Origin of the sequence: Micromonospora lacuserhaii (assembly GCF_036902735.1) — a bacterium.
GTDB lineage: Bacteria > Actinomycetota > Actinomycetes > Mycobacteriales > Micromonosporaceae > Micromonospora.
Genome location: NZ_JBAKHO010000031.1, coordinates 1 through 57,671, shown reverse-complemented (window position 1 = coordinate 57,671; position 57,671 = coordinate 1). Strand labels below are relative to the sequence as shown.

Genomic DNA, 57,671 nt, shown 5'->3' with positions numbered 1-57,671 from the left:
AGCCGCAGCCGGCAGGGATTCGCGAGCTGCGCACGGAGCCGCAGGCGACCGCCTCGCCGGCAGATTTATGGGCTCGGGACGACGACGGCGACCAGGCCGAGGCCCGAGGCAGCGATGAGGCAGCAAGCCCTTTGATCCAGGTGGGTACGAGGCGGCAGAGAACGCCTGGCGTCAGCTGCTCAGTCGACCGTCACCGTCGACGATATGGCCCTGGGATCGCGCCGAGCCGGGGGAAGCAGCCGGACGCGCCAGGTCATGACCGGCCTGGTTCCCGCCCGGCCAGGTGGGCTCGCGCCTGCTGGTACTCCTCGGCATTGATCTCGCCGCGGGCGAACCGGCGGTCGAGGATCTCCTGAGGCGTCTCCCGGCCCTGCTGGCCAGGCGCGCCCGGGCCGAAGGACGACCCCGGGACAAGTCTGATGACGGCCCAGATGATCAGGCCAATGATCGCGATGGTCAGCAGTGGCATCAGAATCATCCACGCCCAGCCCGGCCCGTATCCGTTCATCATGGTGTCACCTCCGACGCGGTGGGCCCTACCGATCCATCGTCGCTCGCCGCGCGGCATCCTGTCAGGGGCATAGGTCACCACCTCCCTGGCGAGGGTTCTGACATGCCGCCCACACGCCGTCACCGCGCTCGCGGCGATTACTTCCACCCGGCCGGGTATGCGGTGCGGCCCACGACCGCTTGCTCCGGAGGAGCAGTCAGGGAGGGGAGTCGGTCCACTCGGCCGGGGGACCCTTCCGTGCTTGGGCGGTGAGCAGACGGCCGGGCACGCATGCTGGCAACTACTGCGCCAGCGGTCGGCGGACTGACGCCAGGCACTCTTCGTGACGGTCCTGAGCGACGAGGTCACACGCGCGAGTAGCCGTCCAGGGCGTTCGGGAGGCGATGCGGATGGACCATGACGGCGGGTCGGCGCGGCACCCCGACCATGGAGCGCCTGGCCAGCCCGATCAGGCCGTTACCGGTCACGGTCGACCGGGCGCAGGCCCCGGTCCCGCCCCGGCTCCCGCCGGGCACTCAGGTGGCGGGGGGCATGGCGGCCACGACAAGCATGCGGGGCACGACCCGGCGGTGTTTAGGCGCAAGTTCTGGCTCAGCCTCGCCCTGACCATCCCGATCGTGTTCACCAGCGATCTGGTGATGCAGACGTTGGGGTACTCGCTGCAGTTTCCGGGCATGGCATGGGTGGGTCCCGTGCTGGGGTCGGTCGTCTTCTTCTACGGCGGTTGGCCCTTTCTGGTGGGGGCCGTGCGGGAAGTCCGGGACCGCGCTCCCGGGATGATGCTGCTCATCGCCATGGCGATCACCGTGGCGTACCTCGCGTCGCTGGCCACCAGTCTGGGCGCCTTCCGGCTGGACTTCTGGTGGGAGCTGGCCGCGCTGGTGACCATCATGTTGTTCGGGCACTGGCAGGAGATGCAGGCGATTGGCCAGGCCCGGGGGGCCCTGGCGGCGCTGGCCGCACTGCTGCCCGACGACGCTGAACGCGTAGCTGCCGATGGCCAGGTGCAGCGCGTGCCGGTGAGCGACCTGCGCCTCGGTGACACGGTGCTGGTCCGCCCCGGCGCCCGGGTGCCCGCCGATGGGCACGTCGTCGACGGCACCGCGGAACTGGACGAATCCATGATCACCGGGGAGTCCCGCCCGGTTCCCCGGGCGGTCGGGGACCGGGTCGTCGCGGGCACGGTCGCCACCGACTCCGCGATCCGGGTGCAGATCGACGCGATGGGGGAGGACACCGCCCTGGCCGGAATCCAGCGCCTCGTCGCCCAGGCTCAACAGGCCGGCGGTCGGGCTCAAGTGCTCGCCGACCGGTTCGCCGCGTGGCTGTTCTACATCGCCACCGGCACCGCCGCGGTCAGCTTGATCGTCTGGTCGGCCCTCGGGGACGTCGAGCAGGCCGTGGTACGCACCATCACCGTGCTGGTGATCTCGTGTCCGCACGCGCTGGGCCTGGCGATTCCCCTGGTCATCGCACTGTCGACCAGCGTGGCTGCCAAGGGCGGGATCCTGGTCAAAGACCGCCTGGCGCTGGAGCGGATGCGCACCGTCGACGCGGTCCTGATCGACAAGACCGGCACGCTGACCAGGGGGGCGCACACCGTCGCCGGGGTCACCGCCGCCGCCGGCACCACCGAGGACGACGTGCTGCGGCTGGCCGCCGGCGTGGAGGCCGACAGCGAGCACCCGCTGGCCCGCGCCATCGTCACCGCAGCCGAACGCGTCGGGCCGGCGAAGGGAAACGACTTCCGGTCCCTGCCCGGACGGGGCGTGCAGGCCACCGTCGAAGGAACGGCGTACGCGGTGGGCGGCCCGGCGCTGCTGCGCGAGCTGCACGCCGAACTGCCCGGCGAGCTCTCCCGCGCCGAGGAGGAGTGGTCGAAGCGTGGCGCCGCCGTGCTCTACCTGGCGCGGCTGGACGGTGCGCCGCAGCTGCTCGGGGCGCTCGCCCTGGAGGACGAGGTGCGCCCCGAGGCGCGCGAGGCCATCGCCCAGCTGCGTGAACTCGGCATCCGGAAGATCGCCATGATCACTGGTGATGCCCGGCCGGTGGCCGACGCGGTCGCGGCGGACCTGGGTTTCCGGCCCGGCGTCGACGAGGTGTTCGCCGAGGTTCTGCCCGCGGACAAGGACGAGATCGTCACTGACCTGCAGGGCCGCGGTCTCACCGTCGCCATGGTCGGCGACGGCGTCAACGACGCTCCCGCGCTGGCCCGCGCCGACGTCGGCATCGCCATCGGCGCCGGCACTGACGTCGCCATCGAATCCGCCGGCGTGGTTCTGGCCTCCTCCGACCCGCGCGGCGTCAGCGCCACGGCCCGCCTTTCCAAGGCGTCCTACCGCAAGATGGTGCAGAACCTCGTCTGGGCCGCGGGCTACAACGTCGTCGCCATCCCGGTGGCGGCCGGCGTCTTCGCCTGGGCCGGCGTGGCGCTCAGCCCGGCTGCCGCCGCGGTGCTCATGTCCGCGTCCACGATCGTGGTTGCCCTCAACGCCCAGACGCTGCGCCGGGTGCACCTGACACCAGAAAAGCAGTGATGCGACGACCGTCTGTCTGCACAACCCGATCAGCAGCGGCCTTCCGGCCCGCCAGAGCGTCAGCGGCCGGCGAACTGCCGCCCCGGCAGGCCAGCGGGTAGCGCCGTGACGGCATGGTCGGCGCCGACGTAGAGCACGATCAGCCGCTCGGAGCGGTACATGTGCGGAGATGGCGACCAGCGGAGTCCGGCACCTCACGGGCGTGCGGGGGGACGCGGCGGAGTCGCGAGGTCAGACGACCAACTGGTGGCCGGTCTGCTCAACTGCGGGGCGTACGTCGGCGGTGTCCCGAGGGGCGCTGCTGGAGATCGTGACGGTGCCGCTGGGCACGGCGGCCTGGACGTCGGCCACCGGTACCCAAGTCGAGCGGTGAGGACCGTCTCTCTGTCGCCGTCGGTCGGGACAAGCCCTTGACGACGGATACCCCCTAGGGGTATACCTTTCCCACTTACCCATACCCCCCAGGGGCATAAGGAGTGGTGGAAATGTCGCACGGTTCCAAGCGGTGGTGGGCCCTCGGGCTCATCGCGCTCGCCCAGTTCATGGTCATCATGGACACGTCGATCATCGGCGTGGCCTTACCTCGCATGCAGACCGATCTCGGCTTCTCGCCGGAGAACCTGTCGTGGGTGTTCAACGCCTACGTCGTCGCCTTCGGGGGCCTGTTGCTGCTCGGCGGCCGGCTGTCGGACCTGCTCGGTGCCCGGCGCATGTTCAGCGCGGGCTGGCTGATCCTTCTGGCCGGCTCACTGGCCGCCGGTCTGGCCGGCGGCGTGGCGGTCGAGCTGGCCGCGCGTGCCGCGCAGGGCGTCGGCGCCGCACTCATCGCACCGTCGGCGCTGACGTTGCTGATGATGCTCTTCGGCAGTGAGCCGAGGGAACTCACCAAGGCGCTTGCCCTGTACGGCGCGGCCGCGCCGGCCGGCGGCACCGCCGGTGTCTTCCTGGGCGGCGTCATCACCCAGTACGTCAGCTGGCCCTGGGTCTTCTACATCAACATCCCGATCGCCTTGCTCGCGGTCCTCGCCACCCCGGTGCTGATGCCGGCTGGCGGCGCCCGCCGCGGCTCCCTCGACCTCGTCGGCGCTCTGACCGTGACGGCGGGTCTCGGTGCGGCCGTGTACGCGATTGTGCGGGCCCCCGAGGCCGGGTGGGCCTCCGCAGAAACGTGGCTGGTTCTCGCGGGCGCCGTGCTGGCACTCGGCGCGTTCCTCACGATCCAGGCCGTCCGCCGGGAACCGCTGATGCGGCTGTCCATCTTCCGCGCCCCGAATCTCGGCGCCGCCAACCTCGCCCAGCTGCTGCTCGGCGCGGCCTGGATCCCGATGTGGTTCTACCTCAACCTCTACCTGCAGCAGGTCCTCGGTTACAGCGCCTTCCCCAGTGGCGCGGCACTGCTGCCGATGACCATCCTCATCATGCTCGGAATGATCACCATCGCCCCGCGAGCCATCGGCCGGTTCGGTCCCAAGCCGCTGGTGGTGACCGGGCTCGCCGTCCTCGCCGCCGGGCTGGGCTGGCTCGCCCTGGTCCGCCCCGACGGCAGCTTCCTCGTCGACGTCCTGCCCGCCTCGCTGGTCGCGGCGTTGGGCATGTCGCTGGCCTTCATCCCGTCGCTCGGCACGGCGATCTCCAGCGCCCGACCGGAGGAAGGCGGCCTGGCCTCCGGCATCGTCAACACCAGCTACCAGGTCGGCTCGGCACTCGGCCTGGCCGCCATGACCGCCATCGCCGCCTCCTACGGCGCCGACCGGCTCGGTGACGTGCCGGCACTGACCGACGGCTACTCCGCCGCCTTCATCGGCGCCGGCGCCATTGCCGCAGTAGGGGCGGTCGTCACCGCGATCACCCTGCGCTCCGCGACGCCCCGCCAGGAGAACACCACAAACACCGAGCCCGCCCAGGTCCGTTGACCCTGCTGAGCAGGGAGCCGTTACGCCACGCGGCCCCGGAGTCGGCCGGCCATGAACAGGCCGGTCGACTCCGGGGGTACGACCGGACCCGCCCATTCAACCGGGCCGACGCCAACGGCCACGCCTCTCCGGCGCCGGACCCTGCGGCGCCGCCATGCTGGGACCTACGGCCCTGTTCGGAGGTCACCGGGCAGAGGAACAGTAGATCCAGACCCCGGAAGCGGGGGCAGTGATCGGGAGAAGGTGGCAGTGATGCGTGCGATTCGCAGGAGCGTCGCGGTGCTGGGAACGGTACTGGTCGCAGTCGTGGCCCTGCCCGTTGCCGCGCTGGCCGACGCGGGCACGACCGGTCGTGACTTCGGCGGACACGTCGTGGTCTGCGCGCAGACCATGGGCTTCGACGCGCAACACAACCCTGGAATGCACCAGGGGTTCTCCGACTGGGACCCGAGCCACACATGCTGACGCGGCGCGATGAGGGCGGCCCTGCCTACGGCGGCTGTCACCCGACCCCTCAGCGTCAGGCGGTTCAGCGGCCGTTCGCTGGCCTCACGTGAGCCGCCCGATGTGGTCAGCCACGGTGCTGGCGCCCTCGGCCGACAACAGGACCGTGTAGTGGTTGACGTCAGACACCTTCTCCACGGTGAGGCCGCTGCGGTCGATTCCGGCGGCCTTCAGGCGGGCCTCGTCGTACAGGCCCTGCGGTTCGTCGAGGATGCCGCGTTCGCACCACAACAGCGTCGCCGCGCAACCGATCCGATGGACGGCGGCCGTCGTCTGCTCGTCCAGAAGCGTGTCCGTGGCGTCCCGGCGTACCGCCTCCAGAGAGCAGGAGGAGCGCAGCGCCGGCGGCTGGCCGACCAGATCGCGTAGCGCGTACGCCCGCACCGCGGGGGACCAGGCGGCGGCCAGCGCGGGATGCCCCCGCCAGAAGTCCAGGTACGACTGCTCGCTGTCGAACGTCATCTGCAGACGGCGCATGGCCGGGCCGATGACCGCCTGCAGGATGGCGTCGATGTTCGCGCCGTCGGGCACCTGGAGCGTGACCCCGCCGTCGACGAGCAGCACCGACGAGACTCGGTCCGGGTGGCGGACCGCGGCGACGGCGGCGACGAACGCGCCCATCGAGTGCCCGACGATCGGCGCCCGGTCGAGGCCGAGGTGGTCGAGGACCGCGATGAGGTCGTCGGCGTGCTGAGCGAGCCCGTACGGACCGGGTAGGGCGGCGCTGTGCGCGCGTCCGCGCAGGTCCGCCGCGATCAGGGTGGCGCGGCCGGACAGGGCGTCGGCGACCGGCGCCCACGACAGGGCGTTGGCGGTGATGCCGTGCGCGGCCAGCACGGTCGGGCGGGCCCCGCCGGGCCAACGGCACACCCGCAGGGTGCCGCCGGCGACGGGGACGTCGAGTTCTTCGGGGGTCACGGGTGCTCCTCGGGGGCGGCCTTGGGACGGCGGAAGCCGGCGTCGCGGTAGACGGACAGCTGGGCGGCGAGGCGGCTCTTCAGTTCGAGGCGTTTGGCTTTGCCGGTCGCGGTGTAGGGCACGTCATCTCCGAAGACGACGACCTTGGGCTGGTGGGCGAAGTCGAGGCGAGCCGCGCAGTGGTCGAGGACCTCCTGTTCGGCAAGCGGTCCGTCCGCCACGACGTAGGCGGCGATCTCGTCGCCGTACACGCGGTGCTCGAACGGCACCGTGAGGGCGAACTTCACTCGCGGGTGGCTGCGCAGCACCTCGTCGATCTCGAACGGTGAGATGTTGTGCCCACCGCGGATGATGAGCTCCTTCATCCGTCCGGTGATGAAGAAGACGGGCTGCCCGTCCGGGCCGGGACGCCAGAAGCCCTCGTCGCCGGTGTGGAACCACCCGCCGCGGAACGCCTCGGCGGTGGCCTCGGGGTGCCCGGCGTACTCGCGCATGATGATCGCGCCCCGGACGGCGAGCTCGCCGCGGACCTCGGCCGGCGCCTCCTCTCCGGTGACCGGATGCAGCACCGCCATCTGCGCGTGGGGGAGCGGGCTGCCGATGCTGGGGAACCCGAAGTCGGCGTGCCACTGCCGACGCCGCTCGTTGGGGAGAGCGGGCATGGCGGAGGCGACGCAGGTCGTCTCCGACAGGCCGTAGATGTGCCGAATCGGGATCTCGAAGCGCTCCTCGAAGTCGAGGGCCGTCTCGACCAGCAGCGGCCCCGCGCCGCACAGCACCTCGGCGAAACAGTCAGGGGCCTCGCCGTCGCCGCCGAGCAGGAACTCCAGCAGGGTCGGCACCAGGCTGGCGGTGGTCGCCCGCTCAGCGGCCACGTCGGCCCAGAAGCGATCTGTCCGGAACCGGTCGGTCAGGACCGTGGAGGCCCCGGTGTGCCAGGGCAGCAGGCTGGAGATGACCAGGGCGTTGGCGTGGTGCACCGGCAGCACCGTGTAGACCCGGGTTTCGGGGTCCCAGGCGAAGGTGCTGGCCAGCGCGTCCAGGTCGGTCAGCAGGTTGCGGACGGTGGTGATGATGCCCTTCGGCTCGCCTGTGGTGCCGCTGGTGTAGAGCCGCAGCGCCGCGACGTCCAGGCCGGTTGCGGCGTCCTCAATGGGCGCCGCGCCCCCGGTCGGCAGCTCGTCGGTGTCGTACAGCGGCAAGCCGGTCCCGTCGGCGAGGGCGACGGCCCGGTCGGCGTGCTCCGGTGCATGGACGAGCAGGCACGCTGCCGAGTCGCGCAGCACGAACGCCTGCCGGTCGGGGGCCTCCTGCGCGTTCAGCGGCACGCAGCACGCGCCGACCAGCCAACATGCGTACGCCACCGCGAGCGCCTCGGCGGTGTTGCCGGCGAGGGTGGCCACCGCGTCCCCCGGGCCGATGCCCTTGCCACGGAGCCAGGCCGCCGTGGCCTCGACCTGGGACCGCCACTCGCCGACGGTCCACCCGCGTCGGGTACCCCGGGCATGGTGCAGCTCCGTCAGGTACGCGGCATCGAGATCGGTGCGGTCACGGAAGAACGCGGAGAACCCGGACCATCGAGGCTGGAAGTCGTCGACGGCGGCGCGTGGGTCGGACGAGCGGGTGTCCATGCGCGAAACCTAGGGCCCGTTCAGCTCCGCCGGCGATGTGCGCGCCCTCCACTGCCAGGCCGGTTTCATGGAGGACGCACCCACTCACGGCGCAGTAACGGCGCTCCACCGTGCTGCGGTGCGGTGGTCTCGTTGGACGCGCTGCGCTACGACTGGCCGGTGGGCTTCGCCCGATTCGAGGTCAGTGCGATGAACCCGACGCGTGCGAAGTATGAACTCGACGCCCAGGAACTCGCCCAGGTGGGCGCCCTTCTCGGCCACCCTGTCACGCAGGTCCTCGCTCACTACTGATTACAGGTCGCGTCCTCAACCAGCCTCAACAGTCGCCGTACGTGATGGGTGGCTCTCGTGGCAGGCTCCCATTCGCGCCCCGGCGGTTTACCGGGACTGGTTGATGGCGTCCGTGCCGGCGTCTTGGTTCTGTGTTGCTGACCAGCTGGCGAGCAGGCGTAGTCCGTCTTCGGAGGCGCTGCCCGGTTCGGTGCCGTAGGCGACCACGCTCAGGCCGTCGTCGGCGCCCAGTTCCAGCACCTCGAAGGTCAGGTGCAGCTCGCCGACGACCGGGTGTCGGAAGTGCTTGATTCCGGTGCGGTGCAGGCGCACGTCGTGCGCGGCCCAGCGGGTGCGAAACTCCTCGCTGCGGGTGGAGAGCTCCCCGATGAGGTCGGTCAGCGTCTTGTCGTAGGGATCCCGGCCGGCCTGGGCGTGCAGCAGCGCGACGGTGTCGTCCGCCGCCCGGTTCCAGTCGGCCCAGAGTTCCCTCGCGCGGGGGTCGAGGAAGTTGAACCGCGCGAAGTTGGGCGGCCGAGCCGGACCGGCGAAGACGGGTGCGAAGAGGGCTCGGCCGAGCTGGTTGGCGGCGAGAACATCCGCGCGGCCGTTCATGACGACGGCGGGCGCTTCGGTCATCGCATCGAGCAGCCGTTGCACGTTGGGACGCACGCGTTGCGGCGCGGGCCGGCGACGGTTCCGCGCTGCCGGGCCGGCGGTGCGGGCGAGGTCGTACAGGTGGGCCCGTTCGGCCTCGTCCAGGTGCAGCGCCCTGGCGAGCGCGTCCAGCACGCTGTCGGAGACCCCGGTGAGGTTGCCGCGTTCGAGGCGGGAGTAGTACTCGACGCTGACCCCGGCCAGTTGCGCGACCTCGGCGCGGCGCAGCCCCGGCACCCGACGGCTCCCGTAAGACGTCAGCCCGGCCCGCTCAGGGGTGATCCTGGCCCGGCGGGAGGTCAGGAAGTCGCGGATCTCGCTGCGGTTGTCCACGGCATCCAGGCTAGGCAGCTCCCGGCGCCGATGGGGTGCCCTGTCAGTACACCTTTGACCAGTGCCTCCCCGACCGGCTCCGACGCGAGTTTCATGGTTCTTGACCCGCCCCGCGGGACCAACGCGATGACGGATCACGCCGGCGGGTATCTGCCTAATCAAGACAATGAAGGGCGAAAAGGATATGAGTGCCAAGAAGGTTTGGTTTGTGACCGGTGCCGGGCGGGGCATGGGCGTGGATATCGCGCAGGCTGCCCTTGCGGCTGGACACGCGGTTGTCGCCACCGGCCGCAATCCGGAGAAGGTCGCCAACGCCGTCGGTGCGTCCGACGACCTGCTGACGGTGAAGCTCGACGTGACCGATCCCGCCGACGCCCGGGCCGCCGTGCAGGCTGCGGTGAGCCGGTTCGGCCGCATCGACGTGCTGGTCAACAACGCGGGCAACTTCTACGCCGGCTTCTTCGAGGAGATCAGCCCGGAGGACTTCCGGGCACAGGTGGAGACCAACCTGTTCGGCCCGCTGAACGTCACCCGCGCGGTGCTGCCCGTCATGCGTAAGCAGCATTCGGGGCTCGTCGTGGCGATCTCGTCAACCGCCGGTCTGGTCGGGCAGGAGTTCTGCACCGCCTACGCCGCGTCGAAGTTCGGCGTCGAGGGCTGGATCGAGTCGCTGACCCCGGAGGTCGCGCCGTTCGGCATCCGCACGATGCTCGTCGAGCCCGGCTTCTTCCGTACCGAGCTGCTCACCCAGGAGTCGACGAGCTACGCCGGGCCCTCGATCGACGACTACGCCGAGCGCACCAAGCAGACGGTCACCGCCTGGAACGCCATGAACGGCCAGCAGGGCGGCGACCCCACCAAGCTCGCCAGGGCGCTCGTTCAGCTCGCGAGCCAGGACGAGCCGCCGCTGCGCTGGGCCGCTGGCGCCGACGCCGTCGACGTCCTCGAGCAGAAGGCCAAGAAACTCCTCGCCCAGGCCGACGCCTACCGCGAACTGTCCAGCTCGCTGGCGCACGACGACGCCACCGCGTCCGCCTGAAATGTGTCCGCCGGGCCGCCAAGTGACCACGCATCCGGTGGCCGTGGCACGCACCCTGTAGAGATGGTCGCGTGCCCCGGCCGGCGACACTCCGATAGTGGTCCCCATGATCGTCAGGCGGCGATCACGGTGTCAGGAACTGGTGAGGATGACGAGTTGCTGGGTCGCTCGGGTCATCGCGACATAGCGGTCGACCGCTCCTTCGATGCCTGAGCCGAACGCCTCCGGGTCGATGAGGACGACCAGGTCGAACTCGAGTCCCTTCGACAGCTCCGGTGTCAGCGACCGGACGCGGGACGTCGCCCGGAAGGTGGGATCGCCGATGACGCAGGCGACCCCCTCGGCGTGGGCGGCGAGCCAGGCGTCGAGGATCGAGCTCAGATCAGAAACAGATCCGTGTACGACGGGAACGTCGCTGCTGCGGATGGAGGTCGGCACGTTGGCGTCCGGGAGCACGGCCCGGATGACCGGCTCGGCTTCCGCCATGACCTCTTCCGGCGTCCGGTAGTTGATGCTCAGCGAGGCCAGGTTGATCCGGTCGAGCCCGATCCGCTCGAGCCGTTCCTGCCACGATTCCGTGAACCCGTGCCGGGCCTGGGCGCGGTCCCCGACGATGGTGAAGCTCCGGGACGGGCAGCGGAGCAGCAACATCTGCCACTCGGCGTCGGTCAGTTCCTGCGCCTCGTCCACGACGATGTGCGCGAACGGGCCGGCGAGCAGATCCGGATCAGCGCTCGGCAGTGCGGCCTCGTCGACCAGGGCGTCCCGCAGGTCCTGTTGGCGCAGCATCGTCAGCAGACCTTCACCGTCGTCATAGGCATTGGCCTCGATGAGGTCGTCGATGACCGTGGCCATGCGCTCGCGTTCGACGGTGACAGCGGCCTCGTTCCGGCGGTTGCGCCGTGACGCCTCCGGGTCGCCGAGCCGCTGCCGTGCCGCGTCCAGGAGTGGCAGGTCGGACACCGTCCAGGCCTGGGGGTCTGCGCGCTGCAACGTCCGGACGTCGTCGGGGCTGAGCCAGGGAGCGCACTTGCGCAGGTAGGCGGGCACCGACCAGAGGTCTCCGACGAGGTCGGCCGCCTCGAGCAGCGGCCAGGCCCGGTGGAAGGTCGTGCGCAGCTCCCTGTTCCGCAGCAGCGACCTGCGGACCAGGTCATCCGGCTCATCGCCGTGGTACTTCTCCATCAGGATCGTGAGCAGCTCCTCCCAGATCTCGTCCCGCGCCTCGTTGTGCGGGGTACCGGGTCCGCGCGCCTCGAACGCCTCGGCCCAGTCGTCGGCGCTCAGCCGGATGTCGGACTCGCCGATCGTGACCGTCATTCCCTTGGCCGGCGGCTCCTCGTAGAACCTGACGGCCGTCTCGATCGCCTTCACCAGGTCCGCGGACGACTTCAGGCGGGCCACGTCCGGGTCGGTCTCGGTCGCTGCTGCGGCTCCCTCGGCGACGAGGTCCCGCAGGGTGCAGGTCTGCACGTCCTCCTCGCCGAGGCTGGGCAGGACGTCGGAGACGTAGGCCAGATAGGGCTGGTGCGGACCGACGAACAGCACGCCGCCCCGGCGGTGATCCAGGCGAGGGTCGGAGTAGAGGAGGTACGCGGTGCGGTGCAGAGCGACGACGGTCTTCCCCGTACCCGGACCGCCGTCGACGACGAGCGCGCCGCGGGATCCCGCGCGGATGATGGCGTCCTGGTCGGCCTGGATGGTGCCGAGCACGTCGCGCATCCGGGCCGACCGGTTGCCGCCCAGGCTGGCGATGAAGGCGGACTGGTCGTCGAGCGCGGCGTGCCCGACGAACCCGTCCGAGGTGAACACCTCGTCCCAGTAGTCGCTGATCCGGCCGCGGGTCCAGCGATACCTGCGGCGGCTTGCCAGACCCATCGGGTTGGCGTGGGTCGCTCCGAAGAACGGCTCAGCCGCGGGGGAGCGCCAGTCGAGCAACAGCCGGCGGCCCTCGCTGTCGGTGAGGCCACGTCGTCCGACGTACACGGGCTCGGGGTTGTCCGCACTGACCATGCGCCCGATGCACAGGTCCACACCGAAGCGACGCAGGGCGCGCAGGCGAGCGGCCAGCCGGCGGACCTCCATGTCCCGCTCCACCGCCTGCCGGCCTTTGCCGCCGGGCGCCTTGCGCTGGGCATCGAGGCGGTCGGACAGGTCGGCGAGCAGCTGCGCCAGGCTCGCCGCGATGGCCGCGAAGTGCTGCTCGTCGCGGGCGATCAGCGTCGGGTCGGCCTTGGGCGAGAGGTGGTCGGAGAGGTCGAACACGCTGTTGGTCGCAGGGTCCACGTCGTCAGTTCCGATCTGAGGTCGCTGGTAGTGGGAGACGGGTGCGCGGCGGCCTGCCACACGGGATCGCATCGACTCAGTGCGGTGCCGCCGCCGCTTCCCGCGCGCGGCACTCGTCGCCCGTGAGGGTCGACAGCGGCTTCTCCTTGATGAAGACCACCGCGAGCACGGCGAGGAACGCGATCGGCGCGGACACCAGGAACAGGTCCGAGGTCGCCGTGGCGTAGATGTCCCGGATCGCGGCGAGGGCCGGCGCGGGCAGCGTCTCGAGGTCGGGCACCTTGGCGCTGCCGCCCCCGGTCGCCGCCACCCCGAAGTGGTCGAGGAAGAGTGACGTCACCCTGTCCTAGCGAGATTTCACAGTCGTGCCAGTGCCCGCACTGGCAAAGAAGTTGGGCGGCTTCTTCTGCACGTGCCAGTCAGCACGAAACCCCGTTCCCGCGCGACGGGATCGTCGACAACAACACACGCATTTCGCGACTCTCATTTCCGTAGGTTCTGGCCTCGGCCGGCAATTCTGCGGCACGACCCGGGTCTTGCCGCAAGACCCCCGGTGCGGTATATGTTGAAGCTGGCAGGGAGTGGTTACCTCCCTTCCCCTTGATCGTCCGCTGGACGGACGACCTCCCGTCGGCCTACGGATGCAGCCGCGGAACGGGGACTTTCTTCACCCTCTTTGGCGGCGAGGCCGCCTCGAATGTCGTCGAAAGCGCCGGCATTCCTCATGGTGTTCGTCGCCGCGCCGCACGAGCGTGGGGCGGAGTTCGCCGCACGCATGCACCACACCGGGCGCGTCGGCGACGACTGCACGGAGAACTCCTGACTCTGTGAGTGTTGGAGTCGGCGGCAGCAGGTGATGACGCAGGCAAGGGTTGGAAGATCAACCGCTCGTTGCTGTCGACCAGGGGCGGTCATCCTGGCCGGTCGGTCGTTCGGCGAGGAAGGTGCTGGTGGAGGCGCGGAGCGCCGCGACGCAGGCGACCACGGCGGGATGGACGCCCGCGCCTTTGCGGTAGGTGATGCGGGTGCGGCGACGAATGGTCAGCGGGCGGAGCCGGACCCGCGGGAGCGGCTGCGTGAGGGCGAGTTGTGGGACGAGGGCGACGCCCTGGCCGGCGGCGACCAGCGCGAGCGTCGCGGTGAAGTCGTCGGCGTGATGACGGACCGACGGAGTGAAGCCCGCCAGCTGGCAGGCGTGCACGGCCACGGAATGGCAGAGCGTGCCGGGGCTGCCGACGATCCAGTCCGCGTCGCGGACCTCTTGGAGCGGGTCGCCGTCCGTGTCGTTGTCCGCGTCGACGGGCGCGGCGAGGAACACGGTCTCCTCCAACAGCGGAGTCGAGTCCAGCGAAGGGGCGGGGGCGACCGGCGTGATGTCGTAGTCGTGCAGGAGTGCGACGTCGAGCCGTCGGTCGAGCAGCGCGGCGGGCATGGCGACCGGGTCCAGCTCGGTGACCATGAGGTCGAGTGCGGGGTGATCGCGGGCCAGGGCGACCAGGGCCGCCGGCAGCAGGGTGCGTACGGCACTGGGGAAGGCCCCGATGCGAACCGTTCCGTGTACGCCGGTTCGGGCGGCTGCCAGTGTCGCGTCCGCCGCTTCGAGTGCGGCGAGAACGACCTCGGTGTGCTGCACGAGCGCAACGGCCGTGGGGGTGAGGCCCACCCGGCGGCCCGCGCGTTCCAGCAACCGGATGCCTGCTTCTCGCTGGAGCGCAGCCAACTGTTGGGAGACCGCGGAGGGCGTGTAGGCGTGAGCCTCGGCGACCGCAGCGATGGTGCCGAGGCGGGCCAGGTCCCGCAGCAGGTGCAGACGGCGAACGTCAAGCATCAGCTCAGCTTACGTATTTGTTGAGAAATCGGAACTGGTCCTTCACCGATAGTTGGCGCAGGGTGAAGGCATGACCTTGACCGGCGTGTACGTCCCGTTGATCACTCCGTTCGACGCGTCCGGGGGTGTCGCCCTCGAAGCGCTGACGGCCCTCGTCCACCAGGCGCTGGATGCCGGAGCGACCGGTGTGGTCGCTCTCGGCACGACCGGGGAGCCGGCCGCACTCAGCGACCAGGAGCGACGCGAGGTGCTCGACGTCCTCTCCTCGGTATGCCGCGAGCGCCGCGCGCAGCTGCTGGTCGGCGCCAACAGCGTCGAGGCGCTGCGAGCGCTGGGCGAACGCCCCGAAGTGACGGCGGCCCTCTGCCTGGTGCCTCCCTTTCTCCGTCCCGGTGGCGCGGGCGTGCTCGCCCACTTCGGCCACCTTGCCCAGGCCAGCCCGGTGCCGCTGGTCGTGTACCACGTCCCGTACCGCACCGGACAGCAGCTCTGCGCAGACGATCTGCGGCTGCTCGCCGGCCTGCCCGGTGTCGTGGGGATCAAGCACGCTGTCGGCGGGATCGACGCGGACACCGTCGACTTCCTCGCCGACATCCGGCCTGATTTCGCGGTGCTCGGCGGCGAGGACCAGTTCATCTCCCCGCTGCTCGCCCTCGGCGCGCACGGCGGCATCCTGGCCTCGGCGCACGTCGCCACCGTCGACTTCGTCGAGTTGATCGCGCTCTGGCATGCCGGTGACGTCGATGGTGCGCGACGACTCGGCCACCGGCTCGCCGCGCTGTCGGCGGCGTTGTTCGCCGAACCCAACCCGGCGGTGATCAAGTCCGTCCTTCACGCGCAGGGCCGCATCCCGACCGCGGCGGTACGGCTGCCGCTGCTGCCCGCCGGTACGGACACCACGCGGGTGGCGCTTCAGCGCGTCGATGAACTGAGGAATGTGCCGAGGTGACGGTGGCCCAGATACCTGTCCATGCGGCTGGCCGTCGGGCGCGCGCCGTCAGGCCATTGCGGAGAGGATGACCCGCTCCAGCACCGTGAGCGGGGTCCGCCACTGGTCGGGGTCGTCGTAGTTGCCGGCGGGGATGGCCAGCTTGGAGTGTTCCGTCGAGGCGCTCACGCAACGGCGTCGTCATGGGGCACTGCGGAAGGGAAAAGAGCGGATGGCGCCGGTCGGACAGCTGCCCGTCCTTCAGCAGGGCGGCGTCTCGACGTACCGCAGGGAGTGTTCAGGGCTGGCGTAGGCTCCGCCCTGCAAGGCGTCGGCGTCGATGGGAGCGTCCGAACCGGGCACCTTCGCGGCACGGCTTTCCGCGTCGTCCACCGGCTGATAGCCGAGCTGTGCCCCGGCGCCGATATCCCAGAATCTGCGGGTGTTGGCCGAAACGGCATAGGCGGCGACGAAGTGAACGTCGCGCGCCGTGATGGCCGCACGGATGAAGCCGACGCCGTCGCGTGGACTCAACCACGTCGCCAGATGTCGGGCCTCGGTCGGCTCGTCCTCGAAACTTCCGATCCGCAGGCACACCACCGACAGCCCGAACTTGTCAGCGTACAGACGCCCGAGTGCTTCCACGGCAACCTTGCTCACCCCGTAGAACCCGTCCGGCCGAACCGGCGCCTCCGGTACGACGACCTGCCCGACCGGGTAGAAGCCGGTGACCCGGTTGCTGCTCGCCAGGACAACTCGTCCGACTCTCTGTCGGCGAGCAGCCTCCAACACGTGGTAGGCGCCCAACACGTTGCTGTCGAGCAGGTCGGCCAACGGCGCCTCATCCGGCAGCCCGGCCAGATGCACCACGGCGTCCGCACCCTCCAGCGCAGCTGCTAACGCCGCCAGGTCTGCCAGATCCAGTTGGATCGCCCGCTCCACCGGCGACTGCGCCTGCAACAGCACCCGATCGACCAGCACGAGTTGGCCAACCTCGTCGCGCAGGTGCTCGCGGACCGCCGAACCGATCCGACCCGCCGCACCCGTGACGACCACCGTGCCCAGACGTGAACCCATGGGCTGCATTGTGGCGACACGTACCGACAGGATGATCGACGTCGATCTCACAAGGGTGCCAGCCGGCTGGCCGTCGCCGCTCGCCTCGCCCACGCCGTCGAGAAAGGAGACCTACCTTCCGGTCAGCATCCGGTGATCCCGCGCGATCTAGGCGTTCGTCCGCCTGGGTCGCCCGGTTTCGCTCTTCAGCGTGAGGATGCGCGGTAGGAAGGCTGTGCTGACAGGCCATCGGGCCACCCGATGACGCGCTCAGCGGTGACGCCTCGAAGGTCGGCCCCGTCCCACCGGACCCCGGTGACGTCCGTGCGCCCGTACTGCGGATCGTGCGTCGAAACGTAGCTGAACTGCGCGTAGGACAGGTCCGCGTCACGCAGGTCGGCATCTCGCAGATCGCAGCCGGCGAAGTGAGCGCCCCGGAGGGATGCACCCCGGAGGTCGGCGCCGCGGAAGTCACAGAACTTGAATGAGTGCCTGTCCAGAGTGCGGTGCCGAAGGTCGCGGCCCACGAACGACTTCCTCGTCGCGCCGGGCAGGATGCTCATCCGGGCACCGTAGCGGGGTCGCCCGATGCCGAGCCACCGACTTGCTGTGGCTGGTCCGCCCGGTCGCTGGGGGAGGCGGGCACGCCATCGCCGACGGTCGGGTGATCGACATCCTCGCGCTGGCGGCGCGGCCGTACAGGCGCGCGAACCCCATAGTGGCGCAGGACACTGGCGACCCCTTATTCGAACGAACTAGTTTGTTCGAATAAGGGGGTGAGGGTCATGGTGACGCAGGTTCGCCGGACCAAGTCGGTGCAGCGCATCCTCGATGCCGCCGCCGAGCTGTTCTACGCACACGGTTTGCGCGGTGTGGGGGTGGACGAGGTCGTGGCCGCGTCCGGGGTCTCGAAGTCGACGCTCTACGTGCACTTCCGTTCCAAGGACGATCTGGTCGCCGCCTACCTCAGCGCGACGGACGAGTCGTGGATGGGGCAGTTGCAGGCGGCCGCCGAGCGCGCCGGTGTTGACCCGGCCGACCAGCTCGTCGGATTGTTCGACGCCCTGCTGGACGCGTTCGACCGGCATGGCTTCTTCGGCTGCCCGTTCGTCAGCGCGGCCGTGGAGTCCCCGCTCGCCTCACCGGCCCGGGCGATAACCCTCGCCCACACCGGCCGTCGTCAGGCCTGGATCACCGGACTGTGCGAGCAGGCCGGGGTGTCGGAGCCGGCCCGCCTGGCCAACCACCTCGGGCTGCTCATCGACGGAGCGATGACGCGTGGACGGCTCGAGCAGGACCGCTCGGTCGTGCAGGACGCCAAGGAAGCCGCCTGGGCGGCAATTCAGTCAAGTAGCGTCCCCGTGACGCCTCGGTAACGGAAAGTGTGGCATTCATGCGTGCTGTAGTGCTGCGGGAGTTCGGCGTTCCGCTGAGGGTCGAGGAGGTCGACCAACCCGCCGCCGGCGCCGGTGAGGTGCTCGTGCGGGTCGTCGCCAGCGGGGTCAACCCGCTCGACACGAAGATCCAGGCGGGAAAGGCCGCGCACGCCGGCGTCCAGCCGCCCGCCGTGCTCGGCCTGGACCTCGCCGGCGTCGTCGCCGCGGTGGGCCCGGGGGTGACCGGCTTCGATCCGGGGGACGAGGTGTACGGGCTCTGCGGTGGGGTGGGCGACCTGCAGGGCTCGCTGGCCGAGTACGCCGCCGTGGACGCCCGGCTGCTGGCGCACAAGCCGCGGACGCTGTCGATGCGTGAGGCCGCCGCGCTGCCGCTGGCGGCGATCACCTCTTGGGAGGGGCTGGTCGACCGGGCCGGGGTCCGCGCCGGGCAGAAGGTGCTGGTGCACGGCGGTGCCGGCGGCGTCGGTCACGTGGGCGTGCAACTTGCCCGGGCACGAGGCGCCGAGGTGTACGCGACGGGCGCGCCGGCAAGCCTGCCGGTGATCGAGAGCCTCGGCGCGGTGCCGATCGACTACACCTCGACCAGCGTCGAGGAGTACGTGCGGAGGTACACCGGAGGCGAGGGCTTCGACATCGTCGCCGACAACGTGGGCGGCGCGACGCTCGACGCGTCGTTCGCGGCGGTGCGGGTCTATCACGGGCACGTCGTCAGCGCGTTGGGCTGGGGGTCGCACTCGCTCGCGCCGCTGTCGTTCCGTGGCGCAACCTATTCCGGGGTGTTCACCCTGCTGCCGATGCTGACCGGGCGCGGCCGCGAACACCAGGGGGAGATCCTGCGCGAGGTTGCGGCGCTGGCCGACGCCGGTGCGCTGCGTCCACGACTGGACCCGCACCCGTTCACGCTCGACACGGTCATGGACGCCCACCGGCTGGTGGCCGACGGCACCGGTGCCGGCAAGGTCATCGTCGACATCGAGGGCTGAGGCGCCGGCCGCCCGGCCGGCGCCTCTCGCGCGTTCAGCGGGAAGCCAGAACCTGTTCGGCGTACGCCCAGAGCCGGTCGGCGGCCGCGGGGTCGACGGCATGCTCGGCCACCCCGGTCATCGGCTCCGGGCCGCCCGGGACGACCGACGCCTCCTGGTTGTCCTCGAAGTAGAGGCCGGTGACGCCCTCGAGCAGCGGCGACGCCGCCAGCAGCACGGACGTCGCCGCGCCCTGGGCGGGGGTCTTGAAGTAGTCCGGCACCGTCCGGTTGCCCGCCTCGTCGATCGTCACCCCGAACGAGCGCAACGTGTCGTCGTCGAGGTGCCGCTGCAGGTTGGTCATGATGTAGCCGGGGTTCGCCGCGTTGGCGGTGATCCCGTCCGCGGCCCAGTGCCGGGCGATGCCGACCACCAGCAGGACATCGGCGGTCTTGGACTGGAAGTACGCCGCCCACGGCTCGTACGGCTGCCGCTCGAACTGCGGGTCGTCGAAGTCGACGGCCCGGCGCAGCTGCGCCCCGGAGCTGACCACCACCACCCGCCCCGTACCGGCGCGGAGGTTTTCGTGCAGGCCGCGGGCGAGCGCGAAGTGGCCGAGGTAGTTGGTGGCGAGCTGCATCTCCCAACCCTCCGCGGTGAGCTGCCGGGTCGGGACCGCCATGACGCCGGCGTTGGCGACCAGCGCGTGCAGCGGGCCCTCCCAGGCGGCGACGAAGGCGTCGACCGACGACAGGTCGGCCAGGTCGAGGGCGGCAGCCCGGACGCTGCCCCGTCCGGGCCCGGCGAACTCCTCGATCAGTGCGGCGGCGCGGCCGGGATCGCGGGTGGCGACGGTGACCTCGGCGCCGGCGCCGGCCAGGGCGCGTACGGTTTCCGCGCCGATGCCCGAGGCGCCGCCGGTGACGATCATCCGGCGCCCGGTGAGGTCGACGCCCTCGAGGATCTCCGTGGCCGTCGCCCGGGCGGTGAACGGCGTGGTCAGGCGGGTGGTGGCTGTCATGATGGCAACGCTACGAACGGCCTGCCTGGACCGCCCATGGTTCAGCGTCCGCCGCTCTTTCGTGGGCGTCCAGAGGAGGTTGCGGGTGGACCCGCTGGAGGATGTGCTGGCTCTGCTCGACGCGACGAGTGAGGTGTCGGCGGGGCTGGTCGCCGGTGGTCGCTGGGCGGTCCAGTTTCCGCCACCGGCCGGGGCCAAGTTCAACGCCGTCCGCCGCGGTTCGTGCTGGCTGCGGGTGGACGGCGTGCCGGATCCCGTCCACCTCGCCGAGGGTGACTGCTTCCTGCTGACCCGGCCCGTGGCGTTCACCCTGGCCAGCGACCCGGACCTGCCGACCGAGCCGGCGTACCCGATCTTCGTCGCGGCCGGCGACGGCGTGGCTCGCGTCGGCGACGGCGACAAGGTCTTCCTCATCGGTGCCGCGTTCACCTTCACCGAGCGGGCCCGCGCCCTGCTGCTGGACAGCCTGCCGCCGCTCATCCACGTGCCGCACACCGCGCCGGAGGCGGGCACCGTGCGGTGGGCGCTCGACGAGCTCGACGCCGAGTTGCGGGGGAGGCCGCTGGGGGCCACCCTCGTCGCCGAGCGCCTCGCCGTCGTCATGCTGGTCCGGATGCTGCGCCTGCATCTCGCCCGCGGCCCCGGGCCCGACGCCGGCTGGTTGGCCGGCCTCGCCGACCCGACGGTCGCCGCCGCGCTGCGGGAGATGCATGCCCGGCCGGCGCACCCGTGGACCGTGGCGGAGCTGGCCCAGGTCGTCGCCGTCTCCCGGTCGACGCTGGCGTCCCGGTTCAAGGACGTGGTCGGCAAGGGCCCCCTGGAGTACCTCACCGAGTGGCGGATCGAGCTCGCCGCCGACCGGCTCCGCCGGGGCGACGACACCGTCGCCACCATCGCCCGGGCCGTCGGCTACGGCTCGGAGAGCGCGCTCAGCGTCGCGTTCAAACGGACCACCGGGCACTCGCCGCGCGCGTACCGCACTCAGCTCACCAGGGCCCGGTGAGCCTTCCTCGGGGCGAACGGGGTCTTCAGGGTCACTTCAGGTCTGGTCGAGGTCGAGCGTGAGCTCGTTTGCGGACGTTGAGCCTGGGAATTCGCCTGGCCCAACGGCGAGAGGAAGGCCGCACGGTGAACGACAACGAGTTCCTCGGCCTGGTGGCGACGCGTTCCGGCATGTCGTCGGAGCAGGCCACCGCCGTCACACGGGCCACGCTCACCACCCTGGCCGAACGGATCGACGGCGGCGAGGCGCGCGACCTGGCCGACCAGCTTCCCGAAGCGCTGCGGGCGTACGCCTTCGGCGGCAGCGAGGCCGCGGAACGGTTCGGGCTCGAGGTGTTCGTCGACCGGGTCAGCGGACGCGCGGACCTCGACGCGGACCGGGCGAGGGACGGGGTGACGGCCGTTTTCGGCGTCCTGCGCGACGCTCTGGGCCCCAGCGGCTATGAACAGGTGGTCACCCAGCTGCCTGCGGAGTACGGCGACGTCGCCGACCAGACCGCGCCGTTCGTCCGGCGTCAGGCCTGACGGTCGATCGAGGGGACAGAGATGGCTGTGGACCGGGACGACGCTGACCCGTTGGGCCGGGCGACCGAGGCGGACGCCCAGGAACAACAGCAGGACGAGACCGTGGTGGGCCCCACCGACGCGGTGTCGGACGCCGTCCCGGAGGCGTCCGAGGCGGACCTGGCGGAGCAGGGCGTCCTGGTGCCGCCGAGCGACCTGGGCGGCGTGGCCGATGCCATGCGCGACGACGTCAGCCCGGCGGACGCGTTGGAGCAGAACCAGGAGATTCCGACGCCGGATGAGGACCGCCGGGACTGACCGTCGTACGCCCTGCGGGTGCCGGCCACCAGCCGCGGGGGGTCAACGCCGGCTGGGCCTAAGCCGCCACGATGACGCCGGCCAGGACCAGGTACGCCAGGCCCATGCCCAGCCCCGTCATGATCATCAGGACCGCCTTGGCGGCAATCGATCGGTCACTTCGGGCGATCGAGTGGTTGACGACGAAGCCGACTCCGGCGAAGAGCCCGCCGATCAGTCCGCCTGTGATCACCAGGAGAAACGGGAGCAGGATCAGGATCCGGAGCGCGGCCGGCGTCTCCGGCCCCGTCCGGTGTTTCACCCCGTCGATCTCGATGACCGGGTACGCGTCGAGGAGGTTGCCCCTCACCTTGGCGCGGACCGTCCCGCCGCCCACCGCGGGCAGCTCGAAGACGTTCCGGCGGCCGCTCCCGGGGACACCGTCCACCAGCACCCGTGGACTGCCCAGCGCATTCACCTCGACCGCCACGGGCCCGTCGACTCCGGCGATCACCATCGGTTCGGTCTGCATGAGCGAGCACAGTAGACGGCGGGCGGACCTGGCGCTGCCCCCGGAGCCCGGGCCGGCTAGCCGGTCCCCAACGACGTGGCGGTGCGCAGGCCGAGTCGCTCGACGGCCGCCGAGGCCAGCTCGTCCGGGGGGAGGGAGACGTCGAGCACCAGCAGCGCCTCGTCCGGATGGCCCCGTTCGAGCGTCGCCAGCTGTGATTCCAGCAGGCTCGCCGGCATGTAGTGCCCGGCGCGACGGGAAAGCCGCTCCCGGATGACCTCCGCCGGCCCGTCCAGGTGCACGAAGTCCACCGTCGGCGGCCCCTGGCGCAGCACGTCGCGGTACGACCGCTTCAAGGCCGAGCAGGCCAGCACCGTGGACACGCCCTCGGCGCCGCGGGCAGCCATCCAGTCGGCGAGGGCGTGCAGCCAGGGCCAGCGGGCCGCGTCGTCCAGCGGTACGCCGGAGCGCATCCGCGCCACGTTCGCCTCGGAGTGGAACTCGTCCGCCTCGGCGAACGCCAGTCCGGTCAGGTCCCCGATCCCCCGGGCCACGGTCGTCTTGCCGGCACCGGAAACGCCCATCACCACGACGTGCCGGGTCGGCGATCCGCCGAGGCCACCGGCGACCACGGGTCGCTCACCAGTCATGGACCGTCCCATCCTTGAGCCGGTTGAACGGCAGGTACGCCGCCACGTACGGGAACCGGGCGGCGGCCGCCTCGTCGAGCTCGACCCCGATGCCCGGCTGGTCGCCCGGGTGGAGGTAACCGTCGGCGAAGGTGAACGACTGCCGGAACACCTCGTTGGTGAGCGCGCCGTGCGGCATGTACTCCTGAATGCCGAAGTTGTGGATGGCCAGGTCGAGGTGGAGTGCGGCGGCCATGCCGACCGGTGAGATGTCGGTCGGGCCGTGGATGCCGGACTTGATCTGGTACTGCGCGGCGAAGTCGAGCAGCTTCCGCATGGCGGTGATGCCACCGGTGTGCGTGACGGCGGAGCGGACGTAGTCGATCAGCTGTTCCCGGATCAGGGTCTGGTAGTCCCACACGGTGTTGAAGACCTCGCCGATGGCCAACGGGGTGACGGTGTGCTGGCGGACCAGCCGCAACGCCTCCTGGTTCTCCGCCGGGGTGCAGTCCTCCAACCAGAACAGGTCGTACGGCTCCAGGTCCCTGCCGAGCCGGGCGGCCTGGATCGGGGTCATCCGGTGGTGGCCGTCGTGCAGCAGCGGCAGCTCCGGGCCGAACTCGTTGCGGACCGCCTCGAAGACGCCGGGCAGGTGGCGCAGGTAGGAGCGGGTGTCCCAGTCCTCCTCGGCGGGCAGCGGGGTGCGCTGCGCCGGCTCGTAGTCGTACCGCCTGCCGTCGATGCTGGGCTGGGCGGCGACACCGTAGACGGCGTTGATGCCGGGGACGGACGTCTGCACCCGGATCGACCGGTAGCCGAGGTCGAGGTGCCGGCGGATCGAGTCGAACAGCTCCGGCAGGTCCCGCCCGGAGGCGTGGCCGTACGCCATGATCCCGGTGCGCGACGCGCCGCCCAGCAGCTGGTAGAGCGGCATCCCGGCGGCCTTGGCCTTGATGTCCCACAGGGCGACGTCGACGGCCGCGATGGCCGCCATGGTGACCGGGCCCCGCCGCCAGTACGCCGAGCGGTACAGGAACTGCCAGGTGTCCTCGATGCGGTGCGGGTCGCGGCCGATCAGCAGGGGCACGACATGGTCCGCCAGGTAGGAGGCGACGGACAGCTCCCGCCCGTTGAGGGTGCCGTCGCCCAACCCGGTGAACCCCTCGTCGGTGGTGATCTTGAGGGTGACGAAGTTGCGGTCGGGGCTGGAGACGACGACGTCCGCTGCGACGATCTTCACGCAGGTGCCTTTCTCAGGGATGGTGTCAGCGAAGGGTGTGGCCGGGCCGCAGGTCGTCCAGGAGGGACAGTTCGTCGCGGCGCGGCAGGGACTCCCAGTCGCCGTGTCCGGCGACGGCGAAGGCCCCGAGGGTGACCGCGCGGCGCAGCCGCCCGGCGAGGTCGAGTCCGTCCAGGTGACCGGAGAGGTAGCCGGCGGTGAAGGCGTCACCCGCGCCCACGGTGTCCACCGCCGTGACCGGCAGCGCCGCCACCTGCCGGAGGCCGTCGCGGGTGTACGCGCGGGCGCCGTCGGCCCCCAGCTTGACCAGCACGGTCGCCACTCCTCGCGCCAGCAGCCCGGCCACCGTCGTCGGCTCGTCCGCGCCCGGTTCACCGACGAGGTCCAGCTCGTCGGCGGAGGCGACGACCACCGAGGCGTACCCGGCGAGGGGGGCGAGCACCGCGCGGGCGTCGTCCCGGGTCCAGAGCTTCGCCCGGTGGTTGACATCGAGGCACACCAGTGCCCCCTCCCGGGACGCGGTCTCCGCCGCCCACCGGGTGGCCTCGCGGGCGCTGTCGGACAGCGCCGGGGTGATGCCGGTCAGGTGCAGCACCCGGGCGCCCGTGGCCAGGGCCGGACGAAGGTCGTCCACGCCCAGCGCGGAGCCGGCCGACGCCGCTCGGTGGTAGACCACCCGGGTCAGGTCGGCGGTACGCCGCTCCAGGAACATCAGCCCGGCGGGCCGGTCCGGATCGCGAGTCACGTGGTCGACGGCCACGCCCTCGGCGCGCAACTGGCGCAGCACGTACCCGCCGAGCTCGTCATCGCTGACCCGGCCTGCCCAGGCCGCCCGATGGCCCAGCCGGGCCACCCCGATCGCCACGTTGGCCTCGGCCCCGGCGAGGTGCATGGTCAGGTCGCCACCTGCGGCCAGCGGACCCGCCGACCGCAGTGACACCAGCGCCTCACCGAAGGTGAGCAGGTCGACGGCGGTCATGACAGCGCGGCGAGGTAGGCCCGGGCTCGCTCCCGCAGCGCGTCGAGGTCGCCGCCGGAGGCGGCGTCGCCGACCAGCGGGCCGCCGACACCGACGGCGATCGCGCCGGCGGCGAGGTAGCCCGGCAGCTCGGCCAGGCCGACCCCGCCGACGGCGACGAACGGGATGTCCGGGAACGGATCGCGCAGCGCCTTGAGGTACGCCGGCCCGCCCACCGAGGCCGGGAAGAGCTTCACCACGGCGGCGCCCCGCGCGATGGCGGTGTGCGCCTCGGTCGGGGTGAGCGCCCCGGCGGCCACCGGCAGCCCACGGCGGACCGCCTCGGGGATGGAGTCGACGACGGCGGGGGTGACGACGAACTGCGCGCCGGCCGCCGCCACGTCGGCGACCGACGCCGGGGTGAGCACCGTCCCCGCGCCGACCAGTGAGCCGACCGGGGCGGCCGCCCGGATCGCCGCGATGGCGTCGAGTGCCCCCGGCGTTGTCAGGGCTACCTCCACCACCCGTACCCCCTCGGCGAGCAGGGCGGTGCCGGCGGCGATCGCGGCGGCGGTGTCGGTGCCGCGGATGACCGCCAGCAGGCGGGTGGCGGCGAGTTCGGCGGTGAGGTCGAGGGTCATGGTCACCATTCCGCGTAGGAGCCGTCGGGGTGCCGGAACATCGGGCTGCGCCAGGCGTGGCCGCGCTTGTCCGCGGCACGGACCGCCTGCTCGTCGATCTCGATGCCCAGGCCGGGCGCGGTGAGCCGCTCGACGTGCCCGTCGACGAAGGTCAGCGGGGTCTTGTCGAGGCAGTAGTCGAGCACCTCCGCGCCGAGGTTGTAGTGGATCCCGATGCTCTGTTCCTGGATCAGGTAGTTCGGCGTGGCGAAGCCGACCTGGAGGCACGCCGCCAGGGCGATCGGCCCGAGCGGGCAGTGCGGGGCGAGCTGCACGTCGTACACCTCGGCGAGCGCCGCGATCTTGCGTACCTCGGTGATGCCGCCGGCGTGCGACAGGTCCGGCTGCGCGACCGCGATCCCGGCCTGGAGTACGGGCAGGAACTCCTGCCGGCTGTAGAGCCGCTCGCCGGTGGAGACCGGCGTGGTGGTGGACCGGACGAAGTCGCCGATCAGGTGTGAGTTCTCCGGGACGACCGGCTCCTCCAAAAACAGCGGCCGGTACGGCTCCAGCAGCGGCGCGACGCGCCGGGCGTTGGCCAGCGTGAACCGGCCGTGGAAGTCGACCGCGACGTCGCGATCGTCGCCGAGCACCTCGCGGGCCGCGGCCACCCGGGCGACCACACCGTCGAGCTCCGCCACGGAGGCGATCGGGCTCATCCGGCCGGAGGCGTTCATCTTGACCGCGGTCAACCCGGCCTCGACCTGGGCGGCGATGTGGTCGCGGACCTCGTTCGGCTCGTCGCCGCCGATCCACCCGTACACCCGGATCCGGTCGCGGACCGGACCGCCGAGCAGCTGGTGCACCGGAGCACCGAAGTGCTTGCCGGCGATGTCCCACAGCGCCTGGTCCAGGCCGGACACGGCGCTGGCCAGGATCGGGCCGCCCCGGTAGAACGAGCCCTTGGTCATCACCTGCCAGTGGTCCTCGATCCGCAGCGCGTCTCGGCCGATGAGCAGCTCGCCGAGCTGTTCGACCGCGGTACGGACGGTCTCGGAGCGCCCCTCGCAGGTGGCCTCCCCCCAGCCGACGATCCCGGCGGCGGTCTCGACGCGGACGAAGAGCCACCGGGGGGCGACCAGGAAGGTCTCGATGCGTGCGATTGTCGTCATGACCGGTCAGCCCTTCGTCGCGCCGGCGGTGAGCCCGGAGACCACGTATTTCTGCACGAACAGGGCGATCAGCATGATCGGCAGGGTGACCACGGTGGCGGCGGCCATCAGCCCGCCCCAGTCGATGCTGGCGTAGCCCACGAAGTCGAAGATGGCGACGGGCAGCGTCTTGGTGTCGGCGCCGGAGAGCACCAGGGCGAACATGAAGTTGTTCCAGGAGAAGATGAACGACAGGATGCCGGCGGTGGCGATGCCCGGCACGGACAGCGGCAGCGTGATCCGCCGGAACGCGCCGATGTGGGTCAGCCCGTCGACCAGCGCCGCCTCCTCCAACTCCTCCGGCAGGCCGTCGAAGTAGCCCATCATGATGTAGACGACCAGCGGCAGCGACACGAACATGTGGCTGAGGACGAGCACGCCGAAGCCGCCGACCATCTTCAGGTTGGAGAAGACGTAGTACCAGGGGACCAGCAGCGAGACGCCGGGGATGACCCGGGCCATCAGCACCACCAGCGCGGACTTTCGCATGTTGAACCGGCTCATCGAGTACGCGGCCGGCACGCCCAGGATCAGCGACGCCACGGTCGCGGCGAAGGCCACCCACAGGCTGTTGCCGATGAACTGGACGTAGTTCGCCCGCTTGAGCACCGTGGCGTAGTTGTCCAGGGTGGGGGAGAAGGCCAGCGCCTTGCCGGTGTCGTAGATGTCGACGTTCGTCTTGAACGACGCGGCGATCATCCAGAGCAGAGGCGCGAGCAGCGACAGCACCACGACGGCGAGTGCCACCACCCGGAACACCCGGTACGGGGGACGGGGCTTCATCGCTGCGCCTCCTTGCGCCGGGCCGTCAGGGCCCACATCGACCCGATGATGATCAGGAAGAAGATGATGAGGACGGCCGACGAGACGCCGTACTCGTTGTAGTCGAAGCTGAGGCCGTAGGCGTAGACGTTGAGGGTCTCGACCTCGTGGAACGACCCGCCGCCGCGACCCTTCGTGGCGTAGAGGATGTCGAACGTCTTCAGCGCGTCGATGCCGCGCAGCAGGATCGCCACGACCACCGTGGGCATCAGCAGCGGCAGGGTGACGTGCCGGAAGCGCTGCCACGTGCTGGCGCCGTCGATCCGGGCCGCTTCCTGCGGCTCCTCCGCCAGCGAGGTCAACCCGGCGAGCAGGATCAGCACCACCATCGGCGTCCACTGCCACACGTCGATGAAGATGGCGGTGGGCAGCGCCGAGTGCTGGCCGGCGAGCCACGGCTGAGGACCGATGCCGACCCAGCCGAGCAGCTGGTTGGCCAGGCCGATGTTGGGGTCGAAGATGAGCCGCCACATCATGCCGACCGCGACCGGGGTGGCGACCAGGGGCATCAGGATGGCGACCCGGACCCACTTCTGGCCGCGGAACGGCCGCCACAGCAGCAGCGCGACCGCCATCCCGAGGACCACCTCGAAGAGCAGCGCGACGACGGTGAACGCGGCGGTCCGCCCGACGGCGGGCCAGAACCGGTCGGTGTCCGACAGCACGTCGAGGTAGTTCTGGAAGCCGACGAACTCGCTCTCGGCGCGGACGGAACCCTCGGCGTCGGTGAGGCTGAGGTAGCCGGTCCAGGCCAGCGGGAAGACGATCAGCGCGGCGACGAAGGCCATCGCCGGCGCGGCGAAGAGCCACTTGCGGTGGTCGTTGGCCCAGCGTGCCCAGCCAGGCGTGGCGGGCATGGCCGAGGCGCTGCCGGGCGCTCGGGCGGGGGTGGTGACTGTTGCCATGGGATCTCCGGGGAGGGGCGGGCCGGCGGGGAAACGCGGGTGGTGGGACCGGGGGCCCCACCACCCGCGTGGCTTACTTGGCCTCGTCGTCCAGGAACTTCTGGTAGGCCTCGTTGGCCGTGTCGGCGGCGGCCGCGGCGTCCTTGCCGGCGATCGCGTCGACGATCGGCTGGCCGACGATCTCGCGGGCCTGGGCAACCTTCACCACCAGCGGGCGGTCGTGGCCCACGCCGTCCTTGGTGCTGGTGGCGATCGCCTCGACCAGGTCCTTCGGGTAGGTCGCGGTACCTTCCGGGTTGGCCCAGACGGAGGTACGGGCGCTCGGCACCCCAGCCTTCTGCTGGGCGAGGGTCCGCTCCTTGCCGGTGGCCCACTCGATGAACTTCCAGGCGTTGCTCTTGTTCTCGGAGCTGCCGTTGACGCCCAGCGCCCAGGACGGGATGTTGTACGGCTTGGAGCCGGCCGGGCCGGCCGGGAACAACGCGAAGCCGACCTGGTCCGCCACCTTGGACTTGGCCGGGTCGGTGGCGTTCTTGTAGAGCGAGTCGGCCTCGGTGTAGAAGGCCGCCTTGCCCTGGGTGAAGATCGCCATCGCCTCGGGCCAGCCCATGTCGGTGCTGACGTTGGCCGGGCCGGCGTCCTTGATCAGCCCGCCGTAGTAGGCGTACGCCTGCTTGGCGGCGTCGCTGTTGACTGCGGCCTTGCCGCTGCCGTCGACGAAGTCACCGCCGAAGCTGTAGAGGAAGCTGGAGAACTGGGTGACCGCCGGCGACTTGCCGGTCCGCGCGACGAACCCGGCGACGCCCGGCTCAGCGGCCTTGATCCTGATGGCCGCGGCCTTCAGCTCGTCGAGGGTCTTCGGCGGGGCGCTCAGGCCGGCCTTAACGAGCAGGTCCTTGCGGTAGTACAGGACCTCCTGCTCGGTGATGATCGGGACACCGACCGGCTTGCCCTCGTACGAGGTGGCCTCCACCGGGCCGGCCTGGAAGTCGGCGAACTCCCAGTCCTTGTTCGACTTCACCTGGTCCGACAGGTCGGCGAGGTACTTGTTCTTGGCGAACAGCTTCCCCTCCTGCAGGGGGCGGTACATCATCACGTCGATGTCGGACGAGCCGGCGTTCAGCTTCACGTTGTACTGGTCGGAGAGCTGGTCCTCGCCGAGCTGGGTGAGTTCGACCTTGAGCCCCGTCTGCTTCTCGAACTCGGGCAGGGCCGCCTTGATGTTCTCCGTCCACACGTGGTTCGCCAGGGTCACCCGGACCGTCTTGGAAGCGCCGCTGTCGTCGCCACCGCCGCCGCAGGCCGACAGGCCCATGGCGGCAACCACAGCCAGAGAAGTACCGATTATCGATCGACGCCGCACGTCCATCTCTCCTTCTTGTCGTGGCCGCCGCCCAGGGGAGGAGCGCCACATCGTCGTAACGTCCGCTTAACGACCGGATGCTAGGCCCAAAAAGCTGACTTATTCAAGAGGTGATCTCCAACTGATATGCTCCGGGTCGTGGATCAGTCCTCCTCAGGGGTCGCACCCGCCCAGCAAGCCCCTGCCGAGGCCGGGCTGCACGCCCGCGTTCTCGACCACCTCGGCACCGCCATCTGCGGCGGCGAGGTGGCCGCCGGTTCCGTGCTCAACATCGACGACCTGGTCGAGCGGTACGCGGTCTCCCGCTCCGTGATCCGCGAGGTCCTGCGGGTGCTCGCGTCCATGGGGTTCGTCGAGACCCGCCGCCGGGTCGGCGTCATGATCAGGCCAGCTACCGACTGGAACGTCTTCGACCCCCAGGTGATCCGCTGGCGACTCGCTTCGGCCGGACGGATGGCGCAGATGCGCTCCATCACCGAGCTGCGCACCGCGGTCGAGCCGCACGCCGCACTGCTCGCCGCCACGCGGGTCGACCACGACGAGGCGAGCGACCTGGTCGGGCTCGCCGCGAAGATGTGGGCCGCCGGGAAGGCCGGGGACGAGGCGCGGTTCCTCAGCCTCGACATCGAGTTCCACCGGCGGGTGCTGGTGGCCTCCGGCAACGAGATGTTCGTGAAGCTCCAGGAGCTGGTGGCCGAGGTGCTCACCGGCCGCCACCACTACCACCTGATGCCGCACCACCCGGACGAGCAGGCCCTCCAACTGCACGCCGACGTGGCTCAGGCGATCCAGCGGCGCGACGGCGAACGCGCCCGCGACGCCATGGTGCAGATCATGCAGCAGGCGTTCGAGGAGATGAAGTCCATGTGGGAGCAGACCGGCGAGCCCGACCTGGGCTAGGCCACGTCCGCACAGGGCCACCGCCGTCGCGGTGAGACGGTGATGGCAGCATCGGGAGAGGTGGAGGTCGGCATGGACGCCGAGTCGTCCCGTGCGGCGCTGCGACGCGCCCGCGCCGAGACCGAGCTGCTGATCGCCTCGTTGACCCGCGACCTGAACGGCGTCATCGACGCGTCCCTGTCCTCCAATGCGGACGACGAACACGATCCCGAAGGCGCGACCATCGCGTTCGAGCGGGCACAGGTCGCCGCGCTGCTGGCCGGCGCCCGGCGACGCCTCGCCGACCTGGACGACGCGTTGAGCCGACTGGACGCGGGCACCTACGGCAGGTGTGAGCGGTGCGGGTTGCCGATCCCCGCGGAGCGGCTGGCGGTACGGCCGTCCGCGCGTACCTGCGTGCACTGCGCCGGCTGAGCCGGAGCACTACCCGGACCTGGCCGGCGCGGCCGGCGCCGGGTAGAGCGGGCACCGAGCGCCCGGCCCGCTGCCGTGATCCACTGACCGGAGGATGTGGACGCTGGGGAGCGCGATGAGCGACGTACGACCGAAGCTGGACGGTGCGGAACGCCGACGCCTCGACGAGGAGGAGGCCGAGCAGATCGAGCCGGTACGCCCGCCCGACATCAACCGGACGCCCAACCGCTCGGCCACCCGGCTGGAGCTCTTCTTCGACCTGGCGTTCGTGATCTTCGTGGAGCGCTGCACCGACCTGCTCGCCGCGGACGAGACGTGGACCGGTGGGCTGCAGTTCGCGGCGGTGGTCAGCATCGGCTGGTGGGCCTGGGCCAGCACCACCCTGTACGCGAACCGCTTCGACACCGACGACGCGGTGTTCCGGCTGCTCACCCTGACCGCGATGGCCGGGGTGGTGGGAATGGCGGCCTCCGTCGACGGCATCGATGAGCAGACCGGGCGGTGGTTCGCCCTGGCGTACGCGCTGGTCCGGCTGGTGCTCATCGTCGGCTACCTGCGTGCCTGGTGGCACGTCGCCGACTCTCGCTCCACCATCCGGCCGTACCTGCTCTCCCACGGTCTGGGGGCGGTGATCTGGCTGGCGTCGGTGGCCGTGGCGGCGCCCGGCCGGTACGTGCTGTGGGGGATCGGCGTCCTGGTCGACCAGTTGGGGCCGCTCGCCGTCTCCCGACTGCGCGACACCGCGCCGCTGCACATGGAGCACCTGCCGGAGCGCTTCGCCCTCTTCATCATCCTGGTGCTGGGAGAGTCCGTGGCCGCCGCCGTGACCGGCGTACACGACGGGGGTTGGCGGCCCTCGGTGGTGCTCACCGCCGCTCTCGCGTTCGTCGTGGTCGCGGGCCTGTGGTGGTCCTACTTCGACCTCTCCGGCGGTGCCGCGAAACGGCGCCTGGTCGAGGAGGGCGGCGAGACCACCCCGCGGGGCGTCCACGACGTCTACGTCTACCTGCATCTGCCGATGGCGATCGCGTTGGCCGCCGTGGCGGTCGGGCTGGATCACGCGATCGTGCACGCCGAGGACGACCACCTGTCGGCCGGTACCCGCGGGGTCCTGGCGGTGGGCCTGGCCGGCTACCTGCTCAGCGCCGCCGTCATGCAGGCGGCGCTCTCCCGGCGGGTCCGGGCGGCAGTGATCTGGCCCGGACTGGGGGTGCCGACCGTAGCCGCGGTGGTGCTGCTCGACCTGCCCCCGGTCACGACGTTCGTGCTGCTCACCGTGATCGTCGCCGTGGGCGTGGTCACCGGCTTCGCCCTGCACCGCGCCGGCGAGGTGCGCACCGCCAAGGTGTGAGCGCCCGAGCGGTCGATGGTGATCGGCACCACACAAGTGCTTGCTCAGTCAAGGAATCTCGCCCGCACCTCCCCGGGTTGCAGATGAGCGTCAGGTGCGACCGGTACGAGGGAGGCGGGCAGCTCGATGCAGTTCGGAATCTTTGGCGTGGGGGACGTGGCACGCGACCCGGTGACCGGGCGGATGCCGTCCGAGCACGAACGGATCAAGGCCGTGGTGGAGTACGCGACGCTGGCCGAGGAGGTGGGGCTCGACGCCTTCGCCATCGGCGAGCACCACAACCCACCCTTCATCCCCTCCTCGCCCACCACCCTGCTCGGTCACGTGGCGGCCCGGACCGAGAAGATCATTCTGTCCACCTCGACCACGCTGATCACCACCAACGACCCGGTGAAGATCGCCGAGGACTACGCGATGCTCCAGCACCTGGCCGACGGCCGCGTCGACCTGATCATGGGGCGTGGCAACACCGGCCCGGTCTACCCCTGGTTCGGCCAGGACATCCGCAACGCCATCCCGCTCGCGGTCGAGAACTACGACCTGCTGCGCCGGCTCTGGCGCGAGGAGGTGGTCGACTGGGAGGGCAGGTTCCGTACGCCGTTGCAGTCCTTCACCTCGACCCCGCGGCCGCTGGACGGGGTGCCGCCGTTCGTCTGGCACGGCTCGATTCGTAGCCCGGAGATCGCCGAGCAGGCCGCCTACTACGGCGACGGGTTCCTGCACAACAACCTCCTCTGGCCCAAGGAGCACGTCCAGCGGATGGTCGCGCTCTACCGCCGGCGGTTCGAGCACCACGGGCACGGCCCGGCGGACGAGGCGATCGTGGGCCTGGGCGCGCAGGTGTTCATGCGGAAGAACTCGCAGGACGCGGTCCGGGAGTTCCACCCGTACTTCGACAACTCCGCGGCCTACGGGCACGGGCCGTCGCTGGAGGAGACGATGAGGCGGACGGCGCTCCTGGTCGGCAGCCCGCAGCAGGTGATCGACCGGACCCTGGCCTTCCGGGAGTACGCCGGCGGCGACTACCAGCGGCAACTCTTCAACGTCGACGGGATCGGCGTACCCCGCAGGACCGTGCTGGAGCAGATCGAGATGCTGGGCGAGGTCGTGCGGGTGCTGCGCAAGGAGTTCGCGGTGGGCCGCCCCGCCCACGTCCCGGACGCACCGACCCACGCCTCGCTGAAGGCCGCGGCGCAGGCCGGTGCCGTGGAGCGGGTTCGATGAAGCGCACCATCGCCGTCGTGGCGGCCGGCCTGCGGCAGCCGTCGTCGACCCGGATGCTCGCCGACCGGCTGGCCGAGGCGGTCCGCCGCGAGCTGGGGCGGCTCGGCGCCGAGGTCGACGTCGAGCTGATCGAGTTGCGCGACCACGCGCACGACCTGGTCGACAACCTGCTGGCCGGGTACCCGTCGGAGCGGCTCGAGCGGGTGCACGGCATCGTCCGGCGTGCCGACGCGCTCGTCGTGGTGACGCCGACGTTCTCCGCGTCGTACAACGGAATGTTCAAGATGTTCGTCGACGTGCTCGACGACGCCGCCCTGGTCGACAAGCCGGTGCTGGTCGCCGCCACCGGAGGGACGGGGCGTCACTCGCTGGTGCTGGAGCACGCGCTGCGGCCGCTCTTCACCTATCTGCGCGCGGTCGTGGTGCCCACCGCGGTGTTCGCCGCGCCCGAGGACTGGGGGGCCGGCGACGCGGCACAGGGTTCGCTGCCGCACCGGATCGATCGGGCGGCCGGCGAACTGGCCCGCGAGGTGGACCGGCGCGATCCGCCCGCTCCCGTCGACCCGTTCGCCGATCCGATGCCGTTCGAGCGGTTGCTCGGTGGCGAGTGAGCACGGCCTGGCTCAGTCGGCCGTCCCGACCCGCTGAAACGCCCGGGCCAACTGGACGAGGTCGAAGCCCTCGAAGTGGTCCAGGAACCGCCGCCGCACCGCGGCCAGGTGGCTCGGCCAGGACTCCTCCAGGCGGGCGAAGCCGGCATCGGTGAGGACGGCGTTCCAGCCACGGGCGTCCTCCCCGCTCCGCACCCGCTCGACCAGGCCCTGGGACTCGAGGCGGTTGACCGTACGGGTCATCCCGCTCAGGGAGAGCTGGCAGGCCGCGGCGAGTTCGCTCATCCGCAGCTGGCGGCCCGGCGCCTCCGAGAGGTTCCGCAGGGCGGTGTACTCGGTGAGGGGCAGCTGGCGTTCGCCGATCATGTCGGCGTCGATCGTCCGGGGCAGGACGTACATCATCTGGCCAAGAGAGCGGACGAGCGCCTCCTCGTCGGGGGTGAGGGGCCGCAGGGCTGGGGGAGTGCTCGACATGCCGCCATCCTAGTTGCTTGACCGAACAACGGCCGGTCAAGGCGTGACGCGCGGCCGTCACCGGATGGCGCGGCGGTCCGGCTACGGGCGGATGTCCAGCGCGCCGATCCGGTCGTCCCGCAGCGTGAAGCGGTGGCGCAGCTCGATCGGGCTGCCGGGGAACGTGCCCGACACCCGGGCGGTCACCACGTACGAGTCGCCCGCCTCCGGCTGCACCCCGAGCGGCTCGGCCGTGTAGGCGTAGGCCGCCATGGTCCGCTCGCGCCACGCCCTGATCGCGGTCGGGCCCTCGTGGAGCCGCTCCTCGTCGGCGACCGTGGCGTCGTCGGCGAAACACGCGACGAAGGCGTCCAGGTCGCCGTCGTTGATCGCCCGGTAGTAGCGGTCGATCACCTCGGGCACCGCGACCGGCATCTGCTCCTCCTGCTCCCTGATCCGCTGGTGCGCTCCGCCGGGCGGCAGACACCGGTCGGGCCAGCTCGGACTCCACGCTACGAGACCAGGGCCCGACGGCGGGCCGCTTCGCCCAGGAGGCCGGGGCGGGAGCTCGACGGTGCCGCCGTCACCTCGGCAGCTCTCACCCAGGTTCGGCGGACACGTCGACAGCCGCGGCGCCGACGATGGCCTTGTCACCGTCGTTCTGCAGGTAGCCCACCACCGAGGCCTGTCGAGGATCCAGATCCGACGGAAGCTCCAGCTCCACCCGTCCACGCTCGGCGTCCAGACCCACCGACGTGAAGGCGCGCACCACGTTGTCCTGCCGCAGCGTCCGCCCGGCGTTCTCACCCCGGGCGACGTCGCTCACCAGGCCACGTTCCACGATCGCCACGTTCACCACCGCCCGCTCCGGCGGTCGCTCGGTCTGGTAGTCCACCACGACCCGGTGCCCGCCGGCCGTGCCACCGGCGGCGTCCTGGACCGAGAGTGCGAGCGGCGTGGTGGCTGCCGACCTCAGCGCGGACGCGATCGCGGTCGCCGCCGTGCGACGGTCGGAGCCCACGAACTCGACGGTGCCGTTGACGACCATCTGCGGGGTGTACAACCCCCGGGAGCCGAAGGCGCGCGCATACGCCTCCTGCCGCGCCGTGTACGCCTCGTCGGCGAACCGGTCGGGCCAGCCCAGGTCGTCCCAGTAGTCGACGTGGAAGCCGAGCGCGAAGACGGGCTCTCCCCGCCTCCGGGCGTCGCGCTCGATCTCGGTCAGCACCTCCTCCGCCGGAGGACAGCTCGAGCAGCCTTGGGAGGTGAACATCTCCACGACGGCGAAGCCGCCGTCCGTCGGCGCGACGTCCCGCGCCGGCAGCGGCGAATCTGCTGGGCGGGGGCGATTCGACCCGCTGCGTGCTGGGTCCGTCATGACGTCTCCTCCGTCGGTGCTGCTGGCGGCTCTCCGATTCCCGTTCCGGCGGCGACGATGCCTGACCAGTCGTCGAGGAGTAATTCCCCCGTCTCTCCCTGGCGTCCGGGTCTGCCTGCATATCGTGAAGTCGTGACGCCCCCAGGGCCGGGGAGCAGGTCTACGGCCGGGAGTTTCTCAGCGTCGAGCCAGGAATGGGCGGCGCGACGGTGGTCGGGTGGGCATCGATCCTGTGCCGACACCGCCGAGATGTGGGGAAAGGAATCGTCGTGGCCTCATCGTCCAGCCGGTATCCCGTCGCGGAGGGCCCCGGCTCCGTCTCGCAGGCGCCGCAGCTTCCGGCCGGGTTCACCGACACCTTCACCAGCCGGTACGTCGACGCCGGTGAGGTGCGCCTGCACGCGGTCATCGGAGGCGACGGGCCGCCGCTGCTGCTGGTGCACGGCTGGCCGGAAAGCTGGTACGCGTGGCGCCTGCTGATGCCGGCGCTGGCCCGGGACTTCGAGGTCATCGCGGTTGATCAGCGCGGCATGGGGCTCTCCGACAAGCCCGAGGGCGGGTACGACACCGGCACGCAGGCGGGGGACCTGATTGCGTTGATGGACGCGCTCGGCCACGAGCGGTTCGCCGTGATCGGCCACGACACCGGATTCACGATCAGCTACGCGCTGGCTGCGGACCACCCGGAACGGGTCGACCGTGCGGTCCTCGCCGAGATCCCCGGGTCCCCGGGGACGGCTCCCTCACCGCCCCTGTTCGCCCCCGGGCCGCTCAACGACCGACTCTGGCACCTCGGCTTCAACCGGCTCAACAAGATCAACGAACAGCTCGTCCAGGGACGGGAGGACGTCTTCTTTCGCTGGGAGTTCGACGCGGCCGCCAGGAAGCTCCCCGACGACGTGATCAACTATTACGTCCGTCTCCTCTCCGACCCCGACGCCCTGCGCGGCAGCTTCGGTTGGTACCGGGCGCTCGATACGACCATCGCGCAGGACGGGCAGCGGAAGACCAAGCGGCTCGCCATGCCCGTCCTGGCGATCGGCGGAGCGGCGAGCTTCGGTGAACACGTCGGGGACAATGTGAAACTCGTCGCCGACGATGTGCAGAGCCTGGTCATTCCCGGCGCCGGCCACTTCGTCGCCGAGGAGGCTCCCGACGAGATGCTGGCGGCGCTGACCGCGTTCCTGGCCCCGTACCGCGACACGGTGGCGGTGGGCGCCTCCAGGGCCTAGTACGCGAGCTCACTGCGCTCGGGTGGCTCACCGGGGCGGTCATGAGGGCGGCCACCGCGTGATCGGGTGCCGACGGGCGGGCGGATGACCAGCATGGCGCGCGAGCTGCTGCGGAGGCCGGGGGAGCCGAAACAGGCAACCTTCCTGGAGCTGTTCTTCGACCTGGTGTTCGTCCTGGTGATCACCCAGCTCTCCCACGGGCTGATCCAGGACCTCACCTGGAGCGGGGCCTTCCAGACGCTGGTGCTGCTGCTCGCGGTGTGGTGGATCTGGACCAACACGGCGTGGATAACCGACCTGTACGACCCGCGGCGGATGGCGATACAGGTGCTGGTCATCGCCACCATGCTCGGCACCTTCATGATGGCGGTCGCGCTGCCCGACGCGTTCGGCAGCCAGGGCCTCGTCATCGCCGGGCTGTACGTCGCCATCCACCTCGGCCGTCACCTCTTCCTCGTCGTCGCCCTGCGGGGACACGAGGCACAGCGCAGGAGCCTGCGGGTGCTGTTCTGGTTCGGCGTGTCCGCCGTGCCGTGGATCGCGGGGGCGCTCGCGCACGAGACGGCGCGAGGGGCGCTGTGGGCACTCGCGGTCACCGTGGACTACCTGGCTGGCGTACTCCGCTACCCCACGCCGGGGCTGGGCCGCCCACCCTCATCGGAGTGGCCCATCGTGCCCGAGCACCTGGCCGAGCGGTACCGGCAGCTCTTCATCATCGCGCTCGGCGAGTTGATCCTGGTGGCCGGCTCGACCCTGTGGGGCACTGGCTTCGCGCCCGACCGGACCGCGGCGGCCGTGGTGTCCTTCTTCACCACGGTGCTGCTGTGGCGGATCTACATCTACCGCGCGGGGGAGTTGCTGCCCGCTGCCATCGCCGCAGCGCCCGACCCGGACCGCGTTGCCCGATCGGCCCTGGTCGCTCACCTGCCCATGGTGGCCGGCGTCGTCCTCACCGCCGTCGGCGTCGAACTCGTCATCGCCCACCCGTCCGGGCACACCACCCTGGCCTGGATCGCCGTCATCCTCGGTGGGCCTTCGCTCTTCGTGGTCGGGCGTGCCGTCTTCGAGTACCAGGTCTTCACCCGCGTCTCCCGCGATCGGCTGATCGGCCTGCTCGTGCTGGCCGTCCTGACACCGGCGCTACTGCTCGTACCGCCGCTGCTGGCAGCCCTCGCCGCCACCGCGGTCCTGGCCGGGATCGCCGTCGCCGACGCCGTCCGGGCGAGAGGCCGCCCAGCCGAGTCGCCGTCACCACCCGGCCGGCGATCGCCACCGGACGGGTCAGCCGGGTGACGTCCGGCTGGCCCTGCGGAGCCCGAACAGGGCGACCAGGGCGAGCAGGATGACCGCGACGGAATATTCGTTGGCGGTCCGGGGCAGGCCGCCGGCGTAGACCACGAGGAAGCCGGCAATGACGGTGGGTAGCCCGAAGCCGACGTAGCTGACGACGTAGAGCAGGGAGAGCACGCTGGCCCGTTGGTGCGCCTCGACCAGCGGCATGACCGTCTTGAGGCTGCCCTGGAAGCCGCCACCGAAGCCGACGCCGCTGAGCGCGAGACCGAGGAAGAAGCCGGGGATGGATTCGGTGGTGACCGACACCAACGTGATGATCATGCCCAGGACGAGGGCGGCGATTCCGATGAGCATCACGGTTCGCGCGGGGGCGTTGCGCAGCAGCAGAACGGTGATGGACCCGACCATGCCGAAGACGAAGAGCAGCAGGCCGGCGGTCACGATCGAGGTGTTCATGAGGGCGCGCGCGAGCGCCGGGCCGAGCGCGCCGAAGAAACCGGCCAGCGCCCAGACGGCGAAGACCACCGGAGCGACGACCAGCACCGGCCCGCGCACGGGGCGGGGCAGCCTGATCTCCGGCCGCAGGCTCTGCAGCGCTCCCTTCATCGGCGTGACCGTCTCCGGCATCAGCACGACGCCGAGACCCTGGATCAGCAGGATGACGAGCAGGACGACGAAGACCAGTCGCGTCGGCGCGGGCAGGAACTGGATGAACAGCGCCGAGAGCAGGGCCCCGGTACCGGTGCCGATGCCCGGGGCCATCGAGTTCGCCAGTGTCCCGCGTGGGCGGTTGATGTCGAGCATGGCGGCGCCGACGGCGCCGGTGGCGGCGCCGGCCGCGACTCCCTGCACGACGCGGGCGGCCACCAGCGTGGGTACGCCGTTGGCGAAGATGAAGACGACCAGCGCGATTCCCTGGACCGCGATCGCGACGAGCAGGACCGGCCGGCGCCCGAGATGGTCGGACAGCTTGCCCAACGTGAGCAGGGACGCCAGCACCGCGATGGCGTAGACGGCGAACACCACCGTGGTCGTGATCGGCGAGAAGTGCCAGCGCGCCTGGTAGATCCCGTAGAGGGGGGTCGGGGCCGCCGACGCGGCCACGAACGACACGAGGATCGAGGCGAGCAGGAACAGGGAAGCATTCGGCGAGATCCGCCCCCGTCCGGCGATGGTCATCAGGCGTACTCCTCGGGTGATCCGCCGGTGGTGGCCCGGCGCGGTCGGCCAGGGTCCCTCCTGCCGGCGGGCTGCAGCGGAGTACCCAACACGCCCCGTCACACGCGGCATGGACCGGGCGACGCCGGGTCTGCGGCCAGCCGTGCACCAGCAGCAATGCGCGGCCGCGGCGGGGATCGAGGCTCTGTGGTGGCAGCGGCGGCGTTCCGGGCACGCACGTCCCCGGCCGCGGCTACGCTGGGGATGCCATGGCACGGAGCCTCAGCGGGGCCGAGGAGGCTTCTTCTCGCCGGCCGGTCCAGCCGCTGCTTCGCCGGAGCTGACTCGGCCGGGCGCTACCACTTTCCGGGCCGTGCATCGCCATGTGATCAGAGGAATGGGGAATCCTTCATGTCCGCTGCGGCCGCAGTGCGTTCGTTCCGGGCGGCCGCCCGGTCGCTGCGGTGAAGGGCGCAACGATGCGGTTGCCCGCTGTGCGCGTCCAGCGGTGGGTCAACTCCCCGCCGCTGACCCCCGATGCGCTGCACGGCCGGGTGGTCCTGGTGGACATCTGGGAGTACACCTGCATCAACTGGATCCGCACCGCGCCCTACGTCAAGGCGTGGCACCGCGACTACGCCGACCTGGGCCTGACCGTCATCGGCGTGCACGCGCCCGAGTTCGAGTTCGGCAAGAGCCCCGAGAACATCGACCGGGCGATCCGCGACCACGGACTCACCTATCCCGTCGCGCTCGACAACGACTTCACGTTCTGGCGGGCCCTCGGCAACGACGCCTGGCCGGCGAAGTACCTCTTCGACGCGGACGGAGGACTCGTCGACCGGTGGGTCGGAGAGGGCAGCTACGAGCGGGTGGAGTCGGAGATCAGACGGCTCCTCGAGGTCAGGGCGCCCGGGACCAGGTTGCCGCCGGTCAGCCCCGAGGCGATGGCCTTCGCCACGACCGGGGAGCCCTCCTACGTGGGCATCACGCTCGAGACGTACCTCGGCGCCGACCGGGGGGTGCCGGGCACCTTCGCCCTGACCGGCGACTGGCGCAGCACCGGCGAGTACGTCGAGCTCGCCAGCGGCATCGGCGAGCTCGCCCTGCCCTTCAACGCCGGCGAGGTGAACATCGTCGTCGACCCGGGACCCGCCGGGGAGGCCGCGGTCAGGGTGCTGCTCGACGGGGGACCGATCGGCGACGAGCGCGGTGCGGGCGTCGACCCGGACGCGATCGCGCAGATCGACCGGGCAGGCATGATCCGGCTCGTCGCCGGCGCATCCCGGGACGACCACCTGCTGACCCTCGTCGCCAGCCAACCCGGCTTCCGCGCGTACGTCTTCACGTTCGGCCCGTAGCCGCACGAATCGACGGGGTTGGGCGCGGGAGGCATACGCGCCGCGGCCCCGGGTAGCTGCCAGCCATGGCGCGGTACACGGAGCCCGAACTCAGGGAGCAGATCAAGGAAGAGATCAAGGCTTCCGACAAGGGCGGCAAGCAGGGGCAGTGGTCGGCCCGCAAGTCGCAGCTGCTCACTCAGGAGTACCAGAAGCGCGGCGGGGGATACCTGGGCGCCAAGGACGAGCGACAGAAGTCCCTGCAGCGGTGGGGCGCCGAACACTGGCAGACCAGAGAGGGCGACACTCGAGCACGGCGCGGCGGCACGACGAGTCGTTACCTACCCGAGCGAGCCTGGGAGCAGCTCTCGGACGACGAGAAGCGCGCGACCGACACCAAGAAGCGGGCCGCGTCCCGATCCGGCAAGCAGTACGTAGCCAACACCGAGCCGGCCAAACGTGCCCGCAAGAAGGCCACGTCGGCCGGACGACTGTCGGAGCTGCCGGTCTCCGAGGCAGCCAAGCTCGTCCGCGGCCTCGACACGCCGCAACTCAAGGCCGCACTCGCCGACGAGCGCGACGGCAAGGGTCGCAAGACGCTCATCCAGCGGCTCCAGGCCGAGCTCGACCGGCGCTGACACCAGGTGGCGCACCCCCCCAACTTCGGGCCGACGACAGTAAGATCCACGCACCGCTCCGGCGGAGTCCTGTTCACCTTCTCCGGAGCCCGCATGTCCGAGCCACCTCACCCGAGCGACGCGCGCGAGCTCAGCAGAGCACGGCGGCGCTGGTTGCTACCGGCCGCCGGGCTCGCCGCCGCCCTCGCGGTGCCGCTCATCACGATCATCGTGACCGGATCCGATCCGGAGCGTGCACCGGCCCGGCCCGCTGTCGCGCCGATCTCGCCCCGGGGGACCGCCGGTGCCGTCACCCCGAGCGCGACCCCCGATGCCGCCCGTACGGCAACCCCCACGGCCATTGCCTCCCGCGCGGCGACCCCCGTGGCCACTGTCGCGCGCACGTCGACCCCGGCCCGGCGGCCCGCAGCAGCCCGGTCGACCACAGCGCCCGCCTCGCCGCCCGCCGCGACGGCCACCACCCCCAGGCCGAGCTGCACCCCGGCCGGGGTGGTGGACGTGGTCCAGCTCTTCACCGACGGAGTTGTCACGGTCGCGGCTCGGACCAACGGCGAGTGGAGCAACCAGCTCTGCCCGGGTGAGCGGATCCGGGTCTTCTGGGCCACCTACAGCCGCACCGCGGACGGCGGCGCGAAGCTGTACCGGTCCCAGGTGCACCATCTGGACCGGTCGGCGCCGACCTGGACGATGCGACTCGTCCTCCCCGGCAACTGCGGTGACTCCTGGTACGTGGCGGCCGGCAACTGGAGCATCCCGCAGACGCTCAAGCCCGGGGTGGTGCCGTTCGGCAGCGGCAAGCTGAACTGGGAGACCGGCGGCCCCTGCTGAAGCGGTCGCCGGCTGGTCGCCGCCGACCACCCGGTCCACACCTCGCCGTCCGACGCGGCGTGGGAGGTGCTCGCCCGGCGCGTCATAGATGTCGCCGCCGAGGGAAAACATAGACGAACGTGTAACGGCTTCGGCCGAACGCATCGACGGCTGGCACGATCCGGGGATCCCCCACCAAGATCATCGATGTCATGATGTGGAACAGCTTCTCGCATCAATTGATCTGCATCTGTCACATCAACGACTGCCCCCGGGGGCTGCCACGGGTACGTTCCGACCTGCGGGATCAACCCGCCGGCCGGTCGTGCCAGCGCATCCCGGCACCGTATCCGGGGCTGCGCTCCACCATGCCGAGCTGACCCCACGTCAACCGGCCGTCATCGACAGGTTCGGGATTTTGGACTACGAGCAACTGGTGGATCGGGCCGACGCGTTGGCGGCGCTCCTCCGGCCGGTGCTGGGGGATAGGAGGCGGACGCGGTGACCGACGTCCTGAGGTTCCGGCAAGTGACGCCCGTCGGGCCGCTTCGGGTCGACTCCGCTGCCCCCGCCCCGGCCGCGGCCTCGTATGCGCAACGCCAGATGTGGCAGCTGAGCCGCCTCGACCCCACGGCCAGCTACCTGGTGCCGCTGGCGTACCGGCTCCACGGGCCGCTGGACGTGGCGGCGTTGTCGGCGGCGCTCGACGCGCTGGTGGCCCGGCACGCCGCCCTGCGCACCACTCTCGCGCCGGCGGCGGACGCCACGACCGGGCCGTCGGGTGTGGACGATGCGGCGCAGCGCCTGGTCCAGGTGGTCCACGAGCCGCGCCCTGGGCTGTTGCGGGTGCACGACCTGAGCGGGCTGCCGACGTGGCAACGCGACCAGGAGCTGCAGGCACGGATCCACGCCGAGGCGCGCACCCCGATCGACCCGGAACGCGGACCGGTGCTGCGCGCCGGCCTGCTGCGCTGCGCGCCGGAAGAGCACGTGCTCCTGCTGACGATGCACCACGTCGCCATCGACGAGTGGTCGCTCGGCATCCTGCACGACGAGTGGGAACGCCTCTACACCGCACACCGCACGGGACGGCCGGCGGACCTCGACCCGGTCGACGTCGACCATCGCGACCATGCGGCCTGGCAGCACGACTGGCTCAGCGGTGCGGAGGCAGCCGGCCAGCGCGCGTACTGGCGGGCCCAACTCGCCGACGCGCCCGCCGTCCTCGAACTGCCCACCCGCGGGCCTCGGCCCGTCGTACCGTCCAGCGCGGGGTCCACCCGGTCGTTCCCGCTGGACCTGCCCACGGACGCGCTGATGACGCTCTGCCAGCGGGTGGGCGTCTCCCCGTACATGGTCATGCTCGCCGCGCTGCAGGTGCTGCTGGCACGGTGGACGGGGCAGCGCGACATCGTGGTGGGCACGCCGGTGGCCAGCCGGCAGCGGGCCGAGGCGCAGAAACTCGTCGGGCTGCTGCTGAACACCGTCGCCATCCGGGCCCGGCTGGACGACGACCCGTCGTTCGAGACGCTGCTCGGGCGGGTCCGCACCGCCGTCCTCGAGGGCCTGAGCAACTCCGAGCTTCCCTTCGAGGCGCTGCTCGAGTCGCTGAGCCCGGCCCGCCAGCCCGGCTACAGCCCGCTGTTCCAGGTGATGTTCGTGTACGGCCGCGAGGCGACACCGCCGCGCCTCGACGGCCTCGACGTCATCCCGCTCGAGGTACCCGGCGACACCGCCAAGTTCGACCTCACCGTCTCGGTCCGGGAGAACGGCGACGGCCTGCGGACCGTGCTGGAGTACCGCACCGACCTGTTCGACGACGACGCGATGGTCCGCCTCGCCGGGCACTTCCAGACGCTGCTGCGGTCGCTGGTGGCCGACCCGGGCGCGCCGGTCGGCTCGGCCGCGATGCTCACCCCCGACGAGTACCGGCAGCTCGTCGGGGAGTGGAACCGGACCGCCACCCCCGCCGAGCCGGACGACCTGGTCCACCTGCTGATCGAGCGGCAGGCGCGCCGAACCCCCGACGGCGTGGCGGTGACCGACGGCGACACCGCGCTGAGCTATCGCGAGCTGCACACGCGGGCCGAGGCGCTGGCGGAGACGCTGCGCCAGCGGGGCGTCGGCGTGGGCGGCCTGGTGGGTCTGCTCCTGCCGCGCTCGGTGCCGTTCGCCGTGGCGGTCCTCGCCGTGCTGAAGACCGGCGCGGCCTACGTACCCATGGATCCGGCCAACCCGCCCGCCCGGCTGCGGTACCTGGTCGAGGACACCGCCGCCCCGGTCGTCCTCACCTGCGCCGAGCTGGCGCACCTGGTGCCCGACGGCAGGGCGCTGCTGGTGCCCGGCCTGGACACGCCGGTCACGCGGGCCGATCCCGGTCGGGGCGCCGGCGGCTCCGGCGGGGGGCCTAAGCGGCGGCCGCGCCGACGGCCGACGCCGTCGGCGGAGGACCTCGCGTACGTCATCCACACCTCCGGGTCGACCGGCCGCCCCAAGGGTGTCATGGTCACCCATCGCGGCGTGTGCAACTACGTGCGCTGGGCCGCCCAGGCCTACCGGCTGCAGCCCGGGGACACGGTCCCGCTGCACTCGTCGATCGGGTTCGACCTGACCGTCACGAGCCTGCTGGTCCCGCTGACCAGCGGGGCCACCGTGCTGATGATCGGCGAACACCTCGGCCCGGAGGCGCTGGGCGAGGCGCTGCGCCACCAGCGGACCGCGTTCGGGCTGGTCAAGATCACCCCGGCCCAGCTCGACCTCGTCAACCACCAGCTCAGCCCCGCCGAGATGGCCGACCGCACCCGGTGCTTCGTCATCGGCGGCGAGAACCTGCGTGCCGACCAGGTGGCACCCTGGCGCGCCCACTCGCCCGCCACCGCGCTGGTCAACGAGTACGGGCCGACGGAGACCGTGGTCGGCTGCGCCGCGTACGAGGTCGACCCGACCACCCCGGCCGACGGCTCCGTCCCCATCGGACGGCCGATCGCCAACACGGAGCTGTACGTGCTCGACGGGTGGCTGAACCCGGTCCCGGCGGGCGTGGTCGGCGAGCTGTACGTCGGCGGAGCCGGCGTGGCGCGCGGGTACCTCCACCAGCCCGGGTTGACCGCCGAGCGGTTCGTCCCGCACCCGTTCTCGACCGTCCCCGGCGCGCGGCTGTACCGCACCGGCGACCTCGTGCGCATGCGCCCCGACGGGAACCTCGAGTACCTGGGCCGCACGGACAACCAGGTCAAGCTGCGCGGCTTCCGCGTGGAGTGCGGCGAGATCGAGGCGGCCGTCCGACGGTGCCTGCCCGCCTGTGACGTGACCGTGCAGCTACGCCGGGACGACCCCGACGACCCGCAGCTCGTCGCGTACGTGGCGGGTGGGGCGGAGCACGACGCCGCGACCCTCCGCACGGCCCTCGCCGCCGAGCTGCCGTGCTACCTGGTTCCGGCCGCGTTCGTCTTCCTCGACGCGCTGCCGCTGACCGGCAACGGGAAGGTGGACGCCGCTGCGCTGCCCGCTCCCGGTCGGGACGTGCCGCGGCAGCGATCGGCACCCGAGCAGGATCCGCCCGCGGCACCGGAACAGCCGGTGACCGCGCCCGCCGCCCCCGGCCCGGCGCAGTGGGACACCGCCCGGATAGGCCTCGAGCGGCTGGTCGTGGACGTGTGGCGCGACGTGCTCGGCGTCGGGCGGGTCGGGGTGCGGGACAACTTCTTCGACCTCGGCGGCCACTCGATGCGCCTGCTGGCCGTCCTCGAGCGGCTGCGCGCACAGCTCGGCGACGTCGTCACGGTCACCGACCTGTTCCGGCATCCCACGGTCGAATCGCTGGCGGCGTTCCTGACCACCGCCACCACCGGTGCGGCGACCGCTCCGGCCGCCCCGCGCCCGGGGGCCGCGCCGGCCCGCGTCGTACGCGCCGGCGCGAGCGACGACACCGGCCAGCCCGGCGGAATGATCGCCGTCGTCGGCATGGCCTGCCGCTTCCCCGGCGCGCGGACGCTCGACGAGTACTGGCACAACATCCGCACCGGGGTGGAATCGGTGGGGGAGTTCAGCGTCGAGGAGATGCTGGCCGACGGGGCGGACCCGACCCGGCTCGACGACCCGGCGTACGTCCGAGCCGGCACCCACCTGCCGGGGATCGACCAGTTCGACGCGGCCTTCTTCGGCATCACCCCCCGCGAGGCGCAGACCCTCGACCCGCAGCACCGGCTGCTGCTCGAGTGCGCCTGGCACGCGCTGGAGCACGCCGGTTACGACCCGTCCGGCCACCCCGGACGGATCGGCCTTTTCGCCGGGTCGGGGCGCAGCAGCTACCTGCTCGACCACCTGAGCAGCCACCCGGAGCTGACCAGCACCATCGGCGAGCACCAGTTGTCGATCAGCAACGACAAGGACTTCCTGCTCAGCCGGGTCGCCTACAAGCTCGACCTCACCGGCCCCGCGGTCACCGTCGCCACGGCCTGCTCGACCTCGCTGGTGGCCGTGCACCTCGGCCGGCAGAGCCTGCTGACCGGCGAGTCAGACCTGGTCCTGGCCGGCGGGGTGAGCGTCTTCCCCGCGCAGCGCCGCGGCTACCTCTACCACGACGGTGGGATCTACTCGCCCGACGGGCACTGCCGCCCGTTCAGCGCCGACGCGCGCGGCAGCATCGAATCCAGCGGAGTCGGCATCGTCGCGCTCAAACGGCTGGAGGACGCCGTCGCCGACGGCGACACGATCTACGCGGTGATCCGCGGCTCGGCCATCAACAACGACGGGGCCCGCCGCACCGGGTACACCGCGCCGGGCGTCGACGGCCAGGCCGAGGTGATCAGCAGCGCGCTGGCCGCGGCCGGCGCGGACCCCCGTTCGGTGAGCTACGTGGAGGCCCACGGGACGGGCACGAGCCTCGGCGACCCCATCGAGGTGACCGCGCTGACGGAGGCGTTCCGGCGCGGCACCGACGACCGCGGCTTCTGCGCCCTCGGCTCCGTCAAGGCCAACATCGGGCACACCGACGCCGCGGCCGGGGTCGCCGGTCTGATCAAGACGGCCATGGCGCTGTGGAGCCGTACGTTGCCGCCGACGATCAACGTCAGCCGGCCCAATCCGGCGATCGACTTCGAGGGCAGCCCGTTCTACCTCAACGACACCGCCCGCCCCTGGCTCGCCGACGGCCCGCGCCGAGCAGGGGTCAGCTCGTTCGGCATCGGCGGCACGAACGCCCACGTCGTACTGGAGGAACCGCCGGCCACGGCGGCGCCGCCGGCCGCCCCGGCCGCGGGACCGCAGTTGCTGGTCGTGTCGGCCCGTACGGTCGAGTCGCTGGAGCGGCAGACCCGCCAGGTCCGCGACTGGCTCGACGGGCATCCCGAGGTGGACCTCTCCGACGTCGCGGCCAACCTGGGCCGGCGCCAGTCGATGACCCACCGACGCTTCGTCGTCGTGGCGGACCGCGCCGACGCGCTGGCCGCCCTCGACTCGCCGCAGCGGCAGTTCACCGGCACCCACCCCGGCGGCCGGCGGCCGCTGGTGTTCGCCTTCCCGGGGCACGGCGCCCAGCACGTGGCGATGGGCGCCGGCCTCTACCGCGCGGAGCCGACCTACCGGTCCGTGGTGGACGAATGCGCCGAGCTGCTCCGCGACGACCTGGGGCTCGACCTGCGTACGCTGCTCTGCCCGTCGCCCGACGGCCACGAGCAGGCCGAGCGGCTGCTCGCGCGGCCCCGGCTGGTCCAGCCCGCGCTCTTCGTCACCGGGTACGCGCTCGCCCGGACGCTGCTCGCCCGGGGCGTGACCCCGGACCTGATGGTGGGGCACAGCCTCGGCGAGTACGTCGCCGCGTGCCTGGCCGGCGTCTTCTCCCTGGCCGACGCGCTGCGCCTGGTGTGCGCCCGCGGTGAGCTGGTCGAGCGGACCCCGGCCGGGGCGATGCTCGCGGTGAGCCTGCCCGAGACCGCGGTGGCCGGGCTGCTGGACGCGAACGTGTCGCTGGCGGCGGTCAACGCTCCGGAGCTGTGCGTGCTGTCCGGCCCTCCGGAGGCGATCGAGGCGCTCCGCCTGCGGCTGACCGCCGACGCGGTCGACTGCCGGCCGCTGCGGGTCACCCGCGGCTACCACTCCGCCCTGCTCGACCCGGTGCTCGACGAGTTCGCCGGCCACGTCCGCCAGGTCGCCCTGGCCGAACCCGAGCGCCCCTACCTGACCAACCTGACCGGCGGCCCGGTCACTCCGGGGCAGGTCACCGATCCGGCGTACTGGGTGCGGCACATGCGGGAGCCGGTACGGTTCGCCGAGTCGGCGGCGCTCCTCGCCGAGCAGGACGTGGTCCTCGCGGAGCTGGGTCCGGGGCACGCCCTCGGCGGCCTGACGCGGTTGGCCGGCCTGCGGCCCGGCCAGGTGGTGGCGGCGATGCGGCATCCGCGCCACGACGCCGACGACCTCGCCACGATGCTCGACGCGGTCGGCCGGATGTGGTTGTCCGGCGCGCAGGTGGACTGGCAACGGTTCCACGGTGGCCCGCGTCGCCGCCTGGCCCTGCCCGGCTACCCGTTCGAGCGGCACCGGTACTGGGTTGACGCGGCGCCGCGGACGACCCCGGCGCACCCCGCACCCGCCCCGCCGGACGCTCCCGCGGCCGGCCCGGACGCGCCCGAGCCGGTCGACGCCGGCAACCGGCCGGCCCTCAGCACGGCCCACGTCGCGCCGAGCACCCCGGAACAGGAGTGCGTGGCGGAGATCTGGACCGAGCTGCTCGGCATCCGGCCGATCGGGGCGCTCGACAACTTCTTCGAGCTGGGCGGGCATTCGCTGCTCGCCACCCAGTTCGTCGTGCGGCTCCGGGCCCGGCTCGGCGTGGCGCTGCCGCTCGAGACGGTCTTCGCGCAGCCGACCGTCGCCGGCATCGCGGCGGCGCTGCCGGCGACCGACACCCCGCCCGTCGCCGCCGCACCCCTCGCCGTCGAGCAGCCCACCGCCGCGCCCCCCGCGCCGGCCATCCCGCGCGCCGACCCCGGCGCCGGCCCGGCGCCGCTCTCCTCCGGGCAGCACCGGCTGTGGTTCCTCGACCAGGCGTACGAGCAGAGCGCCTACACCGTCGGCACGACACTGCTGCTGGACGGCACCCTCGACGTCGACGCGCTGCGCGGGGCGCTGGCCGAGCTGGTCCGGCGGCACGAGTCGCTGCGTACCGTCTTCCCGCTCGGCCCCGACGGCGACCCCGTCCAGGAGGTGCGGCCGCCGGGCGCGGTCGACCTGCCGGTCGTGTCCGCGCCGGCGGACGCCGACGAAACGGCGCCGGGTGTGCGCAGCATCGTGGAGTCGGCGGTCGCCGACGCGGTGCCGCCGTGGGTGCACGCCGCCCTGGCCGCCGACGTCCGACGCCCGTTCGACCTGGCCCGCGGGCCGCTGTTCCGGGCCGTGCTGCTCCGGATCGCCGACGACCGGCACGTGCTGTCGATGACCATGCACCACACCGTCTCCGACGGGTGGTCCCTCGGCGTCGTCGCCGGCGAGGTGGCCACGCTCTACGAGGCCGTCCTCGGCGGCCGCCCCTCGCCACTGCCCGAACTGGCCGTCCAGTACGGCGACTACGCGCGCTGGCAGCGCGGCCGGATGGCGGACACCGACAGCGACGACATGCGGTACTGGCGACGGCAACTCGACGGTGTGGCGAGTGTCCTGGAGGTGCCGAGCGACCGGCCACGGCCGCCCGTGCAGACCTTCCGCGGCGCCGTCCGCACCAGCGTCCTGCCCCCGCGGGCCGCCGACGAACTGCGCCACTTCAGCCAGGCCCGGGGCGCCACCCTGGCCATGACGGTGCTGGCCGCGCTGAAGGCCCTGCTCTGGCGCTACACCGGCCAGCGCGACATCTGCGTCGGCACGCCGGTCGCCGGACGGGTCCGCGCCGAACTCGAACCGATGGTCGGCTTCTTCGTCAACATGCTGCCGTTGCGGACCGTGATCGACGGCGACTGGACCTTCGAGGAGCTGCTCGGGCAGGTACGGCGCACGGCGCTGGGGGCGTACGACCACCAGGAGGTGCCGTTCGAGCGGCTGGTGGACCTCGTCGACGCACCCCGCGACCTGAGCCGGAACCCCTTGTTCCAGGTGATGTTCAACCTGCTGAACGTCCCCGAGCGGCGGGACCTGGGGACGACCGGGCTGCGGATGTCCCAGTTCGCCGTCGAGCCGGGCATCGCCCAGCAGGACCTGGCGCTGTACGCGTACGAGGTGGACGAGGGGCTGCGGCTGCGGTTGGAGTACAACACCGACCTGTTCGACGCGGCGACCGCCGAGCGGATGATGGGCCACCTGGAGACGCTGCTCGCCGCCGCCGTGGCCGACCCCGGCGTCCGGCTGGCGGACGTGGCCGTCCTCACTCCCGCCGAGCTGACCCGGATCGCCGAGTGGAACGACACCGCCACCGCGCCCGGCTGGGACGGGGTGGCACCGGACCGCGTGCCGACCCTCGTCGAGCTGATCGAACACCAGGTCGCGACGAACCCCGACCGGCCCGCCGTGACGTTCGGGGCGACCACGCTCAGCTACGCCGAGCTCAACGCCCGGGCCAACCGGCTCGCCCACCGGCTCCGCCGGGCGGGCGTCGGTCCGGACGTCGCGGTCGCCGTCTGTCTGAACCGCTCGCCCGAACTGCCGGTCACGCTGGTCGGCGTGCTGAAGGCGGGCGGCGCGTACGTCCCGCTGGACCCCGACTACCCGATCGAACGGCAGCGGTACGTGCTGGACCACAGCGCCGCCGCGGTCCTGGTCACCGAGGCGGACCTCGCCGACCGGTTCGCCGGGTACGCCGGCGAGGTGGTGCACAGCGGCGAGGCGCCGTACGCGGAGCCGGACACCGACCCGGAGCCGCTGGCCGGGCCGGACCACCTCGCGTACGTGATCTACACGTCCGGGTCGACGGGACGGCCGAAGGGCGTCCGGGTGACGCACGGCGCGATCGTCAACACCCTGGCCACCATGCGCGAACGGCCCGGGCTGACCAGCGACGGCACGATGCTCGCGATGGCCAGCTTCGCCTTCGACATGTCCGTACCGGAGCTGTTCCTGCCCCTCGTCGTCGGCGCCCGGATGCTGATGGTGGGTCGGGACGTCGCCTACGACGCGACGCGGCTGGCCGAACTGCTCGTCGCGGAAGGGGTCACCCTGGCCCAGGGCACCCCGGCGACCTGGCGGCTGCTGATCGAGTCCGGCTGGACCGGGATGCCCGGCCTGACGGCCGTGTGCGGCGGCGAGGCGGTGTCCGCCCCGTTGGCCCGACAGTTGGCTGAGCGGGTCGGCGTGTTGTGGAACCTCTACGGCCCGACCGAGGCCGCCGTCTGGTCCACGATGGAACGCCTCGAGCCCGGCTTCACGCACCTCACCATCGGCCGCCCGATCGGCAACATGCGCGTCCAGGCGCTCGATCCGCGGATGTCCCCGGCCCCCGTGGGCGTACTGGGTGAGCTGTACCTCGGCGGGGCGGGACTGGCCCGCGACTACCTCGGCGACCCGGCTCTCACCGCGCAGCGGTTCGTGCCCGACCCGAACGGCGGCGGCCGGCTGTACCGCACCGGGGACCTCGGCCGCTACCTGGCCGACGGCCGCATCGAGTTCGTCGGCCGCGACGACTCGCAGGTGAAGGTGCGCGGATTCCGCATCGAACTCGGCGAGATCGAGGCGGTGCTGCGCCGCCACCCGTCGGTACGCGACACGGCGGTGGTGGTCCGCGAGGACGACGGTGAGAAGAGCATCGTGGCCTACCTGACGCTGGCCACCGGGGCGGCGGCCGACGCGGACGGGCCGGACGCCGCAGCGGACCCGGTGCCCGACTTCGACGTCGACCCGGCCCCGTGGCGGGCCTTCGCCCGCACCTACCTGCCGGACTACATGATCCCGTCCGCCTTCGTGGTGCTCGACCGGATGCCGCTGAGCGCCAACCGCAAGGTCGACCGGGCCGCCCTGCCGGCGCCGGCACGTGGTGGGGTGAGCGTCGGGGCGACCCCGCCGGACACCCCGCTACGGAAGGCCCTGGCCGAGCGGTGGGCCGCGGTGCTCGGCTACGACAGCGTCGGCATCGACGACGACTTCTTCGACCTCGGCGGCGACTCCTTCAAGGCCATCAAGGCACTGGCCGGGAACGACCCGGCGATCAGCGTCCTCGACCTGTTCCGCCACCCGACGATCCGGTCGTTGACCGAACACCTGGACGCGACCGGGGGCTCCGCCGGACGGCTGCTGCACGAGCTGACCCCCTCGCGGCCGGCCACGCCGACGCGGCTGACGCTGCTCTGCGTACCGTTCGCCGCCGGCAGCGCGATCACCTTCCAGCCGCTGGCGGACGCCCTCCCACCGGACGTGGCGCTGTACGCCCTGGAGCGCCCCGGCCACGACCTGAACCGCCCGGACGAACCCCTGCTGAGCTTGGACGAGCTGGTGGACGGCTGCGTGGCCGAGGTCGTCGATCAGATCACCGGTCCGGTGGCCGTGTACGGGCACTGCATGGGCGGCGCGGAGGCGGTGGAGCTGGGCCGCCGGCTCGAGGCGGCCGGTGTCGAGCTGACCGGCGTGGTCATCGGCGCCCACTTCCCCGCCCCGAGACTGCCCGGCCGGGTGTTCAGCTGGCTGCGCCGGTGGTTTCCGATGGAGCGCTGGACGTCGAAGCGGCGGACCCTGGAGGGGCTGCGCGCGATGGGCTTCTTCACCGAGGTCTTCGACGAGAACGAGAAGGACTTCGTCATGCGCGTGGTCCTGGCCGACGCCGCGATGGGGGAGGACTACTACACCGAGGTCTACGCGAACGGTCTGCCCCGGAAACTGTCCGCCCCGATCGTCTGCGTCGTCGGCAGCGGTGACCGTGCCACGGAGCTGTACGAGGAGCGGTACCTGGAGTGGGAGTTCTTCTCCGACCGGGTGTCGCTGGAGGTCATCGAGGGCGCCGGCCACTACTTCGCCAAGCACCAGCCCGGCGAGGTGGCGCGCATCATCCTCGCGAACTGTGGCGCGCCGACCGCGACGGCGGCGGTGCCCGGGCAGCGGCAGCAGCCGGTCGGGGACACTGCGGCCGGTCCGCCCCGCCCGGTGCCGGAGCAGCGGACGGTCACCCCGGCGGTTCACCGACCCGCGGCCAGCCGGGGGATGCCCAGCCTGACGGTGTTCTACCTGGTCGCGATCGGTCAACTCGTCTCGCTCATCGGCAGCGGACTGACCGGCTTCGGCATGAGCCTGTGGGTCTACCAGCGGACCGGGTCGGTGTCGCTGTTCGCCACGGCCACCGTCCTGGCGCTGCTGCCCGCCGTGGTCCTCTCCCCGATCGCGGGCGCGCTGGCGGACCGGTGGGACCGGCGGCTGATCATGATCTTCGCGGACTGCCTGGCCGCCACCGGCACGGTGAGCCTCGCACTGCTGCTGTGGTGGGGCCAGCTCCAGCTCTGGCACGTGTTCACCGCCATCACCGTCACCGCGGTGGCGACGGCCTTCCAGCAACCCGCCTACCAGGCGGCCGTCACGCAACTGGTACCGAAGCGGTACTACGGGCGCGCCAACGGCATCGTCTCCCTCGGCACGGCGACGAGCACGGTGCTGGCGCCGCTGGTCGGTGGTGCCCTGGTGATCGCGGTCGGGCTGCCCGGCATCGTCGTCATCGACCTGCTCACCTTCGCCGTCGCGGTCGCCATCACGCTCTCGGTCCGCTTCCCGGACACCCTGTTCGTCCGGCGCGAGGAGCCGTTCCGGCGGGAGGTCCTGGGCGGCTGGCGGTTCATCGTCCGCCGGCACGGACTGGTGGCCCTGGTCGTGCTGACCGCGTCGCTGAACTACTTCTTCGCTCTGGTCGAGGTCCTGGTGACCCCGCTGACCCTGTCGTTCGGCGATCCGGCGGTCCTCGGCAGGGTGCTCGCCGCCAGCGGGGTCGGCATGCTCGTCGGCGCGGTCCTGATGGGCGTGTGGGGCGGCACGGCCCGGCGTACCACCGGAATCCTGGCGAGCGTCGTGCTCCTCGGCGCGTCGCTGCTCACCGTCGGCCTGCACCCGAGCCCACTGTTCCCGACCCTCGGCCTGTTCGGCATGGGCCTGGCCACGGCCCTGGTGAACACCCACTGGCTCGCCATCGTGCAGGCCAAGGTCGGGTTGGAACTGCAGGGCCGGGTGCTGTCCATGGGCCAGATGCTGTCCTGGCTGATGGTGCCGGCCGGTTTCCTCAGCGCCGGCCCGCTCGCCGAGCACGTCTTCGCCCCGATGGTGTCGCCCGGCGGAGTGCTGGCCGGGATCGTCGGCACCGGACCGGGCCGCGGGATGGCCCTCGCGGCGATCGTGGCCGGACTCTGCTCCCTCGCCCTCGCCCTCGTCGGCATCGCCTACAAGCCGATCCGCAACGTCGAGGACGAGCTGCCCGACAACGACCCCGGCACGATCGTCCTCGCCGACAAGGACCGCCTGCAGGAGGAAGCCGACCGCCAGCTCGCGCTGCTCAGGAGCGGAGGTCCACGTCGGTGAGCGCACCCACCCGACCCGCCGGCCCGACGCGCCGGGCCGCCGGCCGGCGCGCGACCGGTGGCACCGCCGACGTGGACTGCCTGCACCGGATGGTGGCCGCGCAGGCCGCCCGGACCCCGGAGGCGGAGGCGGTACGGCACGCCGACCGCGCGCTGTCCTACCGCGAGCTCGACGAGGCGGCGAACCGGCTGGCCCGGGTCCTGCTCCGGCGCGGGGTGACCCGGGAGGAACGGGTCGCCGTCTGCCTGCCCCGGACGCCCGAGCTGGTGGTCGCCCTGCTCGCCGTGCTCAAGGCCGGTGCCTGCTACGTCCCGCTGGATCCGGCGTACCCGCCGGCCCGGGTGGCCTTCATGACCGCCGACTCCGGCGTGCGGCTGGTGCTGACCCGCTCCGACCTCGCCGACCGGTTCCCCGAGCTGGCCGTCCCGGTCGACCGGCTCGACCCGGGCGGGGACGGCACCGACCCGGCGGTGGCGGCGACGCCGGCGGACCTGGCGTACCTCATCTACACCTCCGGCTCCACCGGGCGGCCCAAGGGCGTGGCCATCGAGCACCGCTCGGCGTCGGTGCTGATGCACTGGGCCCGGCAGACCTTCGACGACGCCGAACTGGGCGGGATGCTCGCCGCCACCTCCGTCTGCTTCGACCTGTCCGTCTTCGAGATCTTCGGCCCGCTCTGCTGGGGCGGCCGGGTGCTCCTCGTCGACGACGTGCTGGCCCTCGCCGCCCCCGGGGCGGCGGACCGGCTGCCCGTCACCCTGGTCAACACCGTTCCCTCCGCGATGGGGGAACTGCTCACCGCGGGCGCCCTGCCGGAGAGCGTGCGCACGGTCTGCCTGGCCGGCGAGCCGCTCACCGCCGCGCTGGCCGACCGGGTGTGGTCCCGCCCGCACGTACGCCGGCTCTGCAACCTCTACGGCCCGTCCGAGGACACCACCTACTCCACCTGGGCGGAGGTGCCACCGGACAGCGGGGACCCGCCGATCGGCCGTCCGCTGCCGCAGACCCGGGCCTACGTCCTCGACCCCGAGGGGCAGCCGGTCTCGCCGGGTGATCCGGGCGAGCTCCACCTCGCCGGGGCGGGCCTGGCCCGGGGCTATCTCGACCGGCCGGAGGAGACCCGGGCCCGGTTCCTGCCCGACCCGTTCCGGCCCGGGGAGCGGATGTACCGCACCGGTGACCGGGTCCGGCTGCGGCCGGACGGGCAGCTGGCGTACCTGGGTCGCCTCGACGACCAGGTGAAGCTGCGGGGCTACCGGATCGAGCTGGGTGAGGTCGCCGCCCGCCTCGCCGCGCTGCCCGGGGTGCGCGAGGCGACCGCCGCCGTACGGGAAGGGCCGAGCGGGGACCCGCTGCTGGTCGGCTACCTGGTCGGCGAGCGGCGTGACGACGTACGGGCCCGGCTGGCGGGGGTGCTGCCCGCGCCGCTGGTCCCCGCGACCGTGGTCTGGCTGGATCGGCTGCCCACCCTGCCCAACGGCAAGGTGGACCGGTCGGCCCTGCCCGCCCCCACCCTCGGCGCCCACACCGGGCCGCACACCGGGCCGCTCGACGGGACGCTCGGCGCGGTGGCGGCGATCTGGCGCGAGGTGCTCGGCGTGCCGGTCACCGGCGCCGACAGCGACTTCCTCGCCCTCGGCGGCGACTCCCTGCTCGCGGTCCGCTGCGCCACCCGGCTGGCCGCCGCGACCGGCCGGCCGGTCCGACCGGGCGACCTCTTCGCCCACCCGACCGTCGCCGGGCTGGCCGCCCACCTGGACGGGCTGACCGCCGCCCCGGCGCCGGCCGGGGAGCCGGCCGGCCCGGCGCCGGCCGGCCCCGCCCCGCTTTCCGCCGCGCAGACCCGGCTCTGGTTCCTGCACCGGCTCGACCCGGACGACACCTCCTACCTGCTGGCCTTCGCGGTGCGGTTCGCCACGCCGCTGGAGGGGGACCGGCTGGCCCGGGCGCTGCGACGGGTGGTCGACCGGCACCCCGCCCTGCGCACGGTCTTCCCAGCCGGCCCGGACGGGCCGGTGCAGCACGTCCACGCCTGCATCGATCCGGCGCCGGTCGTCGTGCCGCCCGACCCGGGCACGCCGCTCGACGAGCGGCTCACCCGGCTCGCCGCCGAGGCCACCCGGGCGCCCATGGACCTCGCCACCGGCCCGCTGCTCCGCGCCCACCTGGTCCCCGACGAGACCGGCCGCGCGGTGGCGCTGCTGCTGGTCGTCCACCACATCGTCTGCGACGACTGGTCGTTCGGGGTGATCGTGCGGGACCTGGCCCGGGCGTACGACACCGAGGGCGGGGCGGCGGGGTCCGAGCGCCCAGCGGTCGGCCCGGCGCTGTTCGCCCGGGCCGAGCGGGACCGGCTGGGTGTGCCGGCCGGCCGGCAGGCGGTTGCGGACCTGCTGGCGGAGCTGCGCGGCGCGCCGGACCTGCTCGACCTGCCCCCCGCCCCGCCGCCGCCGGACCGGCTCGACCTGCCTTCGGCCCTGCCGCCGCCGGACCGGCTCGACTCGCGCGCAGCTACGGCCGGGCCGGGCCTGCCGCTGTCCGCCGCGCAGCC

47 protein-coding genes are annotated in these 57,671 nt (G+C 71.9%); 23 read left to right on the top strand and 24 right to left on the bottom strand.

Annotation, left to right across the window (positions count from 1 at the left end; genetic code table 11):
- Positions 1 to 253 precede the first annotated feature (253 nt).
- A complete protein-coding gene (locus tag V6U81_RS19285) occupies positions 254 to 511 on the bottom strand; it encodes an SHOCT domain-containing protein (RefSeq protein ID WP_334491185.1) in 258 nt (85 codons plus the stop codon).
- Between the two features lie 383 nt (positions 512 to 894).
- Between V6U81_RS19285 and V6U81_RS19280 the strand changes: the two genes are divergently transcribed.
- The 3 genes from V6U81_RS19280 (at position 895) to V6U81_RS19270 (ending at position 5,426) form a co-directional block, all read left to right on the top strand.
- The gene (locus V6U81_RS19280; protein ID WP_420884043.1) at positions 895 to 3,048 is read left to right on the top strand and encodes a heavy metal translocating P-type ATPase; all 2,154 of its coding nucleotides are present in this window, start codon (positions 895 to 897) and stop codon (positions 3,046 to 3,048) included.
- A gap of 485 nt (positions 3,049 to 3,533) precedes the next feature.
- Positions 3,534 to 4,961, top strand: a complete 1,428-nt coding sequence (locus V6U81_RS19275) for an MFS transporter (protein WP_334491183.1) — start codon at positions 3,534 to 3,536, stop codon at positions 4,959 to 4,961.
- A 252-nt stretch (positions 4,962 to 5,213) separates the two neighbouring features.
- On the top strand, positions 5,214 to 5,426 hold the full coding sequence (locus tag V6U81_RS19270; protein ID WP_334491182.1) for a hypothetical protein: 213 nt from the start codon (positions 5,214 to 5,216) through the stop codon (positions 5,424 to 5,426).
- 84 nt (positions 5,427 to 5,510) lie between these two features.
- Here the strand turns inward: V6U81_RS19270 and V6U81_RS19265 are convergent, their stop codons facing one another.
- On the bottom strand, positions 5,511 to 6,383 hold the full coding sequence (locus V6U81_RS19265) for an alpha/beta fold hydrolase (protein WP_334491181.1): 873 nt from the start codon (positions 6,381 to 6,383) through the stop codon (positions 5,511 to 5,513).
- Complete coding sequence (locus V6U81_RS19260; RefSeq protein WP_334491179.1) at positions 6,380 to 8,014, bottom strand: class I adenylate-forming enzyme family protein; 1,635 nt, start codon at positions 8,012 to 8,014, stop codon at positions 6,380 to 6,382. The genes V6U81_RS19265 and V6U81_RS19260 overlap by 4 nt, the downstream gene beginning before the upstream one ends.
- Positions 8,015 to 8,146: 132 nt before the next feature.
- On the opposite strand from V6U81_RS19260, the gene V6U81_RS19255 reads away from it, so the two are divergent.
- On the top strand, positions 8,147 to 8,305 hold the full coding sequence (locus tag V6U81_RS19255) for a hypothetical protein (protein WP_334491178.1): 159 nt from the start codon (positions 8,147 to 8,149) through the stop codon (positions 8,303 to 8,305).
- 87 nt (positions 8,306 to 8,392) lie between these two features.
- Here V6U81_RS19255 and V6U81_RS19250 read toward each other — a convergent pair whose 3' ends face one another.
- Entirely contained in the window at positions 8,393 to 9,274 is an 882-nt protein-coding gene (locus tag V6U81_RS19250; RefSeq protein ID WP_334491177.1) for a helix-turn-helix transcriptional regulator, read from the bottom strand.
- A gap of 166 nt (positions 9,275 to 9,440) precedes the next feature.
- On the opposite strand from V6U81_RS19250, the gene V6U81_RS19245 reads away from it, so the two are divergent.
- Positions 9,441 to 10,313, top strand: a complete 873-nt coding sequence (locus V6U81_RS19245; protein ID WP_334491176.1) for an SDR family oxidoreductase — start codon at positions 9,441 to 9,443, stop codon at positions 10,311 to 10,313.
- 132 nt (positions 10,314 to 10,445) lie between these two features.
- Here the strand turns inward: V6U81_RS19245 and helR are convergent, their stop codons facing one another.
- The 3 genes from helR to V6U81_RS19230 all read right to left on the bottom strand — a co-directional run bounded on the left by helR (position 10,446) and on the right by V6U81_RS19230 (position 14,427).
- The gene (gene helR / locus V6U81_RS19240) at positions 10,446 to 12,671 is read right to left on the bottom strand and encodes an RNA polymerase recycling motor ATPase HelR (RefSeq protein ID WP_334491175.1); all 2,226 of its coding nucleotides are present in this window, start codon (positions 12,669 to 12,671) and stop codon (positions 10,446 to 10,448) included.
- 4 nt (positions 12,672 to 12,675) lie between these two features.
- A complete protein-coding gene (locus tag V6U81_RS19235; RefSeq protein ID WP_334491174.1) occupies positions 12,676 to 12,939 on the bottom strand; it encodes a hypothetical protein in 264 nt (87 codons plus the stop codon).
- Positions 12,940 to 13,479: 540 nt separating this feature from the next.
- The gene (locus V6U81_RS19230; RefSeq protein WP_334491173.1) at positions 13,480 to 14,427 is read right to left on the bottom strand and encodes a LysR family transcriptional regulator; all 948 of its coding nucleotides are present in this window, start codon (positions 14,425 to 14,427) and stop codon (positions 13,480 to 13,482) included.
- A gap of 70 nt (positions 14,428 to 14,497) precedes the next feature.
- Here V6U81_RS19230 and V6U81_RS19225 point away from each other — a divergent pair, with 70 nt between their 5' ends.
- Positions 14,498 to 15,376 (top strand): dihydrodipicolinate synthase family protein, encoded by an 879-nt coding sequence (locus tag V6U81_RS19225; RefSeq protein ID WP_334491172.1) that lies wholly within the window; start codon positions 14,498 to 14,500, stop codon positions 15,374 to 15,376.
- A 240-nt stretch (positions 15,377 to 15,616) separates the two neighbouring features.
- Here V6U81_RS19225 and V6U81_RS19220 read toward each other — a convergent pair whose 3' ends face one another.
- Positions 15,617 to 16,432 carry an NAD-dependent epimerase/dehydratase family protein gene (locus tag V6U81_RS19220; protein WP_334491170.1) on the bottom strand — a complete coding sequence of 272 codons (816 nt, stop codon included), beginning with the start codon at positions 16,430 to 16,432 and terminating at the stop codon, positions 15,617 to 15,619.
- 185 nt (positions 16,433 to 16,617) lie between these two features.
- Positions 16,618 to 16,974 (bottom strand): pentapeptide repeat-containing protein, encoded by a 357-nt coding sequence (locus tag V6U81_RS19215; protein ID WP_334491169.1) that lies wholly within the window; start codon positions 16,972 to 16,974, stop codon positions 16,618 to 16,620.
- Between the two features lie 222 nt (positions 16,975 to 17,196).
- Between V6U81_RS19215 and V6U81_RS19210 the strand changes: the two genes are divergently transcribed.
- Positions 17,197 to 17,787: a TetR/AcrR family transcriptional regulator gene (locus V6U81_RS19210; protein WP_334491167.1), complete on the top strand. Its 591-nt coding sequence runs from the start codon at positions 17,197 to 17,199 to the stop codon at positions 17,785 to 17,787.
- Between the two features lie 17 nt (positions 17,788 to 17,804).
- The gene (locus V6U81_RS19205) at positions 17,805 to 18,791 is read left to right on the top strand and encodes a zinc-dependent alcohol dehydrogenase family protein (protein WP_334491165.1); all 987 of its coding nucleotides are present in this window, start codon (positions 17,805 to 17,807) and stop codon (positions 18,789 to 18,791) included.
- Between the two features lie 34 nt (positions 18,792 to 18,825).
- Here V6U81_RS19205 and V6U81_RS19200 read toward each other — a convergent pair whose 3' ends face one another.
- A complete protein-coding gene (locus V6U81_RS19200) occupies positions 18,826 to 19,791 on the bottom strand; it encodes an SDR family NAD(P)-dependent oxidoreductase (RefSeq protein WP_334491163.1) in 966 nt (321 codons plus the stop codon).
- A gap of 85 nt (positions 19,792 to 19,876) precedes the next feature.
- Here V6U81_RS19200 and V6U81_RS19195 point away from each other — a divergent pair, with 85 nt between their 5' ends.
- From V6U81_RS19195 to V6U81_RS19185, 3 genes are all read left to right on the top strand, one after another.
- Positions 19,877 to 20,794, top strand: coding sequence for an AraC family transcriptional regulator (locus V6U81_RS19195; protein WP_334491161.1), 918 nt, complete (start codon positions 19,877 to 19,879; stop codon positions 20,792 to 20,794).
- 125 nt (positions 20,795 to 20,919) lie between these two features.
- Positions 20,920 to 21,318: a DUF2267 domain-containing protein gene (locus V6U81_RS19190; protein ID WP_334491160.1), complete on the top strand. Its 399-nt coding sequence runs from the start codon at positions 20,920 to 20,922 to the stop codon at positions 21,316 to 21,318.
- Positions 21,319 to 21,339: 21 nt separating this feature from the next.
- Entirely contained in the window at positions 21,340 to 21,615 is a 276-nt protein-coding gene (locus V6U81_RS19185; RefSeq protein ID WP_334491159.1) for a hypothetical protein, read from the top strand.
- Between the two features lie 58 nt (positions 21,616 to 21,673).
- On the opposite strand, the gene V6U81_RS19180 is transcribed toward V6U81_RS19185, so the two are convergent.
- From V6U81_RS19180 to V6U81_RS19140, 9 genes are all read right to left on the bottom strand, one after another.
- On the bottom strand, positions 21,674 to 22,126 hold the full coding sequence (locus V6U81_RS19180; RefSeq protein WP_334491158.1) for a hypothetical protein: 453 nt from the start codon (positions 22,124 to 22,126) through the stop codon (positions 21,674 to 21,676).
- Between the two features lie 56 nt (positions 22,127 to 22,182).
- On the bottom strand, positions 22,183 to 22,755 hold the full coding sequence (locus V6U81_RS19175; RefSeq protein ID WP_334491157.1) for a gluconokinase: 573 nt from the start codon (positions 22,753 to 22,755) through the stop codon (positions 22,183 to 22,185).
- Entirely contained in the window at positions 22,745 to 23,974 is a 1,230-nt protein-coding gene (gene manD, locus V6U81_RS19170) for a D-mannonate dehydratase ManD (protein WP_334491156.1), read from the bottom strand. The genes V6U81_RS19175 and manD overlap by 11 nt, the downstream gene beginning before the upstream one ends.
- Before the next feature lie 25 nt (positions 23,975 to 23,999).
- A complete protein-coding gene (locus V6U81_RS19165; RefSeq protein WP_334491155.1) occupies positions 24,000 to 24,953 on the bottom strand; it encodes a sugar kinase in 954 nt (317 codons plus the stop codon).
- Positions 24,950 to 25,573, bottom strand: a complete 624-nt coding sequence (locus tag V6U81_RS19160) for a bifunctional 4-hydroxy-2-oxoglutarate aldolase/2-dehydro-3-deoxy-phosphogluconate aldolase (RefSeq protein ID WP_334491154.1) — start codon at positions 25,571 to 25,573, stop codon at positions 24,950 to 24,952. Before V6U81_RS19160 ends, V6U81_RS19165 begins: the two co-directional genes overlap by 4 nt.
- A gap of 2 nt (positions 25,574 to 25,575) precedes the next feature.
- A complete protein-coding gene (gene dgoD / locus V6U81_RS19155; protein WP_334491153.1) occupies positions 25,576 to 26,724 on the bottom strand; it encodes a galactonate dehydratase in 1,149 nt (382 codons plus the stop codon).
- Positions 26,725 to 26,730: 6 nt separating this feature from the next.
- Complete coding sequence (locus V6U81_RS19150; RefSeq protein ID WP_334491152.1) at positions 26,731 to 27,546, bottom strand: carbohydrate ABC transporter permease; 816 nt, start codon at positions 27,544 to 27,546, stop codon at positions 26,731 to 26,733.
- On the bottom strand, positions 27,543 to 28,490 hold the full coding sequence (locus V6U81_RS19145; RefSeq protein WP_334491151.1) for a carbohydrate ABC transporter permease: 948 nt from the start codon (positions 28,488 to 28,490) through the stop codon (positions 27,543 to 27,545). The genes V6U81_RS19150 and V6U81_RS19145 overlap by 4 nt, the downstream gene beginning before the upstream one ends.
- Before the next feature lie 73 nt (positions 28,491 to 28,563).
- The gene (locus V6U81_RS19140) at positions 28,564 to 29,805 is read right to left on the bottom strand and encodes an ABC transporter substrate-binding protein (protein ID WP_334491150.1); all 1,242 of its coding nucleotides are present in this window, start codon (positions 29,803 to 29,805) and stop codon (positions 28,564 to 28,566) included.
- Positions 29,806 to 29,991: 186 nt separating this feature from the next.
- Here V6U81_RS19140 and V6U81_RS19135 point away from each other — a divergent pair, with 186 nt between their 5' ends.
- The 5 genes from V6U81_RS19135 to V6U81_RS19115 all read left to right on the top strand — a co-directional run bounded on the left by V6U81_RS19135 (position 29,992) and on the right by V6U81_RS19115 (position 34,353).
- On the top strand, positions 29,992 to 30,753 hold the full coding sequence (locus V6U81_RS19135; protein WP_334491149.1) for a FadR/GntR family transcriptional regulator: 762 nt from the start codon (positions 29,992 to 29,994) through the stop codon (positions 30,751 to 30,753).
- Positions 30,754 to 30,795: 42 nt separating this feature from the next.
- Positions 30,796 to 31,167, top strand: a complete 372-nt coding sequence (locus tag V6U81_RS19130) for a TraR/DksA family transcriptional regulator (protein WP_334491148.1) — start codon at positions 30,796 to 30,798, stop codon at positions 31,165 to 31,167.
- Between the two features lie 115 nt (positions 31,168 to 31,282).
- Complete coding sequence (locus V6U81_RS19125) at positions 31,283 to 32,518, top strand: low temperature requirement protein A (protein ID WP_334491147.1); 1,236 nt, start codon at positions 31,283 to 31,285, stop codon at positions 32,516 to 32,518.
- A gap of 126 nt (positions 32,519 to 32,644) precedes the next feature.
- Positions 32,645 to 33,742 (top strand): LLM class flavin-dependent oxidoreductase, encoded by a 1,098-nt coding sequence (locus tag V6U81_RS19120; protein WP_334491145.1) that lies wholly within the window; start codon positions 32,645 to 32,647, stop codon positions 33,740 to 33,742.
- Entirely contained in the window at positions 33,739 to 34,353 is a 615-nt protein-coding gene (locus V6U81_RS19115; protein WP_334491143.1) for an FMN reductase, read from the top strand. Before V6U81_RS19120 ends, V6U81_RS19115 begins: the two co-directional genes overlap by 4 nt.
- Positions 34,354 to 34,365: 12 nt before the next feature.
- Here V6U81_RS19115 and V6U81_RS19110 read toward each other — a convergent pair whose 3' ends face one another.
- The 3 genes from V6U81_RS19110 to V6U81_RS19100 form a co-directional block, all read right to left on the bottom strand.
- Entirely contained in the window at positions 34,366 to 34,827 is a 462-nt protein-coding gene (locus V6U81_RS19110) for a MarR family winged helix-turn-helix transcriptional regulator (RefSeq protein WP_334491142.1), read from the bottom strand.
- A gap of 81 nt (positions 34,828 to 34,908) precedes the next feature.
- Positions 34,909 to 35,241, bottom strand: a complete 333-nt coding sequence (locus V6U81_RS19105) for a nuclear transport factor 2 family protein (protein WP_334491141.1) — start codon at positions 35,239 to 35,241, stop codon at positions 34,909 to 34,911.
- Positions 35,242 to 35,404: 163 nt separating this feature from the next.
- A complete protein-coding gene (locus V6U81_RS19100; RefSeq protein ID WP_334491140.1) occupies positions 35,405 to 36,184 on the bottom strand; it encodes a DUF1223 domain-containing protein in 780 nt (259 codons plus the stop codon).
- 269 nt (positions 36,185 to 36,453) lie between these two features.
- Between V6U81_RS19100 and V6U81_RS19095 the strand changes: the two genes are divergently transcribed.
- On the top strand, positions 36,454 to 37,416 hold the full coding sequence (locus tag V6U81_RS19095; protein WP_334491139.1) for an alpha/beta fold hydrolase: 963 nt from the start codon (positions 36,454 to 36,456) through the stop codon (positions 37,414 to 37,416).
- Between the two features lie 84 nt (positions 37,417 to 37,500).
- A complete protein-coding gene (locus tag V6U81_RS19090) occupies positions 37,501 to 38,709 on the top strand; it encodes a low temperature requirement protein A (RefSeq protein ID WP_334491138.1) in 1,209 nt (402 codons plus the stop codon).
- Here the strand turns inward: V6U81_RS19090 and V6U81_RS19085 are convergent.
- Positions 38,698 to 39,888, bottom strand: a complete 1,191-nt coding sequence (locus V6U81_RS19085) for an MFS transporter (protein WP_334491137.1) — start codon at positions 39,886 to 39,888, stop codon at positions 38,698 to 38,700. The two genes, V6U81_RS19090 and V6U81_RS19085, sit on opposite strands and share 12 nt — an antisense overlap.
- A 473-nt stretch (positions 39,889 to 40,361) precedes the next feature.
- On the opposite strand from V6U81_RS19085, the gene V6U81_RS19080 reads away from it, so the two are divergent.
- Both V6U81_RS19080 and V6U81_RS19075 read left to right on the top strand, forming a co-directional pair.
- Positions 40,362 to 41,228, top strand: coding sequence for a redoxin family protein (locus V6U81_RS19080; protein ID WP_334491136.1), 867 nt, complete (start codon positions 40,362 to 40,364; stop codon positions 41,226 to 41,228).
- A gap of 65 nt (positions 41,229 to 41,293) precedes the next feature.
- Positions 41,294 to 41,845 carry a DUF5872 domain-containing protein gene (locus tag V6U81_RS19075; protein ID WP_334491135.1) on the top strand — a complete coding sequence of 184 codons (552 nt, stop codon included), beginning with the start codon at positions 41,294 to 41,296 and terminating at the stop codon, positions 41,843 to 41,845.
- 107 nt (positions 41,846 to 41,952) lie between these two features.
- On the opposite strand, the gene V6U81_RS19070 is transcribed toward V6U81_RS19075, so the two are convergent.
- Positions 41,953 to 42,324: a hypothetical protein gene (locus tag V6U81_RS19070; protein ID WP_334491134.1), complete on the bottom strand. Its 372-nt coding sequence runs from the start codon at positions 42,322 to 42,324 to the stop codon at positions 41,953 to 41,955.
- Positions 42,325 to 42,334: 10 nt separating this feature from the next.
- Here V6U81_RS19070 and V6U81_RS19065 point away from each other — a divergent pair, with 10 nt between their 5' ends.
- From V6U81_RS19065 to V6U81_RS19055, 3 genes are all read left to right on the top strand, one after another.
- On the top strand, positions 42,335 to 42,673 hold the full coding sequence (locus tag V6U81_RS19065; RefSeq protein ID WP_334491133.1) for a hypothetical protein: 339 nt from the start codon (positions 42,335 to 42,337) through the stop codon (positions 42,671 to 42,673).
- 480 nt (positions 42,674 to 43,153) lie between these two features.
- Positions 43,154 to 55,120: a non-ribosomal peptide synthetase/type I polyketide synthase gene (locus tag V6U81_RS19060; RefSeq protein WP_334491131.1), complete on the top strand. Its 11,967-nt coding sequence runs from the start codon at positions 43,154 to 43,156 to the stop codon at positions 55,118 to 55,120.
- The coding region (locus V6U81_RS19055; RefSeq protein WP_334491129.1) for an amino acid adenylation domain-containing protein at positions 55,117 to 57,671 on the top strand (2,555 nt) is incomplete at its 3' end. The genes V6U81_RS19060 and V6U81_RS19055, both read left to right, overlap by 4 nt.

Excerpts from the sequence above, each read along its gene's own strand:
- V6U81_RS19285 (WP_334491185.1), bottom strand. The coding sequence starts at position 511 with ATGATGAACGGATACGGGCCGGGCTGGGCGTGGATGATTCTGATGCCA.
- V6U81_RS19280 (WP_420884043.1), top strand. The coding sequence starts at position 895 with ATGCGGATGGACCATGACGGCGGGTCGGCGCGGCACCCCGACCATGGA.
- V6U81_RS19275 (WP_334491183.1), top strand. The coding sequence starts at position 3,534 with ATGTCGCACGGTTCCAAGCGGTGGTGGGCCCTCGGGCTCATCGCGCTC.
- V6U81_RS19270 (WP_334491182.1), top strand. The coding sequence starts at position 5,214 with ATGCGTGCGATTCGCAGGAGCGTCGCGGTGCTGGGAACGGTACTGGTC.
- V6U81_RS19260 (WP_334491179.1), bottom strand. The coding sequence starts at position 8,014 with ATGGACACCCGCTCGTCCGACCCACGCGCCGCCGTCGACGACTTCCAG.
- V6U81_RS19245 (WP_334491176.1), top strand. The coding sequence starts at position 9,441 with ATGAAGGGCGAAAAGGATATGAGTGCCAAGAAGGTTTGGTTTGTGACC.
- helR (WP_334491175.1), bottom strand. The coding sequence starts at position 12,671 with ATGCGATCCCGTGTGGCAGGCCGCCGCGCACCCGTCTCCCACTACCAG.
- V6U81_RS19230 (WP_334491173.1), bottom strand. The coding sequence starts at position 14,427 with ATGCTTGACGTTCGCCGTCTGCACCTGCTGCGGGACCTGGCCCGCCTC.
- V6U81_RS19225 (WP_334491172.1), top strand. The coding sequence starts at position 14,498 with ATGACCTTGACCGGCGTGTACGTCCCGTTGATCACTCCGTTCGACGCG.
- V6U81_RS19220 (WP_334491170.1), bottom strand. The coding sequence starts at position 16,432 with ATGGGTTCACGTCTGGGCACGGTGGTCGTCACGGGTGCGGCGGGTCGG.
- V6U81_RS19215 (WP_334491169.1), bottom strand. The coding sequence starts at position 16,974 with ATGAGCATCCTGCCCGGCGCGACGAGGAAGTCGTTCGTGGGCCGCGAC.
- V6U81_RS19210 (WP_334491167.1), top strand. The coding sequence starts at position 17,197 with ATGGTGACGCAGGTTCGCCGGACCAAGTCGGTGCAGCGCATCCTCGAT.
- V6U81_RS19205 (WP_334491165.1), top strand. The coding sequence starts at position 17,805 with ATGCGTGCTGTAGTGCTGCGGGAGTTCGGCGTTCCGCTGAGGGTCGAG.
- V6U81_RS19200 (WP_334491163.1), bottom strand. The coding sequence starts at position 19,791 with ATGACAGCCACCACCCGCCTGACCACGCCGTTCACCGCCCGGGCGACG.
- V6U81_RS19185 (WP_334491159.1), top strand. The coding sequence starts at position 21,340 with ATGGCTGTGGACCGGGACGACGCTGACCCGTTGGGCCGGGCGACCGAG.
- V6U81_RS19180 (WP_334491158.1), bottom strand. The coding sequence starts at position 22,126 with ATGCAGACCGAACCGATGGTGATCGCCGGAGTCGACGGGCCCGTGGCG.
- V6U81_RS19175 (WP_334491157.1), bottom strand. The coding sequence starts at position 22,755 with ATGACTGGTGAGCGACCCGTGGTCGCCGGTGGCCTCGGCGGATCGCCG.
- V6U81_RS19165 (WP_334491155.1), bottom strand. The coding sequence starts at position 24,953 with ATGACCGCCGTCGACCTGCTCACCTTCGGTGAGGCGCTGGTGTCACTG.
- V6U81_RS19160 (WP_334491154.1), bottom strand. The coding sequence starts at position 25,573 with ATGACCCTCGACCTCACCGCCGAACTCGCCGCCACCCGCCTGCTGGCG.
- dgoD (WP_334491153.1), bottom strand. The coding sequence starts at position 26,724 with ATGACGACAATCGCACGCATCGAGACCTTCCTGGTCGCCCCCCGGTGG.
- V6U81_RS19150 (WP_334491152.1), bottom strand. The coding sequence starts at position 27,546 with ATGAAGCCCCGTCCCCCGTACCGGGTGTTCCGGGTGGTGGCACTCGCC.
- V6U81_RS19145 (WP_334491151.1), bottom strand. The coding sequence starts at position 28,490 with ATGGCAACAGTCACCACCCCCGCCCGAGCGCCCGGCAGCGCCTCGGCC.
- V6U81_RS19140 (WP_334491150.1), bottom strand. The coding sequence starts at position 29,805 with ATGGGCCTGTCGGCCTGCGGCGGCGGTGGCGACGACAGCGGCGCTTCC.
- V6U81_RS19130 (WP_334491148.1), top strand. The coding sequence starts at position 30,796 with ATGGCAGCATCGGGAGAGGTGGAGGTCGGCATGGACGCCGAGTCGTCC.
- V6U81_RS19125 (WP_334491147.1), top strand. The coding sequence starts at position 31,283 with ATGAGCGACGTACGACCGAAGCTGGACGGTGCGGAACGCCGACGCCTC.
- V6U81_RS19120 (WP_334491145.1), top strand. The coding sequence starts at position 32,645 with ATGCAGTTCGGAATCTTTGGCGTGGGGGACGTGGCACGCGACCCGGTG.
- V6U81_RS19115 (WP_334491143.1), top strand. The coding sequence starts at position 33,739 with ATGAAGCGCACCATCGCCGTCGTGGCGGCCGGCCTGCGGCAGCCGTCG.
- V6U81_RS19110 (WP_334491142.1), bottom strand. The coding sequence starts at position 34,827 with ATGTCGAGCACTCCCCCAGCCCTGCGGCCCCTCACCCCCGACGAGGAG.
- V6U81_RS19105 (WP_334491141.1), bottom strand. The coding sequence starts at position 35,241 with ATGCCGGTCGCGGTGCCCGAGGTGATCGACCGCTACTACCGGGCGATC.
- V6U81_RS19100 (WP_334491140.1), bottom strand. The coding sequence starts at position 36,184 with ATGACGGACCCAGCACGCAGCGGGTCGAATCGCCCCCGCCCAGCAGAT.
- V6U81_RS19090 (WP_334491138.1), top strand. The coding sequence starts at position 37,501 with ATGACCAGCATGGCGCGCGAGCTGCTGCGGAGGCCGGGGGAGCCGAAA.
- V6U81_RS19085 (WP_334491137.1), bottom strand. The coding sequence starts at position 39,888 with ATGACCATCGCCGGACGGGGGCGGATCTCGCCGAATGCTTCCCTGTTC.
- V6U81_RS19075 (WP_334491135.1), top strand. The coding sequence starts at position 41,294 with ATGGCGCGGTACACGGAGCCCGAACTCAGGGAGCAGATCAAGGAAGAG.